53 protein-coding genes, 1 pseudogene and 1 riboswitch (2 of these 55 cut by a window edge) are annotated in these 56,270 nt (G+C 70.9%); of the genes and pseudogenes, 25 read left to right on the forward strand and 29 right to left on the reverse strand.

The window, feature by feature from the left end; all coding sequences use genetic code 11:
* The 3 genes from B5557_RS32550 to glnA all read right to left on the reverse strand — a co-directional run.
* Window positions 1-19: the start of a phosphorylase family protein gene (locus tag B5557_RS32550; RefSeq protein WP_159424463.1), read on the reverse strand. The gene continues 2,912 nt to the left of window position 1, outside the view; the window shows 19 of its 2,931 coding nt (coding positions 1-19); it begins with the start codon at window positions 17-19; its stop codon lies off the left edge, out of view.
* Window positions 20-182: 163 nt separating this feature from the next.
* Window positions 183-440, reverse strand: a complete 258-nt coding sequence (locus B5557_RS32555) for an SCO2583/SCO2584 N-terminal domain-containing protein (RefSeq protein ID WP_079662803.1) — start codon at window positions 438-440, stop codon at window positions 183-185.
* A gap of 123 nt (window positions 441-563) precedes the next feature.
* On the reverse strand, window positions 564-1,973 hold the full coding sequence (glnA, locus tag B5557_RS32560) for a type I glutamate--ammonia ligase (RefSeq protein ID WP_079662804.1): 1,410 nt from the start codon (window positions 1,971-1,973) through the stop codon (window positions 564-566).
* A gap of 197 nt (window positions 1,974-2,170) precedes the next feature.
* Between glnA and B5557_RS32565 the strand changes: the two genes are divergently transcribed.
* Entirely contained in the window at window positions 2,171-2,641 is a 471-nt protein-coding gene (locus B5557_RS32565) for an RDD family protein (protein ID WP_079662805.1), read from the forward strand.
* 90 nt (window positions 2,642-2,731) lie between these two features.
* Here the strand turns inward: B5557_RS32565 and B5557_RS32570 are convergent, their stop codons facing one another.
* The 4 genes from B5557_RS32570 to lipB form a co-directional block, all read right to left on the reverse strand.
* Window positions 2,732-3,436, reverse strand: a complete 705-nt coding sequence (locus B5557_RS32570) for a DUF4191 domain-containing protein (RefSeq protein ID WP_079662806.1) — start codon at window positions 3,434-3,436, stop codon at window positions 2,732-2,734.
* Between the two features lie 83 nt (window positions 3,437-3,519).
* Window positions 3,520-3,732 (reverse strand): SCO2195 family GlnR-regulated protein, encoded by a 213-nt coding sequence (locus B5557_RS32575; protein ID WP_079662807.1) that lies wholly within the window; start codon window positions 3,730-3,732, stop codon window positions 3,520-3,522.
* 279 nt (window positions 3,733-4,011) lie between these two features.
* On the reverse strand, window positions 4,012-4,977 hold the full coding sequence (gene lipA, locus B5557_RS32580; RefSeq protein ID WP_079662808.1) for a lipoyl synthase: 966 nt from the start codon (window positions 4,975-4,977) through the stop codon (window positions 4,012-4,014).
* 73 nt (window positions 4,978-5,050) lie between these two features.
* Window positions 5,051-5,851 (reverse strand): lipoyl(octanoyl) transferase LipB, encoded by an 801-nt coding sequence (gene lipB, locus B5557_RS32585; RefSeq protein ID WP_079662809.1) that lies wholly within the window; start codon window positions 5,849-5,851, stop codon window positions 5,051-5,053.
* Between the two features lie 262 nt (window positions 5,852-6,113).
* Here lipB and B5557_RS32590 point away from each other — a divergent pair, with 262 nt between their 5' ends.
* On the forward strand, window positions 6,114-7,634 hold the full coding sequence (locus B5557_RS32590; protein ID WP_079662810.1) for a regulator: 1,521 nt from the start codon (window positions 6,114-6,116) through the stop codon (window positions 7,632-7,634).
* A gap of 131 nt (window positions 7,635-7,765) precedes the next feature.
* Here B5557_RS32590 and B5557_RS32595 read toward each other — a convergent pair whose 3' ends face one another.
* Window positions 7,766-9,154 (reverse strand): NAD(P)/FAD-dependent oxidoreductase, encoded by a 1,389-nt coding sequence (locus tag B5557_RS32595; protein WP_079662811.1) that lies wholly within the window; start codon window positions 9,152-9,154, stop codon window positions 7,766-7,768.
* Between the two features lie 161 nt (window positions 9,155-9,315).
* Window positions 9,316-10,209: a TIGR01777 family oxidoreductase gene (locus B5557_RS32600; RefSeq protein WP_162499671.1), complete on the reverse strand. Its 894-nt coding sequence runs from the start codon at window positions 10,207-10,209 to the stop codon at window positions 9,316-9,318.
* Window positions 10,210-10,280: 71 nt separating this feature from the next.
* Here B5557_RS32600 and B5557_RS32605 point away from each other — a divergent pair, with 71 nt between their 5' ends.
* Window positions 10,281-10,778: a GNAT family N-acetyltransferase gene (locus tag B5557_RS32605; protein WP_173877756.1), complete on the forward strand. Its 498-nt coding sequence runs from the start codon at window positions 10,281-10,283 to the stop codon at window positions 10,776-10,778.
* Between the two features lie 36 nt (window positions 10,779-10,814).
* Here B5557_RS32605 and B5557_RS32610 read toward each other — a convergent pair whose 3' ends face one another.
* On the reverse strand, window positions 10,815-11,999 hold the full coding sequence (locus tag B5557_RS32610) for a MarP family serine protease (protein ID WP_079662813.1): 1,185 nt from the start codon (window positions 11,997-11,999) through the stop codon (window positions 10,815-10,817).
* A gap of 280 nt (window positions 12,000-12,279) precedes the next feature.
* Between B5557_RS32610 and B5557_RS32615 the strand changes: the two genes are divergently transcribed.
* Window positions 12,280-13,068: a peptidoglycan recognition protein family protein gene (locus B5557_RS32615; RefSeq protein ID WP_231976492.1), complete on the forward strand. Its 789-nt coding sequence runs from the start codon at window positions 12,280-12,282 to the stop codon at window positions 13,066-13,068.
* Between the two features lie 66 nt (window positions 13,069-13,134).
* Complete coding sequence (locus B5557_RS44335) at window positions 13,135-13,293, forward strand: hypothetical protein (RefSeq protein ID WP_173877757.1); 159 nt, start codon at window positions 13,135-13,137, stop codon at window positions 13,291-13,293.
* Window positions 13,294-13,317: 24 nt separating this feature from the next.
* On the opposite strand, the gene B5557_RS32620 is transcribed toward B5557_RS44335, so the two are convergent.
* The 7 genes from B5557_RS32620 to B5557_RS32650 form a co-directional block, all read right to left on the reverse strand.
* Entirely contained in the window at window positions 13,318-13,839 is a 522-nt protein-coding gene (locus B5557_RS32620; protein WP_079662815.1) for a DUF4240 domain-containing protein, read from the reverse strand.
* 56 nt (window positions 13,840-13,895) lie between these two features.
* On the reverse strand, window positions 13,896-14,897 hold the full coding sequence (locus tag B5557_RS32625; protein WP_079662816.1) for a helix-turn-helix transcriptional regulator: 1,002 nt from the start codon (window positions 14,895-14,897) through the stop codon (window positions 13,896-13,898).
* 167 nt (window positions 14,898-15,064) lie between these two features.
* Window positions 15,065-17,770 carry a pyruvate dehydrogenase (acetyl-transferring), homodimeric type gene (gene aceE, locus B5557_RS32630; RefSeq protein WP_079662817.1) on the reverse strand — a complete coding sequence of 902 codons (2,706 nt, stop codon included), beginning with the start codon at window positions 17,768-17,770 and terminating at the stop codon, window positions 15,065-15,067.
* A 298-nt stretch (window positions 17,771-18,068) separates the two neighbouring features.
* Entirely contained in the window at window positions 18,069-18,692 is a 624-nt protein-coding gene (locus tag B5557_RS32635; protein WP_079662818.1) for a GntR family transcriptional regulator, read from the reverse strand.
* Window positions 18,693-18,888: 196 nt separating this feature from the next.
* Window positions 18,889-20,670: a 2-oxoglutarate dehydrogenase, E2 component, dihydrolipoamide succinyltransferase gene (gene sucB, locus B5557_RS32640; RefSeq protein ID WP_079662819.1), complete on the reverse strand. Its 1,782-nt coding sequence runs from the start codon at window positions 20,668-20,670 to the stop codon at window positions 18,889-18,891.
* A gap of 66 nt (window positions 20,671-20,736) precedes the next feature.
* Complete coding sequence (gene lpdA / locus B5557_RS32645; protein WP_079662820.1) at window positions 20,737-22,125, reverse strand: dihydrolipoyl dehydrogenase; 1,389 nt, start codon at window positions 22,123-22,125, stop codon at window positions 20,737-20,739.
* Window positions 22,126-22,430: 305 nt separating this feature from the next.
* The gene (locus B5557_RS32650) at window positions 22,431-23,987 is read right to left on the reverse strand and encodes a leucyl aminopeptidase (RefSeq protein ID WP_079662821.1); all 1,557 of its coding nucleotides are present in this window, start codon (window positions 23,985-23,987) and stop codon (window positions 22,431-22,433) included.
* A gap of 327 nt (window positions 23,988-24,314) precedes the next feature.
* Here B5557_RS32650 and B5557_RS32655 point away from each other — a divergent pair, with 327 nt between their 5' ends.
* On the forward strand, window positions 24,315-25,151 hold the full coding sequence (locus B5557_RS32655; protein WP_079662822.1) for an endo alpha-1,4 polygalactosaminidase: 837 nt from the start codon (window positions 24,315-24,317) through the stop codon (window positions 25,149-25,151).
* Between the two features lie 7 nt (window positions 25,152-25,158).
* Here B5557_RS32655 and B5557_RS32660 read toward each other — a convergent pair whose 3' ends face one another.
* Entirely contained in the window at window positions 25,159-26,010 is an 852-nt protein-coding gene (locus B5557_RS32660; RefSeq protein WP_079662823.1) for an adenosylcobinamide-GDP ribazoletransferase, read from the reverse strand.
* Window positions 26,011-26,083: 73 nt separating this feature from the next.
* On the opposite strand from B5557_RS32660, the gene B5557_RS32665 reads away from it, so the two are divergent.
* On the forward strand, window positions 26,084-26,848 hold the full coding sequence (locus B5557_RS32665) for a hypothetical protein (protein ID WP_079662824.1): 765 nt from the start codon (window positions 26,084-26,086) through the stop codon (window positions 26,846-26,848).
* A 58-nt stretch (window positions 26,849-26,906) separates the two neighbouring features.
* Here B5557_RS32665 and B5557_RS44340 read toward each other — a convergent pair.
* From B5557_RS44340 to cobT, 3 genes and pseudogenes are all read right to left on the reverse strand, one after another.
* Window positions 26,907-27,557, reverse strand: a pseudogene (locus B5557_RS44340) (hypothetical protein); the annotation flags it as partial.
* Entirely contained in the window at window positions 27,554-29,287 is a 1,734-nt protein-coding gene (locus tag B5557_RS32675) for a phosphatidylglycerol lysyltransferase domain-containing protein (protein ID WP_079662825.1), read from the reverse strand. The pseudogene B5557_RS44340 and the gene B5557_RS32675, both read right to left, overlap by 4 nt.
* A 73-nt stretch (window positions 29,288-29,360) precedes the next feature.
* Window positions 29,361-30,458 (reverse strand): nicotinate-nucleotide--dimethylbenzimidazole phosphoribosyltransferase, encoded by a 1,098-nt coding sequence (cobT, locus tag B5557_RS32680; RefSeq protein ID WP_079662826.1) that lies wholly within the window; start codon window positions 30,456-30,458, stop codon window positions 29,361-29,363.
* A gap of 170 nt (window positions 30,459-30,628) precedes the next feature.
* Between cobT and B5557_RS32685 the strand changes: the two genes are divergently transcribed.
* Window positions 30,629-31,528, forward strand: a complete 900-nt coding sequence (locus B5557_RS32685) for a class I SAM-dependent methyltransferase (protein WP_099937514.1) — start codon at window positions 30,629-30,631, stop codon at window positions 31,526-31,528.
* A gap of 105 nt (window positions 31,529-31,633) precedes the next feature.
* On the opposite strand, the gene B5557_RS32690 is transcribed toward B5557_RS32685, so the two are convergent.
* Window positions 31,634-32,842, reverse strand: coding sequence for a bifunctional adenosylcobinamide kinase/adenosylcobinamide-phosphate guanylyltransferase (locus B5557_RS32690; protein ID WP_079662827.1), 1,209 nt, complete (start codon window positions 32,840-32,842; stop codon window positions 31,634-31,636).
* Between the two features lie 114 nt (window positions 32,843-32,956).
* Here B5557_RS32690 and B5557_RS32695 point away from each other — a divergent pair, with 114 nt between their 5' ends.
* The gene (locus B5557_RS32695) at window positions 32,957-33,169 is read left to right on the forward strand and encodes a hypothetical protein (RefSeq protein ID WP_079662828.1); all 213 of its coding nucleotides are present in this window, start codon (window positions 32,957-32,959) and stop codon (window positions 33,167-33,169) included.
* Between the two features lie 70 nt (window positions 33,170-33,239).
* Here the strand turns inward: B5557_RS32695 and B5557_RS32700 are convergent, their stop codons facing one another.
* Entirely contained in the window at window positions 33,240-33,941 is a 702-nt protein-coding gene (locus B5557_RS32700; protein WP_079662829.1) for a methyltransferase domain-containing protein, read from the reverse strand.
* 83 nt (window positions 33,942-34,024) lie between these two features.
* Window positions 34,025-34,618, reverse strand: a complete 594-nt coding sequence (locus B5557_RS32705) for a DUF3043 domain-containing protein (RefSeq protein WP_079662830.1) — start codon at window positions 34,616-34,618, stop codon at window positions 34,025-34,027.
* Window positions 34,619-34,915: 297 nt separating this feature from the next.
* On the opposite strand from B5557_RS32705, the gene B5557_RS32710 reads away from it, so the two are divergent.
* The 4 genes from B5557_RS32710 (at window position 34,916) to B5557_RS32725 (ending at window position 38,038) form a co-directional block, all read left to right on the forward strand.
* Entirely contained in the window at window positions 34,916-35,713 is a 798-nt protein-coding gene (locus B5557_RS32710; protein WP_079662831.1) for a PspA/IM30 family protein, read from the forward strand.
* A 33-nt stretch (window positions 35,714-35,746) separates the two neighbouring features.
* On the forward strand, window positions 35,747-36,025 hold the full coding sequence (gene pspAA / locus B5557_RS32715) for a PspA-associated protein PspAA (RefSeq protein WP_079662832.1): 279 nt from the start codon (window positions 35,747-35,749) through the stop codon (window positions 36,023-36,025).
* A 109-nt stretch (window positions 36,026-36,134) separates the two neighbouring features.
* On the forward strand, window positions 36,135-37,358 hold the full coding sequence (locus B5557_RS32720; protein ID WP_079662833.1) for a sensor histidine kinase: 1,224 nt from the start codon (window positions 36,135-36,137) through the stop codon (window positions 37,356-37,358).
* Window positions 37,355-38,038 carry a response regulator gene (locus B5557_RS32725; protein ID WP_079662834.1) on the forward strand — a complete coding sequence of 228 codons (684 nt, stop codon included), beginning with the start codon at window positions 37,355-37,357 and terminating at the stop codon, window positions 38,036-38,038. Before B5557_RS32720 ends, B5557_RS32725 begins: the two co-directional genes overlap by 4 nt.
* Before the next feature lie 356 nt (window positions 38,039-38,394).
* Here the strand turns inward: B5557_RS32725 and nadA are convergent, their stop codons facing one another.
* A complete protein-coding gene (nadA, locus tag B5557_RS32730) occupies window positions 38,395-39,579 on the reverse strand; it encodes a quinolinate synthase NadA (protein ID WP_079665134.1) in 1,185 nt (394 codons plus the stop codon).
* A gap of 244 nt (window positions 39,580-39,823) precedes the next feature.
* On the opposite strand from nadA, the gene B5557_RS32740 reads away from it, so the two are divergent.
* Window positions 39,824-40,180: a HesB/IscA family protein gene (locus tag B5557_RS32740; RefSeq protein WP_030794551.1), complete on the forward strand. Its 357-nt coding sequence runs from the start codon at window positions 39,824-39,826 to the stop codon at window positions 40,178-40,180.
* A 91-nt stretch (window positions 40,181-40,271) separates the two neighbouring features.
* Here B5557_RS32740 and B5557_RS32745 read toward each other — a convergent pair whose 3' ends face one another.
* Window positions 40,272-42,143, reverse strand: a complete 1,872-nt coding sequence (locus tag B5557_RS32745) for a hypothetical protein (protein WP_079662836.1) — start codon at window positions 42,141-42,143, stop codon at window positions 40,272-40,274.
* A gap of 140 nt (window positions 42,144-42,283) precedes the next feature.
* A complete protein-coding gene (locus B5557_RS32750; protein WP_079662837.1) occupies window positions 42,284-42,508 on the reverse strand; it encodes a hypothetical protein in 225 nt (74 codons plus the stop codon).
* A 145-nt stretch (window positions 42,509-42,653) separates the two neighbouring features.
* Here B5557_RS32750 and B5557_RS32755 point away from each other — a divergent pair, with 145 nt between their 5' ends.
* Window positions 42,654-43,628 (forward strand): carbohydrate kinase family protein, encoded by a 975-nt coding sequence (locus B5557_RS32755; RefSeq protein ID WP_079662838.1) that lies wholly within the window; start codon window positions 42,654-42,656, stop codon window positions 43,626-43,628.
* Between the two features lies 1 nt (window position 43,629).
* On the opposite strand, the gene B5557_RS32760 is transcribed toward B5557_RS32755, so the two are convergent.
* Entirely contained in the window at window positions 43,630-45,012 is a 1,383-nt protein-coding gene (locus tag B5557_RS32760) for a cysteine desulfurase/sulfurtransferase TusA family protein (RefSeq protein ID WP_079662839.1), read from the reverse strand.
* A gap of 332 nt (window positions 45,013-45,344) precedes the next feature.
* On the opposite strand from B5557_RS32760, the gene ctaC reads away from it, so the two are divergent.
* The 4 genes from ctaC to B5557_RS32780 all read left to right on the forward strand — a co-directional run bounded on the left by ctaC (window position 45,345) and on the right by B5557_RS32780 (window position 49,817).
* Window positions 45,345-46,304, forward strand: a complete 960-nt coding sequence (gene ctaC / locus B5557_RS32765; RefSeq protein ID WP_079662840.1) for an aa3-type cytochrome oxidase subunit II — start codon at window positions 45,345-45,347, stop codon at window positions 46,302-46,304.
* Window positions 46,301-48,037, forward strand: a complete 1,737-nt coding sequence (gene ctaD / locus B5557_RS32770; protein ID WP_079662841.1) for an aa3-type cytochrome oxidase subunit I — start codon at window positions 46,301-46,303, stop codon at window positions 48,035-48,037. Before ctaC ends, ctaD begins: the two co-directional genes overlap by 4 nt.
* Window positions 48,034-48,432, forward strand: a complete 399-nt coding sequence (locus B5557_RS32775; protein ID WP_079662842.1) for a cytochrome c oxidase subunit 4 — start codon at window positions 48,034-48,036, stop codon at window positions 48,430-48,432. The genes ctaD and B5557_RS32775 overlap by 4 nt, the downstream gene beginning before the upstream one ends.
* Window positions 48,433-48,563: 131 nt before the next feature.
* A complete protein-coding gene (locus B5557_RS32780; RefSeq protein WP_079662843.1) occupies window positions 48,564-49,817 on the forward strand; it encodes a L,D-transpeptidase in 1,254 nt (417 codons plus the stop codon).
* 54 nt (window positions 49,818-49,871) lie between these two features.
* Here the strand turns inward: B5557_RS32780 and B5557_RS32785 are convergent, their stop codons facing one another.
* On the reverse strand, window positions 49,872-50,276 hold the full coding sequence (locus tag B5557_RS32785; RefSeq protein ID WP_079662844.1) for a hypothetical protein: 405 nt from the start codon (window positions 50,274-50,276) through the stop codon (window positions 49,872-49,874).
* Between the two features lie 187 nt (window positions 50,277-50,463).
* Between B5557_RS32785 and ctaE the strand changes: the two genes are divergently transcribed.
* The 6 genes from ctaE to B5557_RS32815 form a co-directional block, all read left to right on the forward strand.
* Window positions 50,464-51,084 (forward strand): aa3-type cytochrome oxidase subunit III, encoded by a 621-nt coding sequence (gene ctaE, locus B5557_RS32790; protein ID WP_079662845.1) that lies wholly within the window; start codon window positions 50,464-50,466, stop codon window positions 51,082-51,084.
* 62 nt (window positions 51,085-51,146) lie between these two features.
* Window positions 51,147-51,959, forward strand: a complete 813-nt coding sequence (qcrC, locus tag B5557_RS32795; RefSeq protein ID WP_079662846.1) for a cytochrome bc1 complex diheme cytochrome c subunit — start codon at window positions 51,147-51,149, stop codon at window positions 51,957-51,959.
* Complete coding sequence (qcrA, locus tag B5557_RS32800; protein ID WP_079662847.1) at window positions 51,956-53,017, forward strand: cytochrome bc1 complex Rieske iron-sulfur subunit; 1,062 nt, start codon at window positions 51,956-51,958, stop codon at window positions 53,015-53,017. Before qcrC ends, qcrA begins: the two co-directional genes overlap by 4 nt.
* Window positions 53,014-54,651: a cytochrome bc1 complex cytochrome b subunit gene (gene qcrB, locus B5557_RS32805; protein ID WP_079662848.1), complete on the forward strand. Its 1,638-nt coding sequence runs from the start codon at window positions 53,014-53,016 to the stop codon at window positions 54,649-54,651. The genes qcrA and qcrB overlap by 4 nt, the downstream gene beginning before the upstream one ends.
* A gap of 144 nt (window positions 54,652-54,795) precedes the next feature.
* Window positions 54,796-55,860, forward strand: coding sequence for an anthranilate phosphoribosyltransferase (trpD, locus tag B5557_RS32810; RefSeq protein WP_079662849.1), 1,065 nt, complete (start codon window positions 54,796-54,798; stop codon window positions 55,858-55,860).
* 74 nt (window positions 55,861-55,934) lie between these two features.
* Window positions 55,935-56,051, forward strand: a riboswitch (SAM riboswitch).
* Between the two features lie 145 nt (window positions 56,052-56,196).
* On the forward strand, window positions 56,197-56,270 hold the 5' end (the start) of the coding sequence (locus B5557_RS32815) for an aminotransferase class V-fold PLP-dependent enzyme (protein WP_079662850.1). Its footprint extends 1,303 nt past the window's final position; 74 of the gene's 1,377 nt are visible here — the first part of the coding sequence; the start codon lies at window positions 56,197-56,199; its stop codon lies beyond the right edge, outside the window.

The raw sequence follows: 56,270 nt of genomic DNA on the forward strand, positions 1-56,270 counted from the left end.
CGACGGGAAGCGCTGTCACGACGACGGCGGTACGCGAAGGGCGGGCTGTTGTCACCGGACCAACCGTTCTTGATGCCGACCTGAATACCGACGGTGAGGCAAGAGACACAAAACTAGCACCGAGCGGCCCAACAGCCCTGGCAGTAAGACCAATTGCCCCTGCTCCCGTACACGCCCCTGTTCTAATACGGCGCCCGGAACCGCAGGTACCCGAGCAGCAGGATCGCCGCGATCACACAGCCCAGCACGAGCGCCGTCGACGCCCAGGACGAGCGGCGCGGTGTGACCGGCCCGGGGTCGCCGCGGAACGGGACCGGCTCGGGCGGGTTCTCCTTCCAGCGGGCGGCCAGCATGCGGGCCCGCGCCGAGGGTTCCTTGTGCGTCGCGTCGTCCGCCCACCGGAGGTCGAACTCCCGCTCCGCGTCGTCGTGTTCGGGCATCCCCGTATCTCCCCGTACCCCGTTCTCGAACAGCAGTGCCAGAAACCATACGACGGCGCCCCCGCCCTGTGAAACAGAGCGGGGGCGCCGGGACGGCTCACGCGTGGTGCACGCGCGGTCCGATCACACGTCGAAATACAGCTCGAACTCGTGCGGGTGCGGACGCAGCTGCAGCGGGGCGATCTCGTTCGCGCGCTTGAAGTCGATCCACGTCTCGATCAGGTCGGACGTGAAGACGTCACCGGCGAGCAGGAACTCGTGGTCGCGCTCGAGGGAGTCGAGGACGGCCGGGAGCGAGGTCGGGACCTGCGCGACGTTCGCGTGCTCCTCGGGAGCCAGCTCGTAGAGGTCCTTGTCGATCGGCTCGGCCGGCTCGATCTTGTTCTTGATGCCGTCGAGACCCGCGAGCAGCAGGGCCGAGAAGGCGAGGTAGGGGTTGCCGGAGGAGTCGGGCGCGCGGAACTCGACGCGCTTGGCCTTCGGGTTGGAGCCCGTGATCGGGATACGCATGGCCGCGGAGCGGTTGCGCTGCGAGTAGACCAGGTTGATCGGCGCCTCGAAGCCCGGGACCAGACGGTGGTAGGAGTTCACCGTCGGGTTGGTGAAGGCCAGCAGCGACGGGGCGTGCTTGAGGATGCCGCCGATGTAGTAGCGGGCGGTGTCCGACAGGCCCGCGTAACCGGCCTCGTCGTAGAACAGCGGGGTGCCGTTGCTCCACAGCGACTGGTGGACGTGCATGCCCGAGCCGTTGTCGCCGAAGATCGGCTTCGGCATGAAGGTCGCGGTCTTGCCGTTGCGCCAGGCGACGTTCTTCACGATGTACTTGAAGAGCTGGAGGTCGTCGGCCGCGGCGAGCAGCGTGTTGAACTTGTAGTTGATCTCGGCCTGGCCGGCGGTGCCCACCTCGTGGTGCTGGCGCTCGACCTGGAGGCCGGACGCGGCCAGCTCCAGGGAGATCTCCGCGCGCAGGTCGGCGAAGTGGTCGACCGGCGGGGTCGGGAAGTAGCCGCCCTTGTAGCGGACCTTGTAGCCGCGGTTGTTCTCCAGCGCACCGGTGTTCCAGGCGCCGGCCTCGGAGTCGATGTGGTAGAAGGACTCGTTCGCGCCGGTCGCGAACCGCACGGAGTCGAAGACGTAGAACTCGGCCTCGGGACCGAAGTACGCGGTGTCGGCGATGCCGGTCGACGCCAGGTACGCCTCCGCCTTCTTCGCCACGTTGCGCGGGTCACGGGAGTACTGCTCGCCCGTGATCGGGTCGTGGATGAAGAAGTTGATGTTCAGCGTCTTGTCGCGGCGGAACGAGTCGACGCGCGCGGTCGACAGGTCGGCGCGCAGCGCCATGTCGGACTCGTGGATGGCCTGGAAACCGCGGATCGACGAGCCGTCGAACGCGAGCTCCTCGTCCGGGTCGAACGCCTCGACGGGCAGCGTGAAGTGCTGCATGACGCCCGGCAGGTCGCAGAAGCGGACGTCGACGAACTTGACGTCCTCGTCCGCGATGAACTTCTTGGCCTCGTCGGCGTTCTGGAACATCCAGCTCCTCCTACTCCCGGCCGTCGAGCCGGGGTGGTAGTTCGTTCGTGCGGCCAGTGCGGTGGCACACGCTGTCGTCGACCCTAGGGACGCGTGATTTCTCGGGCGTGACCCATTTGTTTCGCACAAGTTAACCGGACCGTGCCCGGTGTACCCCACCTGTCCGTATCGCGAAACGGGCGCAGTACCGTGGACGCGTGGACAACAGGGACGCAATCGGCTCGTGGCTCTCCGGACCCCGCGCGGCCATGGAAGACGCCGGCGCCGACTTCGGATACCGGGGCGAGCAGCTCGGTCTGCCGGAGGAGGGGCCGGGCTCGATCGCCCGCCCCGGGCGGCGGCTCGGCGCGCTGGCCGCGGACTGGGGGCTGTGCTTCTTGATCGCATACAGCCTGATCACCGACGGCTACGCTCCCGCCGCGACCGGCAACTGGACCCTGCTCGTCTTCCTGGTGATGAGCATCCTCACGGTGGGTACGGTCGGCTTCACTCCCGGCAAGCGCCTCTTCGGCCTGCGGGTCGTGTCCGCCGAGACCGGCACGGTGCGCCCCCTGGGCTCACTGATCCGCACGGTCCTGCTCTGCCTGGCCGTCCCCGCCCTGGTCTGGGACCGCGACGGCCGCGGCCTGCACGACCGACTGGCCCGCACGGTGGAAGTACGGATCTGAATCTTTCGAGTACGAGGAAGGGGCGCCCGGAGTGATCCGGGCGCCCCTTCCTCGTACCGCTTCCTCGTGCCGTCAAGAAAGCCGTGGGACTCAGCGGGCCTTGCCGCCGCCGCCCTTCGGCAGCCGCATGCCCTTGGGCATCGGCCCCTTCGGCAGCGGCATGTTGCTCATCAGGTCGCCCATGGCGCGCAGCCGGTCGTTGGTGGCCGTGACCTGCGGGCCGGCCAGGACGCGCGGGAACTTCAGCAGGGTGGTGCGCAGCTTCTTCAGCTCGACCTGACCCTCGCCCGTGCCGACGATCACGTCGTGCACCGGGACGTCCGCGACGATGCGGTTCATCTTCTTCTTCTCGGCGGCCAGCAGGCTCTTCACCCGGTTGGGGTTGCCCTCGGCGACCAGGACGATGCCGGCCTTGCCGACGGCCCGGTGCACCACGTCCTGGCTGCGGTTCATCGCCACCGCCGGGGTCGTCGTCCACCCCCGGCCGATGTTGTCGAGGACGGCCGCGGCCGCGCCGGGCTGTCCCTCCATCTGACCGAACGCGGCCCGCTCGGCCCGGCGCCCGAACACGATCGCCGTCCCGAGGAAGGCGAGCAGGAAGCCCAGGATGCCGAGGTAGACCGGGTGGCCGATCAGGAAACCGATCGCGAGAAAGACACCGAAGATGAGGAGGAAGACGCCCGCGAGTACCAGGCCGATCGTCTTGTCGGCCTTGCGGGTCATCTTGTACGTCAGGGCGATCTGCTTCAGTCGCCCGGGGTTAGCGGCGTCCGCCGCGCTGTCACTTCTCGCCATGCCACGAAGTCTACGTGCCCTCTCAAGCGCCTACGACGGCAGGAGGGGAGCTGTGCGGCGGGGGATCAGGGGTGGGGTGGAGGTCAGGGGCGGGTGGAGGTCAGGGGTGCGGTGACCGCCTCGAGGACGCGCTGCGCCTCGACCCGGTCCTTGGCGCGACGACGGTCCTCCAGCACGGAGGTCCAGGCGTTGCGACGGGCGGTGCGCTGGCCGCTGCTCATGAGCAGCGACTCGACGGCGCGCAGTGCGGTGCTGAAGGTCGGGATCGCGGTGGCGCGAACGGGCGCGGCCTGCATGGTGGGTGTCCCCCTCGGACGGCTTCGGGTAAGGGCGGCGTGGTGCACGTGATGTGATACGAGCGTCACTGATTGGTGTTACCAGGGCGTGACCGACCGGTCAAACAGGAATGAAGCCTTGATGCGCAGGGCCGAAACGCTGACGCGGCCCCGGCGACGCCCTCATCTGCGAGGACGGCCGGGACCGCGTCATATCGGTCACTACTGGCGAGTAGGGTCTTGTGCGCGAATTCACACACTCGGCCTGCGGCCGTACGGCGCAAGCGAGGTGACGTCGTGTCAGACAGCCTGGGCGGCGATGAAGGAACCGCGCTTCTCCACGGCCATCTGATAGAGGCGCCCGGCACGGTAGGAGGACCGTACCAGCGGACCCGACATCACGCCGGAGAAGCCGATCTGCTCGGCCTCCTCCTTCAGCTCGACGAACTCGTGCGGCTTGACCCAGCGCTCGACGGGGTGGTGGCGCACGGAGGGCCGCAGGTACTGCGTGATGGTGACCAGCTCGCAGCCGGCCTCGTGCAGCTGCCGGAGCGCGTCGCTGACCTCCTCGCGGGTCTCGCCCATGCCGAGGATCAGGTTCGACTTGGTGACGAGGCCGTAGTCACGGGCGGCCGTGATGACGTTCAGCGAACGCTCGTAGCGGAAGCCGGGGCGGATCCGCTTGAAGATCCGCGGGACCGTCTCCACGTTGTGCGCGAAGACCTCGGGCCGCGAGGAGAAGACCTCGGCGAGCTGTTCCGGGACGGCGTTGAAGTCGGGGGCGAGGAGCTCGACCTTGGTGCGGCCGGCCTCGCGCTCGGCGGTCTGCCGGTGGATCTGGCGGACCGTCTCGGCGTAGAGCCATGCCCCGCCGTCCGCCAGGTCGTCGCGTGCGACACCGGTGATGGTGGCGTAGTTCAGGTCCATCGTGACGACGGACTCACCGACGCGCCGCGGCTCGTCGCGGTCCAGCGCCTCGGGCTTGCCGGTGTCGATCTGGCAGAAGTCGCAGCGCCGGGTGCACTGGTCGCCGCCGATGAGGAAGGTGGCCTCGCGGTCCTCCCAGCATTCGTAGATGTTCGGGCAGCCGGCTTCCTGGCAGACGGTGTGCAGGCCCTCGCTCTTCACGAGGTTCTGCATCTTCGTGTACTCGGGGCCCATTTTCGCCCGGGTCTTGATCCACTCGGGCTTGCGCTCGATGGGGGTCTGGCTGTTGCGGACCTCCAGGCGCAGCATCTTGCGTCCGTCGGGTGCGACTGCGGACACGACCGGCTCCCTAGCGTTTGATTCTTCGGCGTCCCCCAGGGTACGCCCGTGGATTTGAAAGCCCACCGCGGCGTCAGGCTGCCGGTGTTCTCTCGATCTCCCGCGGCTTCGGTTCCGCGTTCTCCAGGACGTCCCTCAGGTGCCGTTCCACCACCGGCAGGACCTCCTCGATCGTGACGTCGCGGCCCAGCTCGCCGGCGAGGGAGGCGACGCCCGCGTCCCGGATGCCGCACGGGATGATCCGGTCGAACCACTTGTTGTCCGGGTTCACGTTGAACGAGAAGCCGTGCATGGTGACGCCCTTGGCGACCCGGATGCCGATCGCGCCCACCTTCCGGTCCTCCCGCCGCTGACCGGCGTTGGACGGCGCGTACTCCGGCCCGTTCAGCCGGGGGTCGAACTCCTCGTCGGTGAGCCGGGGGTCGAAGTCCAGCGACAGACCGCCGAGCGAGGGGCGCTGCTCCACCGGGTCGCCGAGCACCCACACCCCGCTCCTGCCCTCGACCCGGGAGGTCTGCACGCCGAACTCCGCGCAGGTGCGGATCAGGGCGTCCTCCAGACGCCGCACATGGGCGACGACGTCCACCGGACGCGGCAGCTTCAGGATCGGGTAGCCCACCAGCTGGCCCGGCCCGTGCCAGGTGATCTTGCCGCCGCGGTCCACGTCCACCACCGGAGTGCCGTCCAGAGGCCGCTCGTCGTCGGCGGTGCGCCGGCCGGCCGTGTAGACCGGGGGGTGCTCCAGGAGCAGCACGGTGTCCGGGACCTCGTCGGCGAACCGGGCCGCGTGCACCCGGCGTTGCTCGTCCCACGCCTCCCGGTACTCGACGGCGTCCCCGCCGAACCCCATCCGGACGAACCGCAACTCGCTCACGGCAAGCGCCTCCCTGAAAGTCGTCAGGCGCGTCACGCGCCCAAGCCACTGTACGTCCGCGCCCTCCGCGTCCTTCGGGCCCTCCGCGTCAGCCGCACGCTCAATCCTCACACGATCGGATGAATGAGTCCCGAGACGTGCGAGCGGCTGCTTACTCTCCGCTACATTCGCGCCGTTCATGAGGCCAAAAGGGCTGATCACAGCATCAGCGCACTTCATCCGGGCACGTCACAGGCCCGGGAGGCAGGAGACCGCACCGCAGATGACGGAACGACCCGCGCAGCGCACTCCCAACCGTCAGCTCGCCGCGCTCATCGCAGAAGCGGGCTTCTCCAACGCGGGACTGGCCCGTCGCGTCGATCAGCTCGGCCTCGAACACGGGCTGGACCTCCGATACGACAAGACGTCCGTCACCCGGTGGCTGCGCGGGCAGCAGCCCCGGGGCACCACCCCCGCCCTCATCGCCGAGGTCTTCACCCGGCGGCTGGGCCGTCGGCTCACCGCCCAGGACCTCGGTCTGGACGCCTGCGCCCCCGTCTACGCGGGCCTGGAGTTCGCCGGATCCCCCGAGGAGGCCATCGACATCGTCGGCGGACTCTGGCGCAAGGACTCCGGCAGCCACGCCGAGCTCCGCAAAATCGCCTTCACCCCGGCGGGGCTCGTCGTGCCGAGCCGCGACTGGCTGATCGGGCGGGCCGACGAGAAGGTCGCCCGCAGCGAGCCGCCCGCCCGGGTGCCCGTCCAGGGCCGTCCGTCCGCCCGGCCCGCCGCACCCCAGCAACCCTCGTCCCCGCCGGCCACGCCCGCGCCCGCCCAGGCCTCGCCCGCACCGGCGGCCGTCCCCCGGCAGCGGGGCCACGCCACCGAGCGCGGGCCCGGCCAGCGGGTCACCGGCGGCGACATCTCCGCACTGCGCTCGGTCGGCGAGCTCTTCCGCACCCTCGACGACAGGTACGGCGGCGGCCACGCCCGGCAGGCCCTCGTGCGCTACCTGGAGCACGAGTGCGAGCCGATGCTGCGCGGCTCCTACGGCGAGCAGACCGGCCGCCGTCTGTTCGGCGCCGCCGCCGACCTGACCCGGCTCGCGGGCTGGACCTCCTTCGACATCGCCGCGCACGGTCTGGCCCAGCGCTACTTCGTCCAGGCCCTGCGCCTGTCCCAGGCGGCCGCGGACCGGGCGTACGGCTCCTTCGTCCTGGTCACCATGAGCCGTCAGGCCGTCTATCTCGGGCACGGGCGCGAGGCGGTGCAGCTCGCGCGGGTGGCCCAGCAGGGAGTCGGCACGGGCGCCCCGCCCGTCGTGCAGGCGCTGCTGCACTCGGCGGAGGCGCGCGGGCACGGCGTGCTGGGCGAGGTGCGGGCCTCGACCGCCGCGCTCGTACGTGCCGAGCGGGCGCTGGAGGCGGCCAAGGCCGGGGACGAGGTGCCGTACTGGGCGCGTTTCTTCGACGAGGCGCAGCTCGCCGACGAGTTCGGGCACTGCCACCGTGACCTGCAGCAGTTCCGGGCGGCCGTGCAGCATGCCGAGCGCTCGCTCCAGCTGCGTCCCGCCGCGTACGCCCGCAGCCGGCTGTTCTGCCGCGTCGTCCTCGCCTCGGCGCGCCTCGGCCTCGGCGAGCTCGACCAGGCCTGCCAGCTCGCCGCGGAGGCCGCCGGCCAGGCGGCGGAGATGCGGTCCGTCCGCGCCCTGGAGTACGTCCGGGACTTCGAACGCCGACTGGAGCCCTACCGAGACGCCACCCCCGCCCGCACCTACCGGGACAAGGTGGCAGCCCTGGGCTGAGCGACTGAGATGTTTGGCCGTCGCCTTCTGTCCCTACCGAGTCGGGTGGTGGGTGGGCATAGGCCGGGGGGCTGGGGGCGGAGCCCTCAGGGGAGATGCCCCTTGGGGGGAGGTGCCCCCGGCCCGCCCGGTCAGGCCGCTGCCTGTTCCCGGCGCGGTGTCGGTGCGGGGTCGGCCAGGTTCAGGGAACCAGCGGAGCGAAGATCGGAGACGATCGCCGCCGCCGCCCGGTGCGCGGAGTGCAGTGCACCCTGGACGGTGCTGGTGTCCCGGTGGTCCCCGCACACGTAGAGCCCCGCCAGGAGCCGCACCGGCCGCCGCAGGTCGTGCGGCGCCCGCATCGCCGGCACGGCCTCGGCGGTGTGATGCACGGCCAGCGTCTCCCACCGCGCGGTCGAGGTGCCGTACAGCCGGGACAGATGCATGCGTACGGCGGTGTCGACGCCCGGCGGCGGTGTGCCGAGGACCGTGGACGAGATCAGCGCCCGCCCCCCGGGCGCCCGGCTCGGGTCCACCTGGCTGACCACCGCCGTGTGCGCGACCGGCCCGCCCCGGTCGGCGTCCAGGAGCAGCGACGCGCCCGTCTGCGGCGGGTCGTCCGTGGTGTGGTGGACGACCGTCACCGGGTGGAAGTCGGGCACCCGCAGCCCGGGCAGCAGTTCCGCCGCGGTGCGCGCGTCGGTGGCCACCAGGACGGCACGGCAGCGGAACTCACCGTGCTCGGCGGTGGTCACCGAGGTCGTCGAGACCGAGGTGACCCGCACGGCGGTGTGCACACTGCCCTCCGGCAGCGTCCGCGCGAGCAGCTCCGGCAGCACCTCGGCCCCGCCCTCCGGCAACGACAGCCGCCCGGCCGCGAAGGCGCGCAGCGCGAGGTCCGCGCACCGGCTGGACGTGGTGAGCTCCGGGTCGCACAGCAGCGCGGCGAGCAGCGGACGCAGAAAGCCGTCGATCGTGCGGGTCGGCAGCCCACGGGCGGCGAGGGCCCGGGCGGCCGGCAACTCCGGGCGGCGGAGCAGCCGTTCGGCGGGCGTGGCCGCGAGCCGGCTGAGCGCCGCGCCCAGCCGGGCCTGGTCCATGGCGCTGCCCAGCGGCGTGCCCGCGCGTACCGGCGCGGAGCCGCCGGTGCGGGGCCTGGGCAGCGCACCCGGCCGGGGAGCGCTCGCCAGGGCGCGTACGGCGTGTAGTGCGCCCCTTGCGCTCCCCGCACCCGACTGCGCACCCGCCCGGTGATGTCGCCCGTCGCTGTGCAGCAGGACGCCCGGCGTGAACGGGCGCAGCACGAGCGCGTCCAGCCCCGGTGTCAGGGCCAGCTCGGGATACGCCGTGGACAGCAGCTGCCCGATGCGGTCGAGCCGGAACCCGTCGACCTTCTCCGTCGACATGCGGCCGCCCACCCAGGGGGCGGACTCCAGGACCGCGGTAGTTACTCCTGCGCTGGTCAGCCGATGCGCCGCGGAGAGTCCGGCGACTCCGGCTCCCACCACGACGACGTCTGCCTGGTACGCGGGCTCAAGCACGTGCCCCTCCTCGAGGTTGCGCGGCCGGTGGAGACGTCATGCCCCCAACAGCCGTCCGGGATGCCCGAGTTCGGATCGAGGTTAGGGCCGTGATCGGTCAGGAACAGTCGCGCATGGACAGAGCACGGTCGCACGGCGGTCGCATACGGTCACGCAGGGGGTCAGGCTGCCCGGATCGCGTCCTCGATCCCGGGAAACGCGAACGTGAACCCGGACTCCAGCAGCCGCTTCGGCACCACCCGCGCACTGCCCAGCACATCCCCGGCCATCTCGCCCAGCACCGTCCGCAGCACCGGCGCCGGCACCGTGAAGAGCGTCGGCCGGTGCAGCACCCGCCCCATCGCCGCCGTGATCTCACGGTTGGTCAGCGGCTCGGGCGCGGTCAGGTTGAACGGCCCCGACAGGTCGTCGCGGTCGATCAGATGCCGGATCGCCGCCACCTCGTCGTGCAGCGCGATGTACGACCAGTACTGCCGCCCGTCGCCCATCCGCCCCCCGAGCCCGGCCTTGAAGAGGGGGAACAGCCTGCCCCAGGCCCCGCCCCCGCGCGCCACGACCAGCCCGGTCCGGGTGAAGACCGTACGGACGCCCGCCTCCTGGGCCGGAGCGGCCGCCGCCTCCCACTCCACGCACAGCTCCGGCAGGAAGCCGCTCCCGGCGGGCGCGCTCTCGTCCACGATCCGCTCGCCCGTCTCGCCGTACAGCCCCATCGCGCTGCCGTTGACGAACACCCGCGGCCGCCTCTCGAGCGAGGCGAGCGCCTGTGCCAGCGCGGACGTGCCGTGCACCCGGCTGTCGTGGATCCGCTTCTTGTACGTCTCGCTCCAGCGCCGGTCGCCGACCCCCGCCCCCGCCAGGTTGACCACGGCGTCGCAGCCGGCGAGCCCGGCCGTGTCCACCTGCCCCCGCTCGGGATCCCAGCGCACCTCGTCCGCGCCCCGGGGCGCATGGCGCACCAGCCGTACCACCTCGTGCCCGTCCGCGGTCAGGGACCGCACCAGGGCGCTGCCGATCAGGCCGGACGCACCGGCCACCGCGATTCGCGTACGTTCCATGCGGCCATCCTGCCCGGTGAGCGGATAAAACCCCGGTTCGGTCGGCGCCCCCGCGTTCTAGGGTGGCGGCCATGCCCGAACCTTCCGCACTTCGCATACGCACCGCGGTGCTCGCCGACGACGGGGCGCTGGGTCTCGTCGACCGTCTCACCTGGTCCCCGCTGCACGCCGTGATGCCCGAGCCGCAGCCGCCCTACGACCCCTTCTTCGACGAGCATCACCCGCCCGAGGAGATCCTGGTCGCCGAACTCGACGACCGCGTGGTCGGCTACCTCCGCCTCGGCCTTCCCACCAAGCTCGACTGCAACCGGCACGTCCGGCAGATCCGGGGCCTCGCCGTCCTCGACGAGGTGCGCGGCCGGGGTGTCGGGCGGGCGCTGATCCGCGCCGCCGTCGAGGAGGCCCGCGGGCTGGGCGCCCGCCGCCTCACCCTGCGCGTCCTCGGCCACAACACCCCGGCCCGCGCGCTCTACGAGTCCGAGGGGTTCGTGGTGGAGGGCGTGCTGCCGGAGGAGTTCCTGCTGGACGGGAAGTACGTGGACGACGTGTTCATGGGCCGCTCCCTGTAGCCCCACACAACGCACGAGGCCGGTGCCGGTCAGGACTCATGAGGTGACCAGGTTGCCCGTGTCCACCGGCCGGGTCGCCGTCGCGGCCCGCGCCGCGTCGTCGGCGACCTCGGCCGCCGTCAGCACGTACCCCGTCTCGTCGTCGGAGGTGGAGCGGGCGAAGACGACGCCGTAGACCCGGCCGTCGGTGGTCAGCAGCGGGCCGCCGGAGTTGCCGGGGCGGACGGTGGAGCGGATCGAGTAGATCTCACGGGTGACGATCCGGTCGTTGTAGATGTTCCGGCCGGTCGCCTTCACCCGGTTGGCGACCGTCGCCGCCTGGAGGTTCAGGTCGCCGTCCTGCGGATAGCCGGCGACGACCGCCGAGTCCCCGCGGGAGGCGTCGTCGTCGAAGCCCAGCACCGGCGCGCTCAGGCCCGGCACGTACAGCACGGCCACGTCCTTCTCCGGGTCGAAGAGCACCACGCGCGACTGGAACGATCGCCCCACACCGCCGATCCGTACGGTCGGGTCGTCGATGCCCGCCACCACGTGCGCGTTGGTCATCACATGCTCGCTCGCGTACACGAAGCCGCTGCCCTCGCGGCCCTGGTCGCCCGAGGCGCCCTCGATCTTCACCGTGCTCGTCTTCGCCGCGTTGGTCGCGCTCGGTGTGACGCTGTCGCCGGTGGGCTTGGCGACCTCGGCCGTCGACTCGTTCTCGAACGGGTTGAAGACCTGCGGGAAGCCCGCCTGGGTCAGCGCCGACGTGGCCCGCGAGAACCAGGTGGGCGTGGTGTCCGGCATGGCGTCCTGCACCGCCCCCAGCAGCCGTGAGTCCCGTATCGACGACGTGACCACCGGCGACGAGGACGCGCCCAGCACGCTCGCCGCCACCCACGCCACGATCAGCACCGCCACCGCGTTCGCCGCCGCCCCGCCGACCCCGTCGGCCACCCTGAGCGGCCCCCGGTCCAGCTCCCGGCGCAGCCGCAGCGCCAGCCGTCCCGCCAGCTCGTGCCCCACCACCGCGGGGACGAGGACCGTGAACACGGCGGTCACCGTCGACGCCGTCGTCCCCGGAGTCACCAGGTCCATCAGCCACGGCAGGACCCACACGCCGATCACCGCGCCGCCCACGAACCCGGCCAGCGAGACACAGCCGGCCACCAGCCCACGCCGGTAACCGGAGCCGGCGTAGGCCAGCACCACCAGCGTCAGCAGGATGTCGAGCAGGTCCACACGGCCCCCTTTCTGTCGGATCCCCTAGTACGTGCGGGAAGGGCCCAGTGATCAGCTACCCATCGATCACGCCCACGCGTACATCCGGAACCGGCCACGTGTGCGTGTACCTCGTAAAACGGCGTGCACCGGGAGGATGGTTCCACCAGGTGGCACAGCACACATCGCGGGCGGACCGGAACCGGCCGACAGTGGGTCCATGTGCGCCCTTCGAGCGGCCGCCCGCGCCCGGCGGCAAACCCGAGGGCGGTTCCCGGCGCGGAGACCGGGCCCGCTCCTCGTGCTCCTGGGCTGCCTGCCGGGGCTCTCCGCCGTCGCCGCCCTGGGACTGTGCGCGGGCGGTGTCGACCACGCCGCCACGGCCGGCCCGGCCGCCCCCGACGGCCGTCGGGCCGCCCTCCCCGCCGGCGCGCACCGGGCGGCGAGGCCGCCGATCGTGCCGCGCGCCGCCTGGCTGGACGACCTCGCCCGGCACGCCCAGCCGCCCCCGCGCTACGACGACAAGGTGGTCACCGTCTTCGTCCACCACACCGACTCGCCCAACGGCTACGACTGCGCCGACGCCCCCCGCATCATCCGCTCCCTGTACACGGGCCAGACCGCGGCCCGGGGCTGGGACGACATCGGCTACAACTTCCTCGTCGACCGCTGCGGCACGATCTACGAGGGCCGCGCGGGCGGCGTCGACCGGCCCGTCACCGGCGCCCACACCCAGGGCTTCAACCACCGCACGGCCGGTATCGCCGCACTCGGCACCTTCACCTCCGGAGTGCCGGTGCCGCAGCCGATGGTCGACGCGATCGCCGCCCTGACCGCCTGGAAACTCGGCCTGTCCGGCGTCGACCCGCGGGTGAAGGTCCGGCTCACCTCCAGCAACAGCCTCAGCCGCTACCGCGCCGGCACCACCGCCACCCTCCCCGCCCTCGCGGGCCACAACGACGGCTACATGACCAGTTGCCCCGGCCGGGCCCTCACCGCCCGTCTGCCGGAGATCCGCGAGACGGCCGCCCGTCTCCAGGGCCGCCTCCCGAGCGCAACGGCCGCGCGCACGCTCACAGGAACGCCTTAGACGGCGGGCCGGGAGGCCGCGCGGCAGGGCGCCGGCTGGACCAGGGCCGCCCGCGGTCCCTGGACCGTGCTCTGCGCCGTCGCCGCGGTCGTCCTGGGCCCGGCAGCGGCCACCGCGTCCGCCCTGGAGCAGGCCAACAGCGCGCCGATGCACCACGCGGTGCGGGCCGATCGGACGCAGGCCTACATCCCCACGGACACCACCCGCCGCAAGCTCGCGCTGTGACCCCGGCGCGACCCGCCATGAGGCTCACTCCTTGAAGCGCTGCCACAGCCGGGGATACCGCTCGGCCAGCGCCCCCTCGTTCTCGAAGTTCACCGGTGTGCCCTCGGGTTCGGAGGGCGCGGGCGGAATGCCCAGGTCCGGGGCGACGGTCCCGGTGAGCTGCTCGTAGGCCTCGTCGGCCGCGTAGCCGAGTTCCTCGCCGTCGCCGTCGATCTCCTCGTCGAAGTCCTCCAGCAGGTCGGCGAGCGAGTCCGGGTCGTTGTGCAGGGCGCCCTCGAAGACCTCGCGGCCCTGCCCGATCAGCCAGCAGCGGAAGAAGTCGAAGGCGTCGTCGCTCGCCCCGTCCAGCAACAGCCAGGCCGCGCCCCACAGATCCCAGCGGTAGGCGCGGTTGTAGCGGGACTCGAAGTGCCGGGCGAAGTCGAGCACCGACTCCGGGTCCAGTCTGAGCAGCCGTTCCACGAGCAGGTCGGCCTGCTCCTCGGGATCGCCCTCGGCGGCCTCGCGGGAGGCGTCCACCAGCTCCCAGAACTCCGTCTCGTCCATCACGCGTCCAGCATCGTGCCTCCGGGTGCGGGACGCACCCGGAGTGCCCGGGATTCTCACCCCGGCCGGTACAGCTCCGCCAGTCGGGCCGCGTCCTCGGCGAAGCGCTTGCGCAGGGGCTCGGGGGAGACCACCTCGACCTCCGGCCCCAGCGCCGTGAGTTGCGTGTGCGCCACGTCCTGCGACTCCACCCGCAGCGTGAGCGTCACCCAACCCCGCCCGTCCGCCTCCCCGGCCGTCGCCAGCGCGTCCCGGGCCGCCACCGGGTCCACGGCGTGCGCCAGCCCGCGCAGGCCCGCCTCCGACAGCCGCAGCACGACCTCGTCCCGCAGGATCGAACGCGTGAACCGCTGCGCCTGCTCGGCCCAGAACCCGGGAAGGTCGAACTCCTCGTCCCGGCTGAAACGATCCGTCAGGTTCTCGACGCCGACGAACCGATCGATGCGGTACGTCCGGAACGTCCCGCCGCCCCGGCCCTCCTCCCGCACCCGGGCGCACAGGTACCAGACCCCCGCCTTCAGCACGAGCCCGTACGGCTCCAACTCCCGCACCACTTCCCGCCGACGCTCCCCGGAGTCGCGCCGGTACCGCGCCCGCACACACCGGTCGTCCCACACCGCGTCCGCGATCACCGTCAGCAGCCCCGGAGTCTCCGGCTCCCGGAACCACGCCGGCGCGTCCAGATGAAACCGCTGCGCCGCCGCCCGCGGCGCGTCCCGCAGCGAGGGCAGCAGAGCCGCCGACACCTTCAGCCGCGCCGCCGAGGCGACGTCCTGAAGGCCCATCTCCCGCAGCGCCCCCGGCACCCCGCTCAGGAACAGCGCCTCTGCCTCGCCGCGCCCCAGCCCCGTCAGCCGCGTCCGGTACCCGCCGATCAGCCGATAGCCCCCGGCCCGCCCCCGCTCCGCGTACACCGGCACGCCCGCCTCCGACAGCGCCTGTGCGTCCCGCGTGACCGTACGCTCCGACACCTCCAGCTCCCGGGCCAGTTCGGCGGCGGTCATCGTGGGCCGGGACTGCAGGAGGAGCACCATCTTGATGAGGCGGGCAGCGCGCATGAGGTCATCATGGTGCGTCTTCGGCCGCGGGCCCGCAAGGGGCTGGTCGCGAACTGCGCGACCAGCCCCCACCGGCCCGAGGCCGACGCACGACCGGAAAACGGTGAAGGGGCCCGGCGGCTGAAGCTGAAGCTCGCCGGGCCCCTTCACCAACCAAAACCCCGGGCCTACAGCCCGTAGCGCTCGCGCGCCTCCTTCACCGCCGTCGCCTTCACCTCGCCGCGGCGGGCCAGCTGGGCCAGGGCCGCCACGACGATCGACTGCGCGTCGACGCCGAAGTGGCGGCGGGCCGCCTCACGGGTGTCGGACAGACCGAAGCCGTCCGCGCCCAGCGAGGAGTAGTCCTGCTCGACCCACTGCGCGATCTGGTCCGGGACCTGACGCATGTAGTCGGAGACCGCGAGGACCGGGCCCTCGGCGCCCTGCAAAGCCCGGCGGACGTACGGCACGCGCTCCTCGCCGCGCAGCAGCGCCGCGTCGGCCTCCAGCGCGTCGCGGCGCAGCTCGGTCCAGGAGGTCGCGGACCACACGTCGGCGGCCACACCCCACTCCTCGGCGAGCAGCTTCTGCGCCGTCAGGACCCAGTGGATCGCCGTGCCCGAGCCCAGCAACTGGATGCGCGGGGCGTTGGCCCCCGCCACGTCCACGCCCGCCGACTCCGCCGTGTTGAAGCGGTACAGGCCCTTGACGATGCCCTCGTCGACGCCGGCGCCGGACGGCTTGGCCGGCTGCGGAATCGGCTCGTTGTAGACGGTCAGGTAGTAGAAGACGTTCGGGTCCTCACCCGGGGCCGCCTCGCCGTACATCCGGCGCAGACCGTCCTTGACGATCGTCGCGATCTCGTAGGCGAACGCCGGGTCGTAGGAGAGGGCGGCCGGGTTCGTCGCGGCGATGACCGGGGAGTGGCCGTCGGCGTGCTGGAGGCCCTCGCCGGTCAGCGTGGTCCGGCCCGCGGTGGCGCCGACGAGGAAGCCGCGGCCGAGCTGGTCGCCGAGCTGCCACATCTGGTCGGCGGTGCGCTGCCAGCCGAACATCGAGTAGAAGATGTAGAACGGGATCATCGCCTCACCGTGCGTGGAGTACGCGGTGGACGCGGCGATGAAGTCGGCCATCGAACCGGCCTCGGTGATCCCCTCGTTGAGGATCTGGCCGTTCTTGGCCTCCTTGTAGTACATCAGCTGGTCACGGTCGACCGGCTCGTACGTCTGGCCCTTGGGCGAGTAGATGCCCAGGGAGGGGAAGAGGCTCTCCATGCCGAAGGTGCGCGCCTCGTCGGGGACGATCGGCACCCAGCGCTTTCCGGTCTCCTTGTCGCGGACCAGGTCCTTGACCAGCCGGACGAAGGCCATGGTGGTGGCCACGTTCTGGGAGCCGGAACCCTTGTCGAAGGAGGCGAAGGCCTTCTCGGCGGGGGCCGGCAGCGGGGCGAGCGCATGCGTGCGGCGGGCCGGGGCCGGGCCGCCGAGCGCGGCGCGCCGCTCCTTCAGGTAGCGCACCTCGGGGGAGTCGGCGCCGGGGTGGCCGTAGGGCACGACCCCGTCGGTGAACTGCGCGTCGGAGATCGGCAGCTCCAGCAGGTCGCGCATCGCCTTGAACTCGTCCACCGTCAGCTTCTTCATCTGGTGGTTGGCGTTCTTCGACGCGAAGCCCTCGCCGAGGGTGTGGCCCTTGACGGTCTGGGCCAGGATGACGGTCGGCGCGCCCTTGAACTCGACGGCCGCCTTGTACGCGGCGTACACCTTGCGCGCCTCGTGGCCACCGCGGGAGAGGTGGAAACACTCGAGGATCTTGTCGTCGGAGAGCAGCTTGGCCATCTCGACAAGCGCCGGGTCCTTGCCGAAGAAGTCCTGGCGGATGTAGGCGGCGTCGCGCGTCTGGTACGTCTGCACCTGCGCGTCGGGTACCTCGCGCAGGCGGCGCACGAGGGCGCCGGTGGTGTCGAGCGCGAACAGCTCGTCCCAGGCGGAACCCCACAGCGTCTTGACGACGTTCCAGCCGGCGCCGCGGAACTGCGCCTCCAGCTCCTGCACGATCTTGAAGTTGGCGCGGACCGGGCCGTCGAGCCGCTGCAGGTTGCAGTTGATGACGAAGGTCAGGTTGTCCAGGCCCTCGCGGGAGGCGAGTGCGAGTGCCGCGGTGGACTCGGGCTCGTCCATCTCGCCGTCACCGAGGAACGCCCACACGTGGGACGCGGAGACGTCCTTGATGCCGCGGTTGGTGAGATAGCGGTTGAAGCGCGCCTGGTAGATGGCGGAGAGCGGACCGAGACCCATGGAGACGGTCGGGAACTCCCACAGCCAGGGCAGACGGCGCGGGTGCGGGTACGACGGGAGGCCGTTGCCGCCGGCCTCCTGGCGGAAGTTGTCCAGGTGGGACTCGTTCAGCCGGCCGTCGAGGAAGGCGCGGGCGTAGATGCCGGGGGAGGCGTGGCCCTGGATGTAGAGCTGGTCGCCCGAGCCGTCGGCCTCCTTGCCCTTGAAGAAGTGGTTGAAGCCGGTCTCGTAGAGCCAGGCGGCGGAGGCGAAGGTGGCGATGTGGCCGCCGACGCCGTGTTTGCTGCCCCGGGTCACCATCGCGGCCGCGTTCCAGCGGTTCCACGCGGTGATCTTCCGCTCCATCTCCTGGTCACCGGGCGCGGAGGGCTCGGCGGCGGTGGGGATGGTGTTGACGTAGTCCGTCTCGAGCAGCTTGGGCAGCGCGATGCCGTTGCCCTCGGCACGCTCCAGCGTGCGCCGCATCAGATACGCGGCACGGTGCGGCCCGGCCGCCTTGGTGACGGCGTCCAGCGAGGCCTGCCATTCGGCGGTCTCCTCCGGGTCCCGGTCGGGGAGCTGGTCGAGCGCGCTCGGCTGGATGGCCTTGGGGTCGGTCATGTCGCCGCCTTCCTCAGTCGAAGGGGTTCCCTATGGGGTATGGGGGGGTGCCCTTGGTCTTTGGCAGGACAGGGCGTGGGCTCGGGTGCGGTGTCGGTGTGCGACTGCGCCGTCGGCCCGTCGGCGACTGTAACTCCCTGATCGATGATCGATCAAAGGGTTGAAGGGCAAAACCTCTCGATTACGAGAAAGTCGGCACGGGGTGCCTTTCGGGCAGGCACCGGGTGCCGCCCATTTTCCGTCGTTTCCGCAGGTGAGCGCAGGTGAGCGCCTGACTGCTCGACTGGTGCCGGCCGGGTCACGCCCGCGGCGCGCAGCCCAGGACATGCGCCTTCACCAACTCCGCGATGCGCGGGTCGCGCCGCTTGAACGCGGCCACCAACTCCTCGTGCTCCTCCGCGTACGACTGCTGCACGGTGCCCAGCCAGCGGATGGACAGCGCCGTGAACACCTCGATGCCGAGGCCCTCCCAGGTGTGCAGCAGCACCGAGTTCCCGGCCGCCCGCACCAGCTCCCGGTGGAAGCCGACGGTGTGCCGCACCTGGCCGGTCCCGTCGGCCGCGCGGTCGGCCTCGTACAGGGCGACGACATGCGGTTCCAGGGCCGAGCAGTCCTCGGCGAGCCGCTGGGCGGCCAGCTCCGCCGCGATCGCCTCCAGACCGGCCCGGACGGGGTAGCTCTCCTCCAGGTCGGCGGCCGTCAGGTTGCGCACCCGCACCCCCTTGTTCGGCGCGGACTCGATCAGCCGCAGCGACTCCAGCTCCCGCAGCGCCTCCCGCACCGGCGTCTGACTGACCTCCAGCTCGGTCGCGATCCGCCGCTCCACGATCCGCTCGCCCGGCTTCCAGCGCCCGCTGACGATCCCCTCCACGATGTGCTCGCGGATCTGTTCGCGCAGCGAGTGGACGACGGGCGCGGTCATGAGGGCTCCTTCGAGCAGGGGCCGCCCCTCGGCCCCGGGGGCGTCTGACGCTTAGACAATACGGCCGTGAGCGCTTTCCAGAAGGGCACGTGGGGGTGCTTTACGCAGGTGAGACGAGACTTACACGGGGCCGGAACGACGAGCGCCCCCGCCCGGAAAACTCCGGACGGGGGCGCCCATGGCTGAACCTCAGGGGTTACAGGCCGAGCTCGACCTCGAACTCGCCCGCCTCCAGGATCGCCTTGACCGCGGTCAGGTAACGGGCCGCGTCGGCGCCGTCGACCAGGCGGTGGTCGTAGGACAGGGTCAGGTACGTCATGTCGCGGACGCCGATGACCGTGCCCTCCTCCGTCTCGATGACGGCCGGACGCTTGACCGTGGCACCGATGCCGAGGATCGCGACCTGGTTCGGCGGCACGATGATCGTGTCGAACAGCGCGCCGCGCGAGCCGGTGTTGGAGATGGTGAAGGTCGCGCCGGACAGCTCGTCCGGGGTGATCTTGTTCGCCCGGACCTTGCCCGCCAGGTCGGCGGTGGCCTTGGCGATGCCGGCGATGTTCAGGTCGCCCGCGTGCTTGATGACCGGGGTCATCAGGCCCTTCTCCGAGTCCACCGCGATACCGACGCTCTCGGTGTCGAAGTAGGTGATCGTGCCCTCTTCCACGTTGATCCGGGCGTTGACGGCCGGGTGGGCCTTCAGCGCCTGGGCCGCCGCCTTCACGAAGAACGGCATCGGGGAGAGCTTGACGCCCTCGCGCGCGGCGAAGGAGTCCTTGGCCTGAGCGCGCAGCCGCATCAGGCGGGTGACGTCGACCTCGACGACCGACGACAGCTGCGCCTGCTCGTGCAGCGCCTTGACCATGTTGTCGCCGATGACCTTGCGGATGCGCGGCATCTTGACGGTCTGGCCGCGCAGCGGGGAGGCCTCGAGCTTCGGGGCCTTCTTCGCGGCGGCGGCAGCAGGCGCGGCAGCGGCCGGAGCCGGGGCAGCGGCGGCGGCCTTCGCGGCCTCGGCGGCGGCGAGGACGTCCTGCTTGCGGATCCGACCGCCGACGCCGGTGCCCTTGACGGCGGCCAGGTCGACGCCGTTCTCGGCGGCGAGCTTGCGCACCAGCGGGGTCACGTACGCACCCTCGTCGGTGGCCTGCGCGGCGGGCGCGGGCGCCGGGGTGACCGGAGCCGGAGCGACCGGCGCGGGCGCCGGAGCGGCCGGAGCCGGGGCAGCGGCGACCGGGGCGGGCGCCGGAGCGGCGGGGGCCGGGGCCGGGGCGGCCGGCACCGGAGCGGCCGGAGCCGGGGCAGCGGCGGCGGGCGCCGGGGCGGCGGGAGCCGGAGCAGCCGCGGGGGCCGCGCCCGGGGCGCCGATGACGGCGAGCTTGGCGCCGACCTCGGCGGTCTCGTCCTCACCGACGGTGATCTCCAGCAGCACACCCGAGGTGGGCGCCGGGATCTCGGTGTCCACCTTGTCGGTCGACACCTCCAGCAGCGGTTCGTCGGCCTCGACGCTGTCGCCGACCGACTTCAGCCAGCGGGTGACGGTGCCCTCGGTGACGGACTCGCCGAGCGCGGGCAGGACCACGTCCGTGCCCTGCGCGGAACCGGCGCCGGCGGCGGCCTCGGCGGTGGGCGCCGGGGCGGGAGCGGCCTGCTCGGTGGAGGGCTGGGCGGCCGGGGTGGGCTCGGGAGCCGGGGCCGCGACGGGCTCGGCGACCGGTGCCGGAGCGGCAGCAGCCGCACCCGTGCCGTCGTCGATGACGGCGAGCTCGGCGCCGACCTCGACCGTCTCGTCCTCGGCGACCTTGATGGAGGCCAGGATGCCGGCGGCGGGGGAGGGGATCTCGGTGTCGACCTTGTCGGTCGACACCTCGAGCAGCGGCTCGTCGGCCTCTACGCGCTCACCCTCGGCCTTCAGCCAGCGGGTGACAGTGCCCTCGGTGACGCTCTCGCCGAGCGCCGGAAGGGTTACGGAAACCGCCATGGTTTCGGTTGCTCCTTACGAATTGCGGAAGTCTGAGTCGTCGCTTCGACGTGTTTCGACCGAGGGTCAGTCGTGCGCGTGCAGCGGCTTGCCCGCCAGGGCCAGGTGGGCCTCGCCGAGCGCCTCGTTCTGCGTGGGGTGGGCGTGGATGAGCTGCGCGACCTCGGCCGGCAGCGCCTCCCAGTTGTAGATCAGCTGGGCTTCGCCGACCTGCTCGCCCATGCGGTCACCGACCATGTGGACGCCGACCACGGCACCGTCCTTGACCTGGACGAGCTTGATCTCGCCCGAGGTGTTCAGGATCTTGCTCCTGCCGTTGCCCGCCAGGTTGTACTTCAGAGCGACGACCTTGTCCGCGCCGTAGATCTCCTTGGCCTTGGCCTCGGTGATGCCCACGGAGGCGACCTCCGGGTGGCAGTACGTCACCCGCGGCACACCGTCGTAGTCGATCGGGACGGCCTTGAGACCGGCCAGACGCTCCGCCACCAGGATGCCCTCGGCGAAGCCGACGTGCGCGAGCTGGAGCGTGGGGACCAGGTCGCCGACCGCGGAGATCGTCGGGACGTTGGTGCGCATGTACTCGTCGACCAGGACGTAGCCGCGGTCCATCGCGACGCCCTGCTCCTCGTAGCCCAGACCGGCGGAGACGGGCCCGCGGCCCACCGCGACCAGCAGGACCTCGGCCTCGAACTCCTTGCCGTCGGCCAGGGTGACCTTGACGCCGTCGGCGGTGTACTCGGCCTTCGAGAAGAAGGTGCCCAGGTTGAACTTGATGCCGCGCTTGCGGAACGCGCGCTCAAGAAGCTTGGAGGAGTTCTCGTCCTCGACCGGCACGAGGTGCTTCAGACCCTCGATGACCGTGACGTCGGAGCCGAAGGACTTCCACGCCGAGGCGAACTCGACGCCGATGACACCGCCGCCGAGGATGATCGCGGACTTCGGCACGCGGTCCAGGACGAGGGCGTGGTCGGAGGAGATGATCCGGTTGCCGTCGATCTCCAGGCCCGGCAGCGACTTCGGCACGGAGCCGGTCGCCAGGAGCACATGGCGCCCCTGGATCCGCCGGCCGTTCACGTCGACGGAGGTGGGAGAGGACAGCCGGCCCTCACCCTCGATGTACGTCACCTTCCGGGAGGCGACAAGTCCCTGCAGGCCCTTGTACAGGCCGGAGATCACGCCGTCCTTGTACTTGTGGACCCCGGCGATGTCGATGCCCTCGAAGGTGGCCTTGACGCCGAACTGCTCGCTCTCGCGGGCCTGGTCGGCGATCTCGCCCGCGTGCAGCAGGGCCTTGGTGGGGATGCAACCCCGGTGCAGGCAGGTGCCGCCGACCTTGTCCTTCTCGATCAGGGCGACGTCCAGGCCCAGCTGCGCCCCGCGCAGGGCCGCGGCGTAACCGCCACTACCACCGCCGAGGATCACTAGGTCGAAAACGGTGCTGGCGTCGTTCGCCACGTCACGTCCTCCATGCATGTGCGCCACGCCGGTCTCCAGTGACCGGTCGGCGGCTGGTGTCCGGCCGCTCTGTTATCGGCCCTGTGGTGGGGGCCCTGTCCTGCCGAGCCCCATCCTCGCACTTGTCGGAGGCGGACGAGACACGGGGCCGGGGTGTGAGACACCCCACGCTCACATGTGACGGACGTGGGGGGAGCCGGTTCAGGGGGGCGAGGAACTGCGCGACCAGCCACATATGGCCCGCACCCGCCACATGACGGACGGGCCCGAGTGATCAGGCGCACAGTCCCCCTCTCCCGGAGCGACTAGCCCAGGTCGCCGGAGGCGGTGAGCTCCGCGAGCCGCACCAGCGTCCGCACCGCCGTACCCGTACCGCCCTTCGGCGTGTACCCGAAGGGACCCCCCTCGTTGAACGCGGGCCCGGCGATGTCCAGGTGCGCCCAGGTGATCCCCTCGCCGACGAACTCCCGCAGGAAGAGCCCGGCCACCAGCCCGCCGCCCATCCGCTCACCCATGTTCGCGATGTCGGCGACGCCGGAGTCCATGCCCTTGCGCAGGTGCTCCGGCAGCGGCATCGGCCAGGCCGGCTCGCCGACCTCCTCGGCGGCCTCGTGCACCGCGGAGCGGAACGCGTCGTCGTTCGCCATGATCCCGAAGGTCCGGCTGCCCAGCGCCAGCATCATCGCGCCGGTCAGGGTCGCCACGTCGACGATCGCGTCCGGCTTCTCCTCGGAGGCCGCCCACAGCGCGTCCGCCAGGACCAGCCGGCCCTCGGCGTCGGTGTTGAGGACCTCGACGGTCTTGCCGCTGTACATGCGCAGCACGTCACCCGGGCGGGTGGCGGAGCCCGACGGCATGTTCTCGGCGAGCGCCAGCCAGCCGGTGACGTTGACCTCGAGCCCGAGCCGTGCGGCGGCGACGACCGCGGCGAAGACCGCCGCCGCACCGCTCATGTCGCACTTCATCGTCTCGTTGTGCCCGGCCGGCTTCAGCGAGATGCCGCCCGAGTCGTAGGTGATGCCCTTGCCGACGAAGGCGAGGTGCTTCTTCGCCTTGCCCGAGGTGTACGACAGCTTCACCAGGCGCGGGGCGGCGGCCGAGCCGGAGCCGACGCCCAGGATGCCGCCGTAGCCGCCCTTGGCGAGGGCCTTGTCGTCGAGCACCTGCACCTTGATGCCGTGCTCCTTGGCCGCCGTCTGGGCGAGCGCGGCGAACGCCTGCGGGTCGAGGTCGTTCGGCGGCATGTTGATCAGGTCGCGGGCGCGGTTGAGCTCCTCGCCGACCGCGGCGGCACGCAGCAGCGCCGCCTTGTGGACGGCGTCGCGCGGCTTCCCGCCCAGCAGGGCGGCCTCGGCGAGCGGCGCCCTGCCGTTCTTGCCGTTCTTGGCCCTGGCGTCCTTGCCGCCCGGCCCGGTCTGCTTGTAGGCGTCGAAGGAGTACGCGCCGAGCAGCACGCCCTCGGCGATCGCGCCGATGTCGGCGGCGTCGGTGACCGGCAGGGCGAACGCGGCCTTCTTGGAGCCGGCGAGGGCGCGGGCGGCCACGCCGGCGGCCCTGCGCAGCGCCTCGGCGTCGAAACCGGCGTCCTTCTCGGGCTCGGCTCCGAGCCCCACCGCGAGCACGAGCGGCGCCTTGAAGCCGGCCGGGGCGGGCAGCTTCGTCACCTCGCCCTCGGCCCCGGAGGCACCGAGGGTTTCCAGGACGCCGGCGAGTCGGCCGTCGTAGGCCTTGTCGAGGGCTTCGGCGCCTGGGGCAACGATCAGGTCGCCAGACCTGGATGCGGCGCCCTTGGCGACACCGATCACGATCGCGTCGGCCCGGAGGCCGGGCGCCGCGGCGGTGCTGAGAGTGAGAGCAGTCACGGTGGTGAAATCTCGCTTCCGATGTGGAGTTTGCTGTGGCCGGAGGGTGTGGGTCGACCAGGCCCGACAGCCGACCCTAGAGCCGGGCAGAGGGTGCGGTCGTATCCGGGGTCTGCCTCACCGGCGCGGCGGACCGGTGCGGCGAATCCCGGAACGAGCCTACGCGTGCGTGTGTGTTCGCTCAGCACGCGAGGGTTCACCTGTCGATGGCGTCGTAGCCACTTGTCGATCCTCGCACTCCATGAACTGGGTCACACCCGTCGGGTTCCGGTGCCTCGGACGGCGATCATCGTGGAGTACGTTGCCGCACAACCTGGAGCCCGCCCGGTGAGACGCCCGACCGTTCTGCTGCCCCTTCTCGGCCTGCTGCTCGCGGGCTGCGCCTCCGCGCCGGACGACCCACCGCAGGACCGGCCTGACGGCTCGTCATCGGGCGCGACGTCGGCGAGCGGGAAGGTCTGGCAGCCCGCCCCCGGCATCGACTGGCAGTGGCAGCTCAGCGGACGCCTCGACACCTCCGTCGACGTGCCCGTCTACGACATCGACGGCTTCGACCAGACCAAGGACACGGTCGCCGGGCTGCACGACGACGGCCGCAAGGTCATCTGCTACCTCTCCACCGGCGCCTGGGAGGACTGGCGCCCCGACGCCGCGAAATTCCCCAAATCGGTGATCGGCAAAGGCAACGGCTGGGACGGCGAACGCTGGCTCGACATCCGCCGGACCGACGTCCTCGAACCGCTGATGGCGGCCCGCCTCGACATGTGCCGGGCCAAGGGCTTCGACGCCGTCGAGCCGGACAACATGGACGGCTACAAGAACACCACCGGCTTCCCGATCAAGGCCGCCGACCAACTCCGCTACAACCGTCTCATCGCCGGCCTCGCCCACGACCGGGGCATGTCCGTCGGCCTGAAGAACGACCTCGACCAGATCCCCGCCCTCGTCGACGACTTCGACTTCGCCGTCAACGAACAGTGCGCCCAGTACGACGAGTGCGAGGAGATGACCCCCTTCATCGAGGCGGGCAAGGCCGTCTTCCACGTCGAGTACGAACTCCCCACCAGCGACTTCTGCGCCGACTCCCGCCGCCTGCGCCTGAGTTCCCTGCTGAAGAAGTACGAACTGGGGGTATGGCGCGAGACCTGCCATCCGGCCGGCTAGGGCTGCCCTAGGCCCCCTGGTGGCCCAGGCAGAAGACCACGAGGGCGGTGGTCGCCGCCGTTTCGGCGAGGCCGCCGAACACGTCCCCGGTGACCCCGCCGAAGCGGCGCGTGCAGTGCCGTAGGAGGAGTTCGGCGGCGGCGAGGGCGGCGAGGATCGCGAGCGCCGGGCGGACGGCGTCGTACGGCTCGAAAAGGGGACCCGGCTCGACCGGCCCGAGGAGGGCGACGACGCCGTCGCCCCCGTACGGTCCGAGCCACGCGCCCGCGGCCGCCGCCGCCAGCGTGACCGCGACGGCGGCGATCACCGCGCCCCGCACCGGGACCACGCCCGCGACCGCCGCCCCCAGCCCCTCCGGCCGCGCGGCCGGCACCCCGTCGCGGGCCGCCAGGGTCAGCGCGAGTCGGGCGGCGGCCGCCGAGACGACGGCGGCCAGCGCGCCCAGGGTCCACGAGACCTCGTAGAGCTGCGTCAGCGCGGCCACTTGGGCGAGCAGCACGACGACGAGCGTGAGCACGCCGAACGGGCCGATGTCGGACTGCTTCATGATGCGCAGCGCGTCCTCGGCGGGCTTGCCGCTGCCGAGTCCGTCCGCGGTGTCGGCCAGCCCGTCCAGGTGCAGACCACGGGTGAGGACGGCGGGCACGGCGGCGGAGGCGACGGCGGCCAGCAGCGGGCTCGCGCCCAGCCGGAGCAGCAGCAGCCCGAGCCCCGCCGCGCAGCCGCCGACGACCAGCCCGACCAGCGGGGCGCTCAGCATGCCCCCACGGGCGGCCTGCCGATCCCAGCGGGTCACCCTGACCGGGAGCACGCTGAGGGTACCGAAGGCGAACCGAAGGCCGTCGAGAGGCGAGGTCATGGACACCGCGGCAGACTAGCCCGGACGCCGCACCGGCGAGACAGCCCACCCCTTCCGCCGGGAAACTGGCGGCATGGGCCAGTGGCTGCAGCGCAACATCGTCGAACCGGGCAAGCTCCCGCTGCTCCTGGCGCTGGCCGCGCTCGTGCTCACGTTCGTGATCACCCGGGTCATCACGCGTCTGATCCGGGCGGGCAAGGGCCCGTTCGGCAACATCAGCTCCGGCGGGGTGCACATCCACCATGTGGTGCCGGGCGTGGTGCTGACCGTCGCGGGCGGCTTCGGCGCGGTGACGAGCGGCCTGCGGGGCTTCGGCTCGGGCGCCTTCGCGATCGTCTTCGGCATCGGCACGGGCCTCGTCCTCGACGAGTTCGCGCTGATCCTGCATCTCGACGACGTGTACTGGACGGAGGCGGGCCGTAAGAGCGTGGAGGCCGTGGTGCTGACCGTGGCCCTGGTCGGGCTGCTGCTGGTGGGCTTCTCGCCGTTCGGCGTCAACGACATGAGCGACGAGGAGCTTCAGGACCGGGGGAGGGTCATCTCGACCGTGGTCGTGAACTTCCTGTTCTCGCTGGCGGTGCTGGCGAAGGGGAAGGCCAAGATGGCGGTCTTCAGCGTGTTCGTGCCGTTTTTGGGGCTGGTGGGCTTCATTCGGCTGGCCCGGCCGGGCTCGCCGTGGGCCCGGAGGTTCTACGGCCGTCGTCCGCGTGCGCGGGCCAAGGCCGTGCTCCGCGCGTATCGCCACGACCGGCGGTGGGCCGGGCCCCGGCGGTGGGTGGGGGACTGGCTGGGCGGGAAGACGGACGCCGAGCTCGCTCAGTCCCGTAAGGGGGAGTGAGGGCGCCCATGGGCGGGGGAGGGACGTCGTCCGGCTGCCCCGCCCCGCGCCGGCACGCGCACAGCGCCACCACCGCCCCGATCGCCGCCAGATGCTCCTTGCCCGCCAGGTTGTTCTTCAGCAGGACCTCCACCACCATGGCGACGACCACCGCGGCCGCCGTCGCGCGGGCGCGATAGCGCCAGCCCAGGAACACCGCGAGGCCGACCACGGCCGCCGACGGACCGGTGTCCACGATGCGGGCGTCGGCCACCGGCAGGCCGAAGGGGCTGTCCGGGCCCAGGGCGATGCCCACGCGGGCGTACAGGGTGCCGGCGAGGGTGGCGGCGTAGGCGATGACGAGGGTGCGCCACCAGCCGAGGCAGAGCTCCGCGACGCCGAACACCAGCAGAAGCTGCGCGAGGGCGCCCCACACCGGCAGGTCCAGCGCGGGGACGAAGAGCGAGAGCGGGGTGCGCAGCAGGGCGAGCCACAAGGCGTCCTGCGCCCTCACCGCGCCGAGGTTCTGGACCGGCTGATAGCCCCACGACTGGTTCTGCACGACCTGCGTCACCGACGTCAGGCACACCGCCGCCAGAGTCATGGGCACCAGCCTCATGGGCACCGCGCTCATGGGCGCCGCCCGCCGAGACCGCCGCACCAGGGGGGTGCGTACGGCCAGGTACAGCGCACCCCATTCGGCGCGGGCCCAGCGGGCGATCCGGTTCATCGGTGGGTCTCCAGATGCTTGCGGTGCAGCCACTTCGGCAGCCCCGACGGCACGGCCCCCAGGAACCCCTCCGCCCGCGCCGCGGCGATGCCGATGCGGGGCAGGTCCGCGCTCTTCTCGAAGAGCAGGAAGCGGGGTTCCCAGATGGGCCGGTACTTGGCGTTGGCGCGGTACAGCGACTCGATCTGCCACCAGCGCGAGAAGAAGCTGAGCAGCGACCGCCACAGCCTCAGCACCGGCCCGGCGCCGAGGCGTGCGCCCCTTTCGAAGACCGACCGGAACACGGCGAAGTTGAGCGAAACCTGGGTGATCCGGATCTCTCGCGTCTCCCGGGCCCGGCGCAGGAGTTCGAGGACCATGAACTCCATCAGGCCGTTGTCGCAGGCGCGGTCCCGGCGCATCAGGTCGAGGGACAGGCCGTGCGGCCCCCACGGCACGAACGAGAGCAGGGCCCGCAGCTCACCGTCGGCGTCGGTGCACTCCAGCATCACGCAGCGGCCGTCCTCCGGGTCCCCGAGCCGCCCCAGCGCCATGCTGAACCCGCGCTCCGTGGCCCCGTCGCGCCAGTCGTCGGCGCGCCGCAGCAGGTACGCCATCTCATCGGCGGGGATGTCCTCGTGCCGCCGTACCCGCACGGTGTACCCGGCCCGGCGGACCCGGTTGTACGCCTGCCGGACGGTCCGCATGGCACGTCCTTCGAGGGTGAACTCGGCGACCTCGACGATCGCCTCGTCCCCGAGTTCCAGCGCGTCCAGTCCGTGCCGGGCGTACACGGTCCCGGCCTCCTCGCTCGCGCCCATCACCGCCGGGATCCACCCGTGCGCCCGCGCCTCGGCGAGCCACGGCTCGATCGCCCCCGGCCAGGCCTCCGGATCCCCGAGCGGATCCCCGGACGCCAGCGACACCCCGCCGATGACGCGGTAGGCGACGGCCGCCTTGCCGGTCGGCGAGAAGCACACGCTTTTCTCGCGGCGCAGCGCGAAGTAGCCGAGCGAGTCCCGCTCACCGTGCCGGTCGAGGAGCTCCCGTAGCCGTTTCTCGTCGTCCTCGGTGAGCGGGTCGACGGCGCGCCGGGAGCGGAACGCCGCGTACAGCACGGCGAGGACGAGGACCGTGCTCAGCACGTTGACGGCGACGTCCACCCAGGTGGGCGTGGCGATCCCGGGGACGCGGTAGTCGTCGGCGGCGACGGAGACCAGCCGCAACGTGCCGTAGCGCCAGCGCTCCAGGAAGGTGGAGGGGGCGGAGGCCCGGTTGGTGACCGTCACGAGCAGCGCGGCCAGCAGCGAGGCGCCCAGCAGTCCGCCGACGCCGACGGCCGCGGCGAGCTTCGGGTTGGACCGGTCGCCCTTGGCGTAGAACTCCCGCCGCCCGGCGAGCAGCGCGACCACGAACGCGGCGGTCAGCGCGAGGGAGACCCAGTTCTGCGGGCAGCGCCTGATCTCCGGAAACGCCATGGCCAGCGAGAACAGCCCCAGGAACGCCCCGCTGAGACCGAGGTTGAGGATCCACGCGGCCCGTTTGCGCCGCCGCATGGTGACGGCCAGGAACGCGGTGAAGACCCCGGACGCGAAGCCGGCCGTCAGCAGATACGGCGTGAACAGGTTCTCCTGGTTGTGCCGCCGCACGTCCTGCCCCAGGGAAACCCACACCGCACTGAGGAAGTTGACGAACGCGACGGCCCGCAGGTACCAGACGGCGAAGGCGGCGGCGCCCCGGGTGTTGCCCATGAGTGGTGATCATATGGGTGCACTTCCGGGAAACCGCTCTTTTGGCGCCGCCTGTCCGTTTTCCCCCAGGTCCCTACTCCTGCGTCGGCTCCTCCTCGGAGCCCTCGGTCTTGTCCTCGGACGCCTCCGGCTTCTCGGGGAGTTCCGCGGCCAGTGCCGCCGCTGCCTGCACCAATGGCAGTGCGAGCAGGGCGCCGGCGCCCTCGCCGACCCTCACGCCCTGGTCAAGGAGCGGTTCCAGAGCCATCCGATCGAGTGCCTTCGCCTGCCCCGGTTCACCGCTCTTGTGTGCGGCCAGCCACCAGTCCGGCGCCCGGAACGCGATCCGCTGCCCGACGAGCGCGCACGCCGCCGCCACGACGCCGTCCAGGACGACCGGCAACTTCCGCACCGCGCACTGGAGCAGAAAGCCCGTCATGGCGGCGAGGTCGGCGCCGCCCACCGTCGCCAGCAGCTGCAACTGCTCGCCGAGCACCGGCCGCGCCCGGCGCAACGCGTCCCGGATCGCGGCGCACTTGCGCATCCACGCCAGGTCGTCGATCGCCTCGCCGCCCCGCCCGGTCACCACGGACGCGTCCGTCCCGCACAGCGCTGCGACCAGCACGCCCGCCGCCGTCGTCCCGCCGACGCTCACGTCGCCGAGCACGACCAGATCCGTGCCGGAGTCGGCCTCCTCGTCGGCGACGGCCACGCCCGCCCGGAAGGCGGCCTCCGCCTCCTCGACCGTCAGCGCGTCCTCGATGTCGATCCGGCCGCTGCCGCGCCGCACCCGATGCCGTACGACGTCCTCGGGGAACAGGTCCGGGTCGCAGTCCAGGGCCATGTCCACGACCCGCAACGGCACGCCGAGACGGCGGGCGAGCACGGAGACCGGACGGCCGCCCTCCAGGACCTCGCGCACCAACTCGGCGGCGCTGCCCGCGGGTCGGACGGAGACGCCGAGCTCGGCGATGCCGTGGTCGCCGGCGAACAGCACCACCCGCGGCCGCTCGACCGGCCGCACGGGCGCCGCGCCCTGTGCCGCCGCCAGCCACTCACCCAGGTCGTCCAGGCGCCCCAGCGAACCGGGCGGCACGACCTGACGTTCCCGGCGCGCCTCCGCGTCGCGGCGCACCCCGCCGTCGGGGCGCTCGATCAGATCGGTGAAGTCGTCGAGATTAAGCGAGCTCATTCGCCGAACAGTACCGGCACTGATCGAACGGTTCAGCGCTACATCGTCACCACGCCCCCACCACGCCCTCATGGCGTCATTGCACCCGGGATCGGTATCCCATACGTTCCGTTTTGCCACAATTTGTGTTCGCCTGTCGTGTGCCCATCCCGTCCTCCCCGGAGCCGCTCATGCCCCCCAGGCCCGTCCACGAGCCGCGCCGCGACGACTGCCCCTGGTGCGGCTCGAAACGCCTGCGCACCCGGCTGCGCGCACCGGACCTGCGCCATCGCAGACCCGGCACGTTCGTGGTCGACGAGTGCCGGGACTGCGCCCACGCCTTCCAGAACCCGCGCCTGACCACCGAGGGACTCCAGCTGTACGGCGCGGCGAGCGACCAGCGGGCCGGCCACGGGCAGTTGAGGGCCACGGCACGGGCGATGCTGCCCTTCCCCGAACCGGAGAGCTGGCTGGACGTCGGGACGGGGGACGCGCCCTTCCCGGCGGCGGCGAAGGAACTGTTCGTCTACACGGCGTTCGACGGGGTGGACCCGACCCTCAGAGTGGAGCGGGCGAGAGCCGCGGGCCGCCTCGAGGAGGCCCACGTGGGCCATCTGACCGCGCCGGAGGTCCTGTCCCGCGTGCGGGGCCGCTACGACGTGGTCAGCATGCTCCACCACCTGGAACACACCCGGGAGCCGAGGAAGGAACTCGCGGCCGCGCTGGCCGCCCTGCGTCCCGGCGGCCACCTCCTCCTGGAACTCCCGGACCCCTCCAGCGCGTCCGCCGCCGTCCTCGGCAAGTGGTGGCACTCCCACGACCAGCCCCGCCACCTCCACCTGATCCCCCTGGCCAACCTCCGCACGGAACTCCAGGCCCGGGGCTGCGAGATCGTCGTGACGGACCGCAGGGCTCCGCACACCCCGCACGACCTGGCGACGGCGGCCTCGCTCTACCTGAACCGGACCCGGCTGCGCCGCATGGCCGGCCCCCTGACCGCCCTGGCCGCCACTCTCGACCACGCCCTGGCCCCAGCCCTACGCCGCACCCGCTTCTCAAACGCCTACCGCCTCATCGCCCGCAAGCCCTAACCCCCCGCAACACCCCGACCCCAGCGACCCCGAAGCGCCGCGACCCGAACCCCGGCGGGCCGTGGGCCGGGGCTGGGCTGGAGGCTGTGGGGCGGAGTTGGGCGGTCAGGCGCGCAGTGGCAGGGCTTGGCCTGCTACCACCAGTACGACCTGTTCGCACTCGGTGGCGACCGCCGCGTTCAGCCGGCCCAGTTCGTCCCGGTAGCGCCGCCCCGACGCCGTGGCCGGCACGATCCCGGAGCCGACCTCGTTCGACACCAGTACGACGGTCCGCCGCGCCGAGCGCACGGCCGCCGCCAACTCCGTCACCCGCGCGCGCAGCGCCTTCTCGCCGCCGTCCGCCCACACCGCGTCGTCCCACGCCCCGACGGAGTCCATGGCGTCCGTCAGCCACAGCGACAGACAGTCGATCAGCAGCGGCGCCCCCTCCGCCGCGAGCAACGGCACCAGGTCGCAGGTCTCCGTCGTCCGCCAGGACCCCGGCCGCCGCTCCCGGTGCGCCGCGACCCGCGACGCCCACTCGGTGTCGCCGCCGCGCGTCCCCCCGGTGGCGACGTACAGCACGTCCGGGAAGGACTCCAGCCGACGCTCGGCCTCCACCGACTTCCCCGACCGGGCCCCGCCCAGTACCAGCGTCCGCCTCGGCACGTCCGGCACCTCCTCGTACACCCCCACCGTCAGCGTCGACCCGTCCGCCACCGCCCGCGCCCCCGCCGCAGCGAGCCGCCGCGCGAGTTCCGCGCCCGGCGGCACGTCGTGGTCCAGGTGGACGGCGACCACGTCCGTCGTCGGCCCCACCGCGCCCACCGCCCGCAGCTTCGCCAGCGCGTCCGGCCGCCCCACGACATCCGTGAGGACCATGTCGTACCGCTCGGCGGCCCCCGACCCCTCCTCCAGGCCCGCCGGCGCGCCCCCGGGCGGCAGATACAGCAGCCGCTGCCCGTCCGGGCCGGTGACCGCGTACCCGGTGCCCGGCGCGTCCATCGCCACGGCCCGCACCCGATGCCCCGTCAGCAGCGCCAACTCCCGCCCGTCCGGCACCCGGCCGGGCTGCGGCAGCCCGGCCGGCACCTCCACCGGCGGCCCGTCGTGCGGATGCGTCAGCAGCACCTGCCGCACCCCGCCCAGCGAGTGACCCGCGCGCGCGGCGGCGAACGCGGCGCCCGGCGTCAGATCGAGCAGCAGCGTCCCGTCCACGAGCAACGCGGTCGCCGCGCGCGCGTGCGCACCGAGCGAGGTCGCGCACACGGAGCAGGGACAGTCGGGGCGGGGCAGGCCCGCGGGGGCGCCGGTACCGAGCAGAGTGACTTCCACGGAGCTGATTTTCGCCTGTCTGACCTGGTCTTGCGCATCCGACTAGGCTGCTCGGCAGGAGCCGGACCAAGATCCGGCTTCTGCTCTGCACGTGGTCACAGCTGGGAGGCGTACATGGCGGCATGGACGTGGCGGTTCGAGAAGGCCGACGGGACGGAGGTCCAACCCGCGGTGCAGCCCGAGGAGTTCACCACGCAGGGGGACGCCGAGTCCTGGATCGGGGAAGTGTGGAAGGACCTCCTCGAAGGCGGCGCGGACCAGGTACGGCTGTTCGAGGACTCCACCGAGATCTACGGCCCGATGAGCCTGCGCGCGAACGAGGCGTAGCCGCACAGCGGGGTGGCCCCACCACGGCCACCCCGTACGCCGTTCACTCGTACGAGCGGAGCGTGACCGCTCAGCCGCGCACCCCGCACAGGTGCAGCAGCGCCGCGACCTGCCGGTAGGGGTCGGTCCGCCCGGCCCGCTCCTCGGCGGCCAGCAGGGCCTCGACGTCGCCCGGGATCTCCGCCCCGTCCGCCGCCGTGTCCGTGAAGACCCGCACGCCGTACCAGGCCTGCAGCGGAGCGCCGATCCCGGCGAGCGTGCCGGTCAGCGTCGTCAGCCGGTCCGCCCGTACGTCGAGCCCCAGCCGGTTGCGGTAGGCGTCGGAGCCGAAGGCGCCCAGCGCGCCCGTCCAGTCGCCGGACAGGCCCGGCCGCATGGCCAGCGCGTCCGCGTTCCTGACCAGCAGCGACAGCAGACCGCCCGGCGCCAGCATCCGCGCGAGCCCCGCGAGCAGCGGATCCGGCTCCGCGACGTACATGAGCACGCCGTGGCACAGCACCACGTCGAAGCTGCCCGGCAGGAAGTGCACTCCGGTGTCGCGGCCGTCGCCCTCGATGATCCGCATCCGCTCCCGGATGCCCTCGGGTTCGCCGCACAGCGCCTCACGGGCCGCGGCGATCATCGTCGCGTCCTGCTCGAGACCGGTCACCTGATGTCCGAGCCGGGCCAGCCGCAGCGCCTGCGTGCCCTGGCCCATCCCGACGTCGAGCACCCGCAGCCGCTGCCCCACCGGGTAGCGCGCCGCTATCTGTTCGTCGAGCTGCCGGGCCACCAGCTCCTGTCGTACGACGTCACGCAGCCCGCCCAGCCTGCTCAGCCAGGCCTCGGCCGCTCCCCCGGAGAAGGCCGCAGCGCTCAGAGCCGTGCTCCACGCTTGAGCTGGGGCTTGGGCAGCCGGAGCCGGCGCATCTGCAGCGAGCGCATCAGCGCGTACGCCACCGCGCCCCGCCGGTTCTGGTCGGGGAAGCGCTCCGCCAGCTGCTTGCGCAGCCGGAACCCGGTGACGAACGAGTCCAGCACGATCAGCACGATCACGACCAGCCACAGCAGCAGCGCGATGGTCTGCAGCGAGCCCACCCGCACCATGCTCAGCACCAGGATGACCACGGCCATCGGCAGGAAGAACTCCGCCACGTTGAACCGCGAGTCGATGAAGTCCCGGGCGTGCTTGCGCACCGGGCCCTTGTCGCGGACCGGCAGGTAACGCTCGTCACCGCCGGCCAGCGCCTGGCGCTGGCGGTCCAGCTGGGCACGGCGCTCCTCGCGCTGACGCTTGGCGGCGTCCTTGCGCGACGTCGAGGTGCTGGCGACGCTGCGGCGCTGGGACTGGGCCTCACTGCGCTTGGGCGTGGGCCTGCCCTTGGGGGCCTGCGGGTCACGGGTCTGCTTGGAGTCGGTCACCACCGCGTCGGCGGGGGCCTTCTCTTCCTTGGCACGGCTACGGAACACAAAACCCAAGGGTAAGCGCTCCCGGGCATGGACCCCAGCCCGGAGGGGAACGATCCGGCAACACCAGTCGTCTGTAGAGGGGACAGACCGGGCAGGAGTGGGGAAGAAGGGGCACAGGGTGATCGGTCGCCCACCCTGAAGGTCACCTACTCCTCACGCCGGAGCAGGAGCGCGGTCAGTCGTCCTTGGGGATGAGCGCATCCGTCCCCGAACAGTGCGTCAATGGATGCAGGGCCCGTACTGTGGGTTCTGTCGCAGAGGTTCAGGCTGGACGTCAGAAGGGGGCGCGCGAAGCCCATGAGCGGTGTCATGAAGCGTATGGGGATGATCTTCCGCGCGAAGGCGAACAAGGCCCTTGACAGGGCCGAGGACCCGCGCGAAACCCTCGACTACTCGTACCAGAAGCAGCTGGAGCTCCTCCAGAAGGTCCGCCGCGGCGTCGCCGACGTGGCCACCTCGCGCAAGCGTCTCGAACTCCAGCTGAACCAGTTGCAGTCGCAGTCGACCAAGCTGGAGGACCAGGGCCGCAAGGCCCTCGCGCTCGGCCGTGAGGACCTCGCCCGCGAGGCGCTCTCCCGCCGCGCCGCCCTCCAGCAGCAGGTCACCGACCTCGAGACACAGCACGCCACGCTCCAGGGCGAGGAGGAGAAGCTCACCCTCGCGGCCCAGCGCCTCCAGGCCAAGGTGGACGCCTTCCGTACGAAGAAGGAGACCATCAAGGCCACCTACACCGCCGCCCAGGCCCAGACCCGCATCGGCGAGGCCTTCTCCGGCATCTCCGAGGAGATGGGCGACGTCGGCCTGGCCATCCAGCGCGCCGAGGACAAGACGGCCCAGCTCCAGGCCCGCGCCGGCGCTCTCGACGAGCTCATGGCCTCCGGCGCGCTGGACGACCCGACGGGCATGGCGAAGGACGACCTCCAGGCCGAGCTGGACCGCCTCTCCGGTGGTACGGATGTAGAGCTGGAACTGCAGCGCATGAAGGCGGAGCTCGCCGGCGGCTCGTCCTCCGGACAGCAGGCCATCGAAGGCGGCACGAGCCAGTCGCAGTCCCAGCAGCAGCCGCAGGACACCCCGCGCTTCGACAAGCAGTAACCGGCGCCGGGGCCCGGAGCCGAGGAGGGCGACATGATCGTACGGATCATGGGGGAGGGCCAGTGGACGCTGGCCGACTCCCACTTCGTCGAACTGAACAAGCTGGACGACGAGCTGCTGGCCGAGATGGAGCGCGGTGACGAGGAGGGCTTCCACCGCGTCATCGGCGCCCTCCTGGACGCGGTCCGCCGCCTGGGCGACCCCCTGCCGGACGACGCTCTGGAACCCTCGGAACTCATCCTTCCGGCCGCGGAAGCGAGCCTGGAGGAGGTTCGGGAGATGCTGAGCGACGACGGCCTGATCCCGGGGTGATCTTCTTCTAGCCCGTCCGGCGGGTGAGGACGAGGTCCCTTCGGGGCCGAGGCGGGGTCCGGGGGCGGCAGCCCCCGGTTACGGCAAGGAAAGCGACGGTAACTACGAGGTGACCCTCCTTGCCCGGGCCGAGTGCCAGCTCAAGGCCCACCCCCTGGCCCTGGACGCCTCGATCGCCGCAGGCGTCCTGCTCTGCATGCTGGCGGGCTCCTTCGTCGACCCGCACGGAGAGCACAGCGTCAGCTGGAGCATCCACAGCCCGGACCCGCTCAGCCTGCTGCTGATGACGCTCGGCGCCGTCGCCCTCGTCTTCCGCCGCAGCGCCCCCATGACGGTCCTCGCCCTCACCGGCGCCGCCTCCGTGATCGAGTCCGTCACCGGCGACCCCCGCGCCCCCGTCGCCATGTCCGCCGTGATCGCGCTGTTCACCGTCGCCGCCGGCACCGACCGCGCCACCAGCCTGCGGGCCGGCCTGCTCACCATGACGGTCCTCACCGGCACCGCCATGCTCGCCGGACCACTGCCCTGGTACGCGCAGGAAAACCTGGGCATCCTCGCCTGGACCGGCATCGGCGCCACCGCAGGGGACGCGGTCCGCAGCCGCCGGGCCGTCGTCCAGGCCATCCGGGACCGCGCCGAGCGCGCGGAACGCACCCGCGAGGAGGAGGCCCGCCGCCGGGTCGCCGAGGAGCGCCTGCGCATCGCCCGCGACCTGCATGACGTCGTCGCCCACCACATCGCCCTGGTCAACGTGCAGGCCGGAGTCGCCGCGCATGTCATGGACAAGCGGCCCGACCAGGCCAAGGAGGCTCTCGCGCACGTCCGCGAGGCCAGCCGCTCGGCGCTGAACGAACTGCGGGCCACCGTCGGCCTGCTGCGCCAGTCCGGCGACCCCGAGGCCCCCACCGAGCCCGCGCCCGGCCTGGACCGCCTCGACGAGCTCGCCGGCACCTTCCGCAACGCGGGCCTCCAGGTCGAGGTGGCCCGCACCGACCACGGGACCAAGCTCCCCGCCGCCGTCGACCTGGCCGCGTACCGGGTCATCCAGGAAGCCCTCACCAACGTTCAAAAACACGCCGGAGGCGAGGCGAAGGCCGAGGTCAGCGTCGTGCGCGTGGGGCCGAACATCGAGGTCACCGTCCTCGACAACGGTCGCCCCAACGGCGAGGAGTCCCCTCAGGAAGGCGGCGGTCACGGCCTGCTCGGCATGCGCGAACGCGTCACCGCCCTGCGCGGCACCCTCACCACGGGCCCCCGCTACGGGGGCGGCTTCCGCGTCCATGCGATCCTGCCGATCAAGACCCGCACGGCCACCACGGGAGAGAGCGCATGACCATCCGTGTCCTGCTCGCCGACGACCAGGCGCTGCTGCGCAGCGCGTTTCGCGTGCTCGTCGACTCCGAGTCCGACATGGAGGTGGTCGGCGAGGCGTCCGACGGCGCGGAGGCGGTCCGGCTGGCGAAGGAGCAGTGCGCCGACGTCGTCCTGATGGACATCCGCATGCCCGGCACCGACGGTCTCGCCGCGACCCGGCTGATCAGCGCCGATCCTTCCCTCGCACACGTCCGGGTGGTCATCCTGACGACGTTCGAGGTCGACGACTATGTGGTGCAGTCGCTGCGGGCCGGCGCCTCCGGCTTCCTCGGCAAGGGCAGCGAGCCCGAGGAGTTGCTGAGCGCGATCCGGGTCGCCGCGGGCGGGGAGGCCCTGCTCTCGCCGACCGCCACCAAGGGCCTGATCGCCCGCTTCCTCGCCCAGGGCGGCGCGGCGGACGACGAGCACGACTCCGCCCGCTCCGCCCGGCTGGAGGCGCTCACCGTGCGCGAGCGCGAGGTCCTCGTGCAGGTCGCCGGCGGCCACTCCAACGACGAGATCGCCGAGCGCCTGGAGGTCAGCCCGCTGACGGTGAAGACACACGTCAACCGGGCCATGGCCAAGCTGGGCGCGCGCGACCGGGCGCAGCTCGTGGTGATCGCCTACGAGTCGGGACTGGTCCGCCCGCGCGTGGAGTGAGCCGAGCCCTCCCGTACTGCGCCCGGAGTAGGCGCGGGAGGGCGATGAAGCGTGCCGCGACGCGGCAGCCGACGGAGCGCGTGAAGCCCCCGGAAACCGGCCGGGCAGGGCCTCGACTGCCACGAAGAGGTGGGTTCTGGCAGGGAAATCGCTCCCGGCGGAACCCCGCTGTAGATCTTGCAGCCGGTGACTGAGGCGTAGTGAGATGTGGTGCTCACAGTGCGAGCAGCCATCAAGGGCGCGGTCGGCACAGGGCCGTATGACGCGGTGTCGTGGGCGGAGCCCGTGAGGTTGAGTCGGCTGTGATGGCTTCAGGGGCTCCTTCCCGGTGGAAGGAGCCCCTGCAACGGGTTGGCCTACGGCAGTGCCAGCATCCGCTCCAGGGCCAGCTTCGCGAACGTCTCGGTCTCCCGGTCGACCTCGATGCGGTTGACCAGGTTGCCCTCGGCCAGCGACTCCAGGGTCCAGACCAGGTGGGGGAGGTCGATCCGGTTCATGGTCGAGCAGAAGCAGACCGTCTTGTCGAGGAAGACGATCTCCTTGCCCTCGGGCGCGAAACGGTTCGCCAGCCGGCGTACCAGGTTCAGCTCGGTTCCGATCGCCCACTTCGAGCCGGCCGGGGCCGCCTCCAGCGCCTTGATGATGTACTCGGTCGAGCCGACGTAGTCCGCCGCGGCCACGACCTCGTGCCGGCACTCGGGGTGCACGAGCACGTTCACGCCGGGGATCCGGGCGCGCACGTCCTCGACCGACTCCAGGCTGAAGCGGCCGTGCACCGAGCAGTGGCCCCGCCACAGGATCATCTTCGCGTCGCGCAGCTGCTCGGCGGTCAGCCCGCCGTTCGGCTTGTGCGGGTTGTACAGGACGCAGTCCTCCAGGGACAGGCCCATGTCCCGCACGGCGGTGTTTCGGCCGAGGTGCTGGTCGGGCAGGAACAGGACCTTCTCACCCTGCTGGAAGGCCCACTCCAGGGCCCGCCGGGCGTTGGAGGAGGTGCAGATCGTGCCGCCGTGCCTGCCCGTGAACGCCTTGATGTCCGCGGACGAGTTCATGTACGAGACGGGCACGACCTGCTCGGCTATGCCGGCCTCGGTCAGCACGTCCCAGCACTCGGCGACCTGCTCGGCCGTCGCCATGTCGGCCATCGAACAGCCGGCGGCGAGGTCGGGGAGGACCACCTTCTGGTCGTCCGACGTCAGGATGTCGGCGGACTCGGCCATGAAGTGCACACCGCAGAAGACGATGTACTCGGCCTCCGGGCGGGCGGCCGCGTCCCGGGCCAGCTTGAAGGAGTCGCCCGTGACGTCCGCGAACTGGATGACCTCGTCGCGCTGGTAGTGGTGGCCGAGCACGAAGACTTTGTCCCCGAGCTTCTCCTTGGCCGCGCGGGCCCGCTCCACCAGGTCCGGGTCGGACGGGGAGGGCAGGTCGCCGGGGCATTCGACACCCCGCTCGCTCCTCGGGTCGGCCTCACGGCCGAGCAGCAACAGGGCGAGCGGAGACGGCTGTACGTCGAGCTCCGTGGTCTGGGCGGTGGTCACGACACGCACCCTTTCTACTTTTCGTCGAACTGACGTTATCTATCATAACCCGCTTCACGTCACTTTGACGATGGTCATAGCGTCGATGTGACATGAATCCCGGTGAGGCGTTTTCCGCCCGCAACCGTGTGTGCGAGCATGAGAAGGGAACGAAAAAGACAAGAGCTCGGCCCGGAATGAATCCGCGGCCCCGTCGGTTGCAACCGTCGGCAAGCAGTCTCCGTACAACCCGGGAGAGATGTAGATGTCCGTATCGGACGAGACCAGCACCGTCACCGACGGCATCATCCTGTCCGACGCCGCCGCGGCGAAGGTCAAGGCCCTGCTCGACCAGGAAGGCCGTGACGACCTGGCCCTGCGTGTCGCCGTTCAGCCCGGTGGCTGCTCCGGCCTGCGCTACCAGCTCTTCTTCGACGAGCGGTCCCTCGACGGCGACGTCGTCAAGGACTTCGACGGTGTCAAGGTCGTCACCGACCGCATGAGCGCCCCCTACCTGGGCGGCGCGTCCATCGACTTCGTCGACACCATCGAGAAGCAGGGCTTCACGATCGACAACCCGAACGCGACGGGCTCCTGCGCCTGCGGCGACTCCTTCAGCTGATTTCCAGTAGCGCCTGAAGGCATAAGCGAACAACGAAGGCGGCGGCCCCCTGTCGATGGGGCCGCCGCCTTCGCGTTCGCCGCGCCGGCCGCTACTGGACCTGCGGCAGCCGCGCCCCCGGCTTCTCCAGGGGAATCGCCTTGCCGTCCGTGCCGACCACCGTCCGGCTGCCCAGCGGCTGGTCCAGCTGCACGGTCTTGTGGAACTGCTTGGCGATCGTGATGCAGATCTTGTTCGGCCAGGGCGTCTCCGTGACGGTGACCTTCACCTCGTCCGCGCTCTCGGTCGCTGTCGCCCTGTAGTCGGCGCACACCCCGCCGGTGAAGCTCACGACCAGCTCCTTGCCCTCGGCGGTGTAACCGTCCGGGTGCACGTCACGCGTCTTCGGGGCGCTGCCGGTCGGCGTCGGCGTGGGCGTCGTCGCGGACTCCAGATACGCCGGCTCGACGGCCGGCTGCGTCACCGTGTACCCGGCGGCGGCCCCCGCGCCCTTCACGTCGAACAGCCAGGACGGCACGAGCACCTGCCGGCCGCCCGAGGTGTGCGGGGCGAGCCCGAGCACCGCGTCCTCGACCGTCACCGTCTCCTGCTGCGGCGCCGCGGTGGACATACCGCACGGGCTCTCCAGCCGGTCCTTCAGCGGCACCGGGCTGGCGCAGCCGCCGATGCCCATCCGGTGATTGCTCCCCGGCGCCCTGTTCAGCGCGGCCAGCGCCTCCCGAGCGCTCAGCAGGGGGTATGTGTCGCCCTTCACCGGCGCCTGCAACTGGCCGTTCGCGCCGACGACCTCGCCCTGCGCGCTGACGCTGATGCCGGTCGTCCAGCCGTAGGTGGGCAGACCGCCGATCACCGGATCGGCGTTCACCAGCCGCTGGGCGCCCATGATCTGGCTCGCGTCCACCTTGGCGTCGTCCTGGCCCACCGCCTTCAGGATCGGCGCCGCCGCCTGCTTCGCGACGGCCTCGCTCACCGTGTCGCCGGCCGGGCCCGCGGGCTCCCGGGTGCACTTGACGGTGCCGCCCGTGCAGTCGTCGGTGCCGGGCGCGTACCGGGTGAAGGTCCAGATTCCCGGCGCCTGGCGGTTCACCCGCAGCGCCGGCCCCGAACCGTCGGCGGCGCCGACCTTCCAGGCCTCGCCGTCGACCACCGGTGTCCCGTCGGCCCCCAGGGCCTTCGCCAGCCGGGCCACCTCGTCCTTGGTGACCGCGCCCTCGGCCCAGTACGCGGGCGCGGAGCTCGGACCGTCCGGAAGCGTGCCGTGGGCCTTGTAGGTGGTCCCGTAGGGGTTCGGCTCGCCGGGCGCGATGCCGTTCGCACCGCCGTTGGGGGTACCCGTGCCTGCGGAGTAGTCGTCCAGGAGAAGCGCGGCGGGGGCGCCGTCCCCGGAGGGCGACCCGGAACTGGACCCGGCGGCCTCGCCGCCCGAACTGCTCACGACACCGGAGGTGAGGTACGCCCCGCCGCCGCCCACCAACAGCACGGCGGCGGCGACGGAGGCGATGAGCACGGGGGAACGCCGCCGAGAGCCGGCGACCTCCGCCTCCTCACCGACCTCGCCCACCTGGACCCCCTCAGAAACCCCACCGGCCGAGCCCCCCTCGGACGCCCCACGGTCGGCGGCTTCCCCGTGCACCCCACGGCCCGGGGCACCCTCGGGCACCTCACTGGCCGGAGTCCCCTCAGAAACCTCACGGGCGTCGGCTTCCTCGGGAACCTCACGGGCCCCGGGTTCCTCGGGAACCTCACGGGCCGTGGCGTCCTCGGGCACCTCACGGGCCGGAGTTTCCTCGGGAACCTCACTCGGCGGGGTCTTCTCGGAAACGGCGCTCTGCTCCGCCGTACCGTCCTCGGTGCCCGCCTTCGCCGACGCGCCCCCGGCGGCCGTCTTCGCCGCGCCGTCCTCGGTGTCCGTCTGCTCCGGCTCGCGCGCGGCGTCGTCGTTCTCGGGTCGCTCGGTGTTCACCGCATCGCTCCTTCGGCTGCCCTGCTGTCGTACCTCACATCCCCTTTACGGGGGACGGCGATGGGACGCGACAGGGGAGCGCACGGTTCCCTTCCGAGCGCCCTGCCGAGGAAAGCCGAGAGAAACCGAGGGAAAACCCCCTAGTTCCCGTACTCAAGGACGACGTCGTCCAGCATGGCCTCCAGCAGCCGCGCCGACTTCACCGGCACGCTCACGCCGTGGATGAGTGACGGTGAGACCGGACGGGAAGTGATCTTCTCCGGGGCGGCCCAGTGCGGAGCCATCCGGGCGCAGTCACCGCGCAGCGACGCCAGGCCGCCGTCGAGGTCGGCCGGAACGGGGGCGTGGACCTTGAGGTTCGTCATGACCGAACCGTATGCACGCCGCGGCTCGCGAAGAAAGATCTACTATCGGGTAGTTTCGGCTGCTTCAGCAGGCCGGGATGACCGGGTAGCGTGAACCGTCCGCTATCGCGCAGCACCCCTTTGATTCCACAGGAGAGTCCACGCCGTGCGCATCGCAGTCACCGGCTCCATCGCGACCGACCACCTCATGACGTTCCCCGGCCGCTTCGCCGATCAGCTCGTCGCGGACCAGCTGCACACGGTCTCGCTGTCCTTCCTGGTCGACAACCTGGACGTGCGCCGGGGCGGCGTGGGCGCGAACATCGCCTTCGGCATGGGCCAGCTGGGCACCCGCCCGGTCCTGGTCGGCGCCGCGGGCGCGGATTTCGACGAGTACCGGGCCTGGCTGGACCGGCACGGCGTCGACACCGGCTCGGTCCGTATCTCCGAGACCCTGCACACCGCCCGCTTCGTGTGCACCACCGACGCCGACCACAACCAGATCGGGTCCTTCTACACGGGCGCGATGAGCGAGGCCCGCCTGATCGAGCTGAAGACCGTCGCCGACCGGGTGGGCGGCCTCGACCTGGTCCTGATCGGCGCCGACGACCCGGAGGCGATGCTCCGGCACACCGAGGAGTGCCGCTCCCGCTCGATCCCCTTCGCCGCCGACTTCTCCCAGCAGATCGCCCGTATGAACGGCGACGAGATCCGGATGCTGCTGGAGGGCGCCACATACCTGTTCTCCAACGAGTACGAGAAGGGCCTGATCGAGTCCAAGACCGGCTGGAGTGACGCCGAGATCCTCGCCAAGGTCGGCCACCGCGTCACCACCCTCGGCTCGCGGGGCGTCCGCATCGAGGGCATCGCCGCGGACCCGATCGAGGTCGGCTGCCCGGACGAGGAGGCCAAGGTCGAGCCGACGGGCGTCGGCGACGCCTTCCGCGCCGGCTTCCTCTCCGGCCTCGCCTGGGGCGTCTCCCACGAGCGCGCCGCGCAGATCGGCTGCATGCTCGCCACCCTCGTCATCGAGACCGTCGGCACCCAGGAGTACCAGCTGCGCCGCGCCCACTTCATGGACCGCTTCACCAAGGCCTACGGTGACGAGGCCGCGGCCGAGGTCCGCACACACCTGGCGTGACTCAGGAGACCCGGCGGACCAGGTAGGCGAAGCCACGGTCCGCCGGCTCCTCACCGACGTACTCCTGTCCCCGCATCTCGCACCACGCGGGGATGTCGAGCCGGGCCGCCTCGTCGTCGGACAGCACCCGCACCGTGCCCCCGAGCGGCACGTCCCCGATGACCTTCGCCAGCTCGATGACGGGAATCGGACACCGCCTGCCCAGCGCGTCCACCACGAGCTCCTCGCCCCGTACGTCCGCCACCTGCGCGGACATGGGCGCCCCGAGCTTCTCCCGGACCCCCGCCACGGCCCCCGGCAGCACGGCGAGGAACCTCTCCACATCCTCCTCGGCCGCCCCCGCCGGCAACGAAACCCGCACGTTTCCCTCACTCAGCACCCCCATCGCCTTCAGCACATGGCTGGGCGTCAGCGTGCTGCTGGTGCAGGACGAACCGGACGACACGGAGAATCCCTCCCGGTCCAACTCGTGCAGCAGCGCCTCCCCGTCGACGTACAGACAGGAGAAGGTGACGATCCCCGGCAGTCGCCGCTCCGGATCCCCCACGACCTCCACCTCCGGGACGACGGCGGCCACCCGGGCCCGGATCCGCGCCGTCAGCTCCCGCAGCCGTGCCGCCTCGGCCGACGCCTCGGCCCGTACCGCCCGCAGCGAGGCCGCCGCGGCCACGATCGCCGGAATGTTCTCGAACCCGGCCGCCCGCCCCGACTCCCGCTCGTCCACCGGGCCTTGGACGGCGAACCGCACCCCCTTGCGCACCACGAGCACCCCGACCCCCGACGGACCGCCCCACTTGTGCGCGCTGGCCGTGAGCAGCGACCAGTCGCCCTCCACCCGCCCCCACCCGAGCGACTGTGCCGCGTCCACCAGCAGCGGTACCCCCGCCGCCCGGCACACCTCGGCCACGCCGGCCACCGGCTGCTGGGTCCCCACCTCGTGATTGGCCGACTGAAGACAGGCGAGGGCGGTGTCGGCCCGCAGGGCCTCGGCATACGCCTTGACGGCCACGGCTCCCGCGCGGTCGACGGCCACCCGTGTCAGCGTGCCGCCGTCCCGCTCGTGCGCCTCGGCCGAATGGAGCACTGAGGAGTGTTCGACAGATGACACGATCAGGTGACGTCCAACCCGCTGACGCCCGGCCAGCGCGCCCGCGACGCCGGAGTGCACGGCCCGCGTTCCCGAGGACGTGAAGACGAGTTCGTCCGGTCGGCACCCCACCGCGTCGGCGGCCGCCTCACGGGCGGCATCGAGCAGCATCCGCGCGCGCCGCCCCTCCCGGTACAGCCGGGCGGGGTCGGCCCACCCTTCGTCGAGCGAGGCCAACAGAGCCTGGCGGGCCACGGGATGCAGGGGAGCGGCGGAGGCGGCGTCGAAGTAGGGCACACGGCAACGTTAAGACGTGGGCCGGCTCCCGGGGGGCGTGGCACCGTTTCGATCCGCCGCTCCGCCGCGCGGGGCGCGATCGCCCACGGCGGTCCCGCCCTCGCCATACAAGCCGCATTGACGAGCTATTAGGCGCTATCGGCCACCCGTCCCCACCCCTTCGGGGTGACCGGCGGCGCGTATGCCACCCTCCCCGCGAACCCCCGGAGGGCGTCGGCTAGGGTTTGGTCCGCATAAACATCCAAACCCCTGCCCGACGCAGGGCGGCGACCGACCAGCGAGAAGGCAGGCCGCAGCCAACCGCGCGGGCGAGACTCTCGGGAAGGCGCTACGTGAGTCCCAACGGCTCCGACCGCTCGCCGCGGCGCCCGATGCGGCGGAAGCTGCTGCAGGCAATGACCGCGGGCCTGGTCCTGGCGACCGCCACCGGTTGCACATACAAGGACTTCCCCCGCCTTGGTATGCCCACCCCGGTCACAGAAGAGGCTCCGCGGATCCTCTCCCTGTGGCAGGGCTCCTGGGCTGCCGCGCTGGCCACCGGCGTGCTGGTGTGGGGCCTGATCCTGTGGAGTGCTTTCTTCCACCGGCGCAGCCGCACAAAGGTCGAAGTTCCTCCGCAGACCCGGTACAACATGCCCATCGAGGCGCTGTACACGGTCGTGCCGATCATCATCGTCTCGGTGCTGTTCTACTTCACGGCCCGCGACGAGTCGAAGCTGCTGAGCCTCGACAAGAAGCCCGACGTCACGGTCAACGTGGTCGGCTTCCAGTGGAGCTGGTGCTTCAACTACATCGAGAACGTCGACGGTTCCAACGGGGACGCGAAGACCGACAAGAACCTGGCCGCGATCCCGGACCGGTTCAAGACGGACTTCCCGGACAACGCGGGCGGCACCTACACCTGCGGAACCCCCGGTGAGAAGAACCCGGACACCCACAACCCGGGCCCGACCCTCTGGCTCCCCGAGGGCAAGACGGTCCGCTTCATCCTCACCTCGCGTGACGTCATCCACTCCTTCTGGGTGGTGCCGTTCCTGATGAAGCAGGACGTCATCCCGGGCCACACCAACTCCTTCCAGGTGACCCCCAACCACGAGGGCACCTTCCTGGGCAAGTGCGCCGAGCTGTGCGGCGTCGACCACTCCCGGATGCTCTTCAACGTGAAGGTCGTCTCCCAGGAGCGCTACGAGCAGCACCTCAAGGACCTCGTGAAGAAGGGGCAGACCGGTTACGTTCCCGCGGGCATCGAGCAGACGAGCCACGAGAAGAACCGGGAGACGAACAACCTGTGAGCATCCTCAACGAACCCCAGGGTGCCGCGGCAGCTGAAGACTCCTACGAGAATGAGCTGCCGGTCCGGCGCAAGCAGCCCGGCAATGTCGTGGTCAAGTGGATGACGACCACCGACCACAAGACCATCGGTACGTTGTACCTGGTCACGTCGTTCGCGTTCTTCTGCATCGGCGGCGTCATGGCGCTCTTCATGCGCGCCGAGCTCGCCCGACCGGGCCTGCAGATCATGTCGAACGAGCAGTTCAACCAGGCGTTCACGATGCACGGCACGATCATGCTGCTGATGTTCGCGACGCCGCTGTTCGCCGGCTTCACGAACTGGATCATGCCGCTCCAGATCGGCGCGCCGGACGTCGCCTTCCCGCGACTGAACATGTTCGCCTACTGGCTGTACCTGTTCGGCTCGCTCATCGCCGTCGCCGGCTTCCTCACCCCGCAGGGTGCCGCCGACTTCGGCTGGTTCGCCTACGCCCCGCTGTCGGACGCGGTCCGCTCGCCGGGCATCGGCGCCGACATGTGGATCATGGGTCTGGCCTTCTCCGGCTTCGGCACGATCCTCGGCTCGGTCAACTTCATCACCACGATCATCTGCATGCGCGCACCGGGCATGACCATGTTCCGCATGCCGATCTTCACCTGGAACGTGCTGCTGACCGGTGTCCTGGTCCTGCTGGCCTTCCCGGTCCTCGCGGCCGCGCTGTTCGCCCTGGAGGCGGACCGCAAGTTCGGCGCCCATGTCTTCGACGCCGCCAACGGCGGCGCGTTGCTATGGCAACACCTCTTCTGGTTCTTCGGCCATCCAGAGGTGTACATCATCGCCCTACCATTCTTCGGAATCATCTCCGAAGTGATCCCGGTGTTCTCCCGCAAGCCGATGTTCGGCTACATGGGCCTGATCGCCGCGACCATCTCGATCGCCGGTCTCTCCGTGACGGTGTGGGCGCACCACATGTACGTCACCGGTGGCGTGCTGCTTCCGTTCTTCTCCTTCATGACGTTCCTCATCGCCGTGCCGACGGGCGTGAAGTTCTTCAACTGGATCGGAACGATGTGGAAGGGCTCGCTGTCCTTCGAGACGCCGATGCTGTGGGCGACGGGCTTCCTCATCACCTTCACCTTCGGTGGCCTGACCGGCGTCATCCTCGCCTCGCCACCGATGGACTTCCACGTGTCCGACTCGTACTTCGTTGTGGCGCACTTCCACTACGTCGTCTTCGGCACCGTCGTCTTCGCGATGTTCTCCGGCTTCCACTTCTGGTGGCCGAAGTTCACCGGCAAGATGCTCGACGAGCGCCTCGGCAAGATCACCTTCTGGACGCTGTTCATCGGCTTCCACGGCACCTTCCTGGTCCAGCACTGGCTGGGCGCCGAGGGCATGCCGCGCCGTTACGCGGACTACCTGCACGCCGACGGCTTCACCGCCCTGAACACGATCTCGACGATCAGCTCGTTCGTCCTCGGTCTGTCCGTCCTGCCGTTCTTCTACAACGTGTGGAAGACCGCCAAGTACGGCAAGCCGGTCGGCGTCGACGACCCGTGGGGCTACGGCCGCTCCCTGGAGTGGGCCACGTCCTGCCCGCCGCCGCGCCACAACTTCCTCACCCTGCCGCGGATCCGCAGTGAATCCCCGGCGTTCGACCTGCACCACCCGGAGATCGCCGCGCTCGAGCAGCTGGAGCACGCCGGCCACGGCGCCAGTGCCATCACGGGCAGCAAGGAGGCCGGCAAGTGAAGATCCAGGGCAAGATGTTCGTCTGGCTGAGCGTCTTCGTCCTCGCCATGGCGGTCGTCTATGGCGTGTGGTCGAAGGAGCCGGCCGGCACCACGGCCCTCTTCCTGGCCTTCGGCCTGTGCATCATGATCGGCTTCTACCTGGGCTTCACCGCCCGGCGGGTCGACGCGGGTGCGCAGGACAACAAGGAAGCGGACGTCGCGGACGACGCCGGAGAGCTGGGCTTCTTCAGCCCGCACAGCTGGCAGCCGCTGTCGCTCGGCATCGGCGGCGCCCTGGCCTTCCTGGGGGTCGCGGTCGGCTGGTGGCTGCTGTACTTCTCGCTGCCGCTGATCTTCATCGGCCTGTGGGGCTGGGTCTTCGAGTACTACCGCGGTGAGAACCGCACCCAGTAACACGTCCTGAACGAGGCGAGAGCCCGGACACTCCGTCAGGAGGGTCCGGGCTCACGCTTTTGCCGTATCGGGCGTCCTCCGTCCGTGTCACTCAGCGCGCCGTGGTTCACGCGGCTCCCTAGCGTGAAGTCATGAGCCACCAACCCCGCCCCCGCACCGTCGTCGGCTGCACCCTGCTGGTGATCGCCCTGGGCGCGGTCGCAAGCGCCTGCGGCTCGGACGGCGACCCCCTCTCCGCGCGCCCGTACGACGCGACGGACCAGATCTCCTTCAACGGCCTCACGGGCGACGGGAAGAAGGTCGACCCGGACAAGCCCCTGGAGGTCACCGCCGAGGACGACGACCGCATCACGGACGTCACCGCCGTGGACGGCGCAGGCCGCTACGTGGCGGGCGAACTCTCCGCCGACGGCAGCCGCTGGCACAGCACCGAGCCGCTGGCCGCAGGCGTCCACTACACGGTCCGCGTGAGCACCGAGGACGACGACGGCGCCCCCGGCCGCCGGGTGCTCACCTTCGAGACGGGCAAGCCCACCACGAAGAAGCGCCTGACCGTCGCGTTCGGCCCCGACGCGGGGGAGTACGGCGTCGGCCAGCCCGTCACCGCCAAGCTGGACCAGCCCGTCAAGGACCCCGCCCAGCGGGCCGTCGTCGAACGGGCCCTCAAGGTCGACTCCACGCCCGCCGTGCCGGGCGGCTGGCACTGGGTGGACGACAAGGAACTCCACTACCGCCCCAAGGACTACTGGCCCGCCCACGCCGTCGTCCGCGCCCACAGCAACCTGGACGGCATCAAGATCGGCGACCGGCTGTGGGGCGGCCCCACGAAGGACCTCAAGCTCGCCATCGGCGATCGGGTCATCGCCGTGACGGACGCGGCGGCGCACTCCATGAAGGTCTTCAAGAACGACGAGGAGATCAACCAGATCCCCGTCACCACCGGAAAGCCCGGCTTCGAGACCCGCAACGGAGTCAAGGTCGTGCTCGGCAAGGAGTACTTCGTCCGGATGCGCAGCACCACCGTGGGCATCTCCGCAGGCTCCTCGGACTCCTACGACCTGCCCGTCTACTACGCCACCCGCGTCACCTGGAGCGGCGAATACGTGCATGCCGCCCCCTGGTCCGTGGGCTCCCAGGGCTACGCGAACGTCAGCCACGGCTGCACCGGCATGAGCACGTCGAACGCCGCATGGTTCTTCAACAACATCCGGGCCGGCGACGTCGTCCAGGTCGTCAACAGCAATGGCGACACCATGGAATCCTTCGGCAACGGTTTCGGCGACTGGAACCTGGACTGGCCCAAGTGGACCGAGGGCAGCGCCCTGACAGGCGCCAAGCAGGAAACAGCCCAGGAAACAGCACGCCTCAGCCCGGCGGCGGTGTAGGCCGGCAGGGGCGCGGGGCGAGCCGTACCACCTGACGCCCCCGCCCCATGGGCGCTACGCGCTCTGCTGAAGCCTCTTCTCCCGCAGCAGGGAAGCGAGAGCCGCGGCGAACTCCACGGGCTCCACAGGGTGCGTCACAGCCGCGTCAGCCCGGCTCCACGTGGCCAGCCACGCATCCTGCGGCCGCCCGATCAACACCAGCACCGGCGGACACTGGAACACCTCGTCCTTGACCTGTCGGCACAACCCCATGCCGCCCATCGGCACGGCCTCGCCGTCGAAGACACAGACGTCGATCCCGCCCTTGTCCAGCTCCTTGACGGCCGCGGCCGGCGTCGCGCACTCCACGAACTCCACCACAGGGGCGTCCGGAGCGGGCCGGCGCCCGGTCGCGAGCCGTACCTGCTCGCGGGTGTTGGAGTCGTCGCTGTAGACCAGCACCGTGGCGGTCGCCTGCATGCTTCCTCCGTGACATCAGCGTCGTAAGCGTCGTACGGACAGAACCGATGTCGCGGATGCTACTCCCTTGAACACCCCGTCAACACCGCTTGGAACGCGACTTCGATGGGCCATACGGGCAGTACACACGGTGCGAACACTCCGAACGGCACCCCCCGGAGTGAGGGCGGGATAAGGGACCGACATAATGTCGGTCGTGGCGACAGCAACGACAGTAGAAACCGGGCACGCGCACCCGTCGGTCAATCGGCCGAACCTCACCAGCGTCGGAACCATCATCTGGCTGAGCTCCGAGCTGATGTTCTTCGCGGCCCTCTTCGCGATGTACTTCACCCTGCGATCGGTGACGGGTCCTGATCACTGGAAGGAAATGGCCGAGTCCCTGAACCTTCCGTTCTCGGCCACCAACACCACGATCCTGGTGCTCTCCTCCCTCACCTGCCAGCTCGGCGTCTTCGCCGCCGAGCGCGGTGACGTGAAGAAGCTCCGGATGTGGTTCATCGTCACCTTCATCATGGGTGCGATCTTCATCGGCGGGCAGATCTTCGAGTACACGGAGCTGGTGAAGAAGGACGGGCTCTCGCTCTCCTCCGACCCGTACGGCTCGGTGTTCTACCTGACCACCGGCTTCCACGGCATGCACGTGACGGGCGGCCTCATCGCCTTCCTGTTCGTTCTCGGGCGCACCTACGCGGCCAAGAGGTTCACCCACGAGCAGGCGACAGCGGCCATCGTCGTGTCCTACTACTGGCACTTCGTCGATGTCGTCTGGATCGGCCTCTTCGCCACGATCTACCTGATCAAGTAGCCGGGCCCGCTCCCGCACCTCCGCAAGCATCGACGCAGAAGATCCTGACACCGGGGTAATCCGTGAAAAAGCTCTCCGCACGACGACGCCATCCGCTGGCGGCGCTCGTCGTCCTAGTCCTCGCGCTGGCATGCACAGGGTGGCTGTATGCCGCGCTCGCGCCCGCGAGCAAGGCGCAGGCAGACGACACCGCCCAGTCCCTCGCCATCGATGAGGGCAAGAAGCTCTACGCCGTAGGCTGCGCCAGCTGCCACGGCACCGGCGGTCAGGGCAGCTCCGACGGTCCGAGCCTGGTCGGCGTGGGCGCCGCGGCCGTCGACTTCCAGGTCGGTACCGGCCGTATGCCGGCGGCGACCTCCCAGGGCGCCCAGGTGCCCGCGAAGAAGGTCATCTACTCGCAGGCCCAGATCGACCAGCTGGCCGCGTTCATCTCCTCCCTCGGCGCCGGCCCGTCCGTCCCGACCGAGGCCCAGTACGGCCCGGAGGGCGCGGACATCGCCAAGGGCGGCGAACTGTTCCGCACCAACTGCGCGCAGTGCCACAACTTCATCGGCAAGGGCGGCGCCCTCACCAAGGGCAAGTTCGCTCCGACCCTTGAGGACGTGGACCCCAAGCACATCTACGAGGCCATGCAGACCGGCCCGCAGAACATGCCCTCCTTCCCCGACACCACCCTGTCGGAGCAGAACAAGAAGGACATCATCGCGTACCTGCACGCGGTCAACGGCGACGAGACGACCAACCCCGGTGGTCTGGAGCTGGGCGGCCTCGGGCCGGTCAGTGAGGGCCTGTTCGCCTGGATCTTCGGTCTCGGCGCCCTGATCGCGGTCGCCGTCTGGGTCGCCGCTCGGACCGCAAAGGCCAAGAAGTCATGAGTAGCCAAGACATTCCAGAAGAGAACCTGCCCGCTGAGCAGGGCCACGCGCACGGTACGGCGGTAGGCGTCGCGGACGAGAAGAACCCGTTCGCCGACCCCGGCCTGCCGCCCCACGAGCACCGCGTCCAGGACATCGACGAGCGGGCCGCCAAGCGGTCCGAGCGTGCGGTCGCCTTCCTGTTCACGCTGTCGATGCTCGCCACCGTCGGCTTCATCGCCTCCTATGTGACGATCCCCGCCGACAAGTCGATCTTCGTGTTCCCGATCGGTCACATCAGCGCGCTGAACTTCGCGCTGGGTCTGACCCTGGGCACGGCGCTGTTCACCATCGGCGCCGGCGCGGTCCACTGGGCCCGCACCCTGATGTCGGACGTCGAGGTCGCCGACGAGCGGCACCCGATCGCCGCGAGCCCCGAGGTCCGTGCGAAGGTCCACGCGGACTTCAGGCAGGGCGCCAAGGAGTCCGCGCTCGGCCGTCGCAAGCTGATCCGCAACACGCTGTTCGGCGCGGTCGCCCTGGTGCCGCTCTCCGGCGTCGTGCTGCTGCGCGACCTCGGCCCGCTGCCCGAGGACAAGCTGCGGCACACGCTGTGGGCCAAGGGCAAGCTGCTCGTCAACATGAACACGAACGAGCCGCTGCGCCCCTCGGACGTCGCCGTCGGTTCGCTCACCTTCGCCAAGCCCGAGGGCCTGGAGGAGCACGACGAGGAGTTCCAGAACGAGATCGCCAAGGCGGCCCTGATGATCGTCCGGCTCCAGCCGGACAACATCAAGGACAAGCGCGAGCTCGAGTGGTCGCACGAGGGCATCGTGGCGTACTCGAAGATCTGCACCCACGTGGGCTGCCCGATCTCCCTGTACGAGCAGCAGACGCACCACGTGCTGTGCCCCTGCCACCAGTCCACCTTCGACCTCTCCGACGGTGCCCGAGTGATCTTCGGCCCCGCCGGTCACGCCCTGCCGCAGCTGCGCATCGGTGTGAACGACGAGGGCTACCTCGAGGCGCTCGGCGACTTCGAAGAGCCCGTCGGTCCTGCTTTCTGGGAGCGCGGATGAGCACCACAGAGTCCACTGAGACCCGCGAACGCGGGAAGGCTCCGGCCGGCGAGCGCATCGCCGACTGGGCCGACGGCCGGCTCGGGATCTACTCCCTGGCCAAGGCCAACATGCGCAAGATCTTCCCCGACCACTGGTCGTTCATGTTGGGCGAAGTGTGCATGTACAGCTTCATCATCATCATCCTGACGGGTGTGTATCTGACGCTGTTCTTCCACCCGTCGATGAACGAGGTGGAGTACCACGGCTCTTACGTCCCGCTCCAGGGACAGCTGATGTCCGAGGCGTTCAGCTCGACCCTGCACATCTCCTTCGACGTGCGCGGCGGTCTGCTCATCCGGCAGATCCACCACTGGGCGGCGCTGATCTTCCTCGCCGGCATGTTCGTGCACATGATGCGCGTGTTCTTCACGGGTGCGTTCCGCAAGCCGCGTGAGGTCAACTGGCTGTTCGGCTTCCTGCTGTTCGTCCTGGGCATGTTCACCGGCTTCACCGGTTACTCGCTCCCGGACGACCTGCTCTCCGGCACCGGTGTCCGCTTCACCCAGGGCGCCATCCTGTCGATGCCGATCGTCGGCACGTACATCTCGATGTTCCTGTTCGGCGGCGAGTTCCCCGGTCACGACTTCGTGGGGCGGTTCTACTCGATCCACATCCTGCTGCTGCCCGGCATCATGCTGGGCCTGATGGTGGGCCACCTGATCCTGGTCTTCTACCACAAGCACACGCAGTTCGCGGGCCCCGGCAAGAGCAACAAGAACGTCGTGGGCATGCCGCTGCTGCCGGTGTACATGGCCAAGGCCGGAGGCTTCTTCTTCCTGGTCTTCGGTGTCATCGCGGCCATCGCGGCGATCGCGCAGATCAACCCGATCTGGGGCATGGGCCCCTACCGTCCGGACCAGGTGTCGACCGGCGCCCAGCCCGACTGGTACATGGGCTTCGCCGAGGGTCTGATCCGCTTCATGCCGGGCTGGGAGATCAACCTCTGGGGTCACACGCTCGTCCTGGGCGTGTTCATCCCGCTGGTCATCTTCGGTGTGGTCCTCGCCGCGATGGCGGCCTACCCGTTCATCGAGTCCTGGATCACCGGCGACAAGCGCGAGCACCACATCCTGGACCGCCCGCGCAACGCGCCGACCCGTACGGCGCTGGGCGTCGCCTGGGTCACGATGTACATGATCACGCTGGTCGGCGGTGGCAACGACCTGTGGGCCACCCACTTCCACCTGTCGATCAACTCGATCACCTGGTTCGTCCGGATCTTCTTCTTCGTCGGACCGGTCATCGCGTACATCCTCACCAAGCGGATCTGCCTCGGCCTGCAGCGTCGCGATCACGACAAGGTGCTGCACGGTCGCGAGACCGGCACCATCAAGCGGCTGCCGCACGGTGAGTTCATCGAGATCCACGAGCCGCTCAGCCAGGAGCAGCTGCACACCCTCACCGCGCACGAGCAGTACGCGCCGGCCGCGATCGGCGCGACCGTCGACGAGAACGGCGTCGAGCGCAAGGTGAAGGGCTCGGAGAAGCTCCGCGCCAAGATCAGCAACGCGTACTTCGGCGAGGACCAGCAGATCCCGAAGCCCACTGTCGAGGAGTACAAGGAGATCACGAGCGGCCACGGCCACCACTGATCCCAGGCGTCGCCACGCCGCCCCAAAGGGCCCCGTCCGGTCTTCGGACGGGGCCCTTTGCCGTGCCCACGGGCTGGATAGGGTGGGGTTCACACGGGTCCGGACGACCCACGACGACGGACGACGACACGCACAGGAGCGGCTATGAGCGCTGTGACCCCCGCTGGAGGCGACACCGCGGCGGACCGTTCCTGGCCCGGGCTGCTGAACGGCCTGCTGGACGGCCGTGACCTCAGCGCCGACGACACCGCCTGGGCGATGGACCTGATCATGCGCGGCGAGGCGACCGACGCGCAGATCGCGGGCTTCGCGGTGGCCCTCAGGGCCAAGGGCGAGACGGTCGAGGAGATCACCGGTCTGGTCCGGACGATGTACGAGCACGCCAATGTGATCGAGGTGCCCGGCCGGACCGTGGACATCGTCGGCACGGGCGGTGACGGCGCCAAGACGGTCAACATCTCCACGATGTCGTCGATCGTCATCGCCGGCACCGGCGCGAAGGTCGTCAAGCACGGCAACCGGGCCGCGTCCTCCGCGTCCGGCGCCTCGGACGTGCTGGAGAAGCTGGGCGTCAATCTGGAGCTGACGCCGAAGCGGGTGGCGGAGGTCGCCGAGGAAGCCGGCATCACCTTCTGCTTCGCCATCAAGTTCCATCCGGCGCTGCGTCATGTGGCCGCCGCGCGCGGCCAGTTGGGCATTCGCACCACCTTCAACGCGCTCGGTCCGCTGACCAACCCGGCCAAGGTGAAGGCCCAGGCGGTGGGCGTCGCCGACCCGCGCCTGGCACCGCTCATCGCTGGTGTCCTGGCCGAGCGCGGCAACTCCTCTCTCGTCTTCCGCGGCGACGACGGCTTCGACGAGTTGACGACCACCTCCACCTCCCGGGTGTGGATCGTCCGCGACGGCAAGGTCACCGAGGAGTCGTTCGACCCCCGGGACGTCGGCATCGAGCTGGTGCCGGTGGAGGCATTGCGGGGCGCCGACCCGTCGTACAACGCGGAGGTGGCGCTGCGTCTGCTGGACGGCGAGACGGGCCCGGTCCGTGACGCCGTGCTCCTGAACTCGGCGGCGGCCCTTGTGGCCCTCGACCCGGGGGCCGGGACGCTGGCCGAGCAGCTCCGGGCCGGTATGGCGAAGGCCGCCGAGTCGATCGACTCCGGGTCGGCCAAGCGGGCGCTGGAGCGCTGGGTGGCGGCCAGCAACAAGTAGCCGACAGCGGCCGCGGTCCCGTAATCCGGACACGAGTTGCGGGACCGCGATCACTTCACGTACGTTCCTTGGCAGGTCATGAGTGACAGTCATGAGGCCCCGGCCGACTGTCCGGCAACCCTCCGTCCGTGGCGGGGTGCCCCGGGTGAAGACCAGGCCGTAGGCAGCGAGGTCTACGGCAAGCGCGGGCCCCTCTCGAAACCAGGGGTCCTGGTCGTTCGAGGGAGTCTTCCGTGAGCAAGCGAATGCGATAGGGCTGCCGAGCCCCGCCTCCGCGCACCCTTCTTCCCATCTCCGCGTGCGTCTCTTCCGCATGCCCCCTCACGGGAGTTCCCCATGTCTGTCTCCACCGCTGCCGCCCTTCAGGCCATTTGTGCCCCGCTGCCCGTTCTGGGCCGGGATGTCACCGT

Origin of the sequence: Streptomyces sp. 3214.6 (genome assembly GCF_900129855.1) — a bacterium.
In the GTDB taxonomy this organism is placed as follows: Bacteria; Actinomycetota; Actinomycetes; order Streptomycetales; family Streptomycetaceae; genus Streptomyces; species Streptomyces soliscabiei.

Excerpts from the sequence above, each read along its gene's own strand:
- B5557_RS32575 (WP_079662807.1), bottom strand. The coding sequence starts at position 3,732 with ATGCAGGCCGCGCCCGTTCGCGCCACCGCGATCCCGACCTTCAGCACC.
- B5557_RS32635 (WP_079662818.1), bottom strand. The coding sequence starts at position 18,692 with ATGACCGCGCCCGTCGTCCACTCGCTGCGCGAACAGATCCGCGAGCAC.
- cobT (WP_079662826.1), bottom strand. The coding sequence starts at position 30,458 with ATGAGCTCGCTTAATCTCGACGACTTCACCGATCTGATCGAGCGCCCC.
- ctaE (WP_079662845.1), top strand. The coding sequence starts at position 50,464 with ATGTCGGTCGTGGCGACAGCAACGACAGTAGAAACCGGGCACGCGCAC.
- B5557_RS32675 (WP_079662825.1), bottom strand. The coding sequence starts at position 29,287 with ATGGGCAACACCCGGGGCGCCGCCGCCTTCGCCGTCTGGTACCTGCGG.
- B5557_RS32665 (WP_079662824.1), top strand. The coding sequence starts at position 26,084 with ATGGGCCAGTGGCTGCAGCGCAACATCGTCGAACCGGGCAAGCTCCCG.
- B5557_RS32785 (WP_079662844.1), bottom strand. The coding sequence starts at position 50,276 with ATGCAGGCGACCGCCACGGTGCTGGTCTACAGCGACGACTCCAACACC.
- B5557_RS32695 (WP_079662828.1), top strand. The coding sequence starts at position 32,957 with ATGGCGGCATGGACGTGGCGGTTCGAGAAGGCCGACGGGACGGAGGTC.
- B5557_RS32600 (WP_162499671.1), bottom strand. The coding sequence starts at position 10,209 with ATGGAACGTACGCGAATCGCGGTGGCCGGTGCGTCCGGCCTGATCGGC.
- B5557_RS32725 (WP_079662834.1), top strand. The coding sequence starts at position 37,355 with ATGACCATCCGTGTCCTGCTCGCCGACGACCAGGCGCTGCTGCGCAGC.
- B5557_RS32750 (WP_079662837.1), bottom strand. The coding sequence starts at position 42,508 with ATGACGAACCTCAAGGTCCACGCCCCCGTTCCGGCCGACCTCGACGGC.
- qcrB (WP_079662848.1), top strand. The coding sequence starts at position 53,014 with ATGAGCACCACAGAGTCCACTGAGACCCGCGAACGCGGGAAGGCTCCG.
- B5557_RS32740 (WP_030794551.1), top strand. The coding sequence starts at position 39,824 with ATGTCCGTATCGGACGAGACCAGCACCGTCACCGACGGCATCATCCTG.
- B5557_RS32570 (WP_079662806.1), bottom strand. The coding sequence starts at position 3,436 with ATGGCGAGAAGTGACAGCGCGGCGGACGCCGCTAACCCCGGGCGACTG.
- aceE (WP_079662817.1), bottom strand. The coding sequence starts at position 17,770 with ATGACCGACCCCAAGGCCATCCAGCCGAGCGCGCTCGACCAGCTCCCC.
- B5557_RS32685 (WP_099937514.1), top strand. The coding sequence starts at position 30,629 with ATGCCCCCCAGGCCCGTCCACGAGCCGCGCCGCGACGACTGCCCCTGG.
- pspAA (WP_079662832.1), top strand. The coding sequence starts at position 35,747 with ATGATCGTACGGATCATGGGGGAGGGCCAGTGGACGCTGGCCGACTCC.
- B5557_RS32660 (WP_079662823.1), bottom strand. The coding sequence starts at position 26,010 with ATGACCTCGCCTCTCGACGGCCTTCGGTTCGCCTTCGGTACCCTCAGC.
- sucB (WP_079662819.1), bottom strand. The coding sequence starts at position 20,670 with ATGGCGGTTTCCGTAACCCTTCCGGCGCTCGGCGAGAGCGTCACCGAG.
- B5557_RS32590 (WP_079662810.1), top strand. The coding sequence starts at position 6,114 with ATGACGGAACGACCCGCGCAGCGCACTCCCAACCGTCAGCTCGCCGCG.
- B5557_RS32605 (WP_173877756.1), top strand. The coding sequence starts at position 10,281 with ATGCCCGAACCTTCCGCACTTCGCATACGCACCGCGGTGCTCGCCGAC.
- B5557_RS32620 (WP_079662815.1), bottom strand. The coding sequence starts at position 13,839 with ATGGACGAGACGGAGTTCTGGGAGCTGGTGGACGCCTCCCGCGAGGCC.
- trpD (WP_079662849.1), top strand. The coding sequence starts at position 54,796 with ATGAGCGCTGTGACCCCCGCTGGAGGCGACACCGCGGCGGACCGTTCC.
- B5557_RS32710 (WP_079662831.1), top strand. The coding sequence starts at position 34,916 with ATGAGCGGTGTCATGAAGCGTATGGGGATGATCTTCCGCGCGAAGGCG.
- B5557_RS32555 (WP_079662803.1), bottom strand. The coding sequence starts at position 440 with ATGCCCGAACACGACGACGCGGAGCGGGAGTTCGACCTCCGGTGGGCG.
- B5557_RS32625 (WP_079662816.1), bottom strand. The coding sequence starts at position 14,897 with ATGCGCGCTGCCCGCCTCATCAAGATGGTGCTCCTCCTGCAGTCCCGG.
- glnA (WP_079662804.1), bottom strand. The coding sequence starts at position 1,973 with ATGTTCCAGAACGCCGACGAGGCCAAGAAGTTCATCGCGGACGAGGAC.
- qcrA (WP_079662847.1), top strand. The coding sequence starts at position 51,956 with ATGAGTAGCCAAGACATTCCAGAAGAGAACCTGCCCGCTGAGCAGGGC.
- B5557_RS32780 (WP_079662843.1), top strand. The coding sequence starts at position 48,564 with ATGAGCCACCAACCCCGCCCCCGCACCGTCGTCGGCTGCACCCTGCTG.